Source organism: Hymenobacter siberiensis (assembly GCF_018967845.1).
Lineage (GTDB): Bacteria > Bacteroidota > Bacteroidia > Cytophagales > Hymenobacteraceae > Hymenobacter > Hymenobacter siberiensis.
The window spans coordinates 1,323,280-1,380,950 of record NZ_JAHLZZ010000001.1 but is presented as its reverse complement, the minus strand read 5'-3'; the positions used below and the strand labels follow the sequence as shown (position 1 = coordinate 1,380,950).

Below are 57,671 nucleotides of genomic sequence, written 5' to 3'. Positions count from 1 at the left end.
GCAGGAAAGAATCGGTTTTTTCGCGGTCGCGGGCCGGGATGTAGACGGAGTGCGGGTCGAGCTTTTCCAGCATCTGGGCCACGGCGTAGTCGGCCAGGCCTTCGGTATCCACGGAATCGGCGTAGTCGCGGTCCACGTAGCTCAGTATTTCCTTGAAGCGCAGGTAGCCCCGGGCCGTGGCATCGGGGTTTTCCGACGAGGGCTGGAAGGGATTATTGGCCACCAACACGCCGCAGCCCATGGCCAGCACCAGCAATAATGCCTGCCGCAGCCAGCCGCGCCGCCCGGAGCCGACGAGCACACCAGTTGCCTGGTTAGCAGGGGTAGAAGTGGGCATGCGAGATAAGCGTAGCGTTAATAATCAATAGGATAGTATTAGATAGAATTCAAAATTATTGAAATTTTCCCAGTTTCAAGTGCCGAAAGGTAGCCATTTTCAGATTTCTATAATAAATACAACAATTTACGATAAAAGAGCAAAAAAGAACATTTTTAGTGGCAAATTACAATTTTTCGCTTGCTGACCCCCCTTTTAATATCGATACAATTTATAATTTTACCCATAATTTTTTAGATGGACTTCGATCAGGCCGGGTGTTTACCCGTTGGACACGGCTTTTTCCGGTTTGAGTGCGGCAGCCACCAGACCCCGAAGCAACTACGGCCGGGGCGGCCCGCTGGATTGGGACCTTTCGGCCCGCCGTATCTTTGCGCCCGGCCGCACCGACTGGCTCTTTTCATTTCCCTCGCTTTACACCGCCGCCACATGGGTCGCATCCTTGCCATCGACTACGGAAATAAGCGCGTGGGCCTGGCCGTGACCGACCCGCTGTGCATGATTGCCTCGCCGCTGGAAACCATTCACAGCAAAGATTTGCTGGCCTACGTGAAGGCCTACCACCTGCGCGAGCCACTGCGCGCCGTGGTAGTGGGCATGCCGCGCACGCTGCTCAACGAGCCTACCGATGTGACCAGCGCCGTGGTAGGCCTGCTGCGCACGCTGCGCCGCGAGCTGCCCGAGCTGCCCGTTCATGAGCTCGACGAGCGGTTTACCTCGCGCATGGCCCACGCCACCATGCTGGCCGGCGGCCTCGGCCAGAAGGCCCGGCGCGACAAGGCCACCGTGGACCGCATCAGTGCCACCATTATTCTCCAGTCATTCCTCGAATCGCCGCTGATGCGGGAAGTATAGTTGTTTCGTTAAACGTCATGCTGAGCGCAGCCGAAGCATCTCGCATGCTGAAGTATCAATGCTAACCACAACGAAGCAGTAGAGATGCTTCGGCTGTGCTCAGCATGACGTTCTGTTTTAAAACTGACCATTACCATGATTTACTCCATTGTTGCCATCGGCGACCCCGTCCTCAAGACCAAAGCCAAAAACATTGCCCCCGACCTGCCGGCCGCTGAGCTCAAGCAGCTGATTGCCGACATGTACGAAACCATGTACTCGGCCAGCGGCGTGGGCCTGGCGGCGCCCCAGGTGGGCAAAGCCGTGCGCCTGTTCGTGATGGATTCAGGCCCGATGGTGGACCTCGACGAGGAAGACCTGGCCGAGCTGGAAGAAGGCGAAGTGCCCGAGCCGGCCGTGAAGCGCGCCTTCATCAACCCCCAAATGGTGAGCGAAACCGGCGAGGAATGGGGCTTCGAGGAAGGCTGCCTGAGCATCCCGGGGGTGCGGGAGCTGGTGACGCGCCACGCCGACATCGTGCTGCGCTACGAGGATGAAAACCGCCAGGTGCACGAGGAAGCTTTCTCGGGCATGGCCGCCCGCGTCATTCAGCACGAGTACGACCACCTGGAAGGCATCCTGTTCACCGACAAGCTCTCGGGCTTTAAGAAGCAGCTGCTAAAGGGCAAGCTGGCCCGCATTAGCAAGGGCGATGTGCGGCACGAGTACCGCATGAAGTTCGTGGGTGACGGGCGGCGGCGGTAGGCCGTAAAGCCGGTCAAATTACTATGACAGCAAAACTGGCATACCCTGGGCGGTGTGCCAGTTTTTTTCGTTTTTACTGGCATATCCGGCGATAGTACTAACTGAAAGCATGATTCCGGCCCACGTTCCGTACCTTGTTAGCCGTGAAAAAATACGGCTACCTGCTCCTGATTTGTTTGCCCCTGCTCTTTGTTGCCCGCCAGGCGCAGGCGTGGGGCTTTTTTGGCCACCGCCTTCTGAACCGGCTGGCTGTGTACACGTTGCCGCCGGGCATGATTGGCTTTTACAAGGCCAATATTGACTACTTAACGGTGAACGCCACGCGGCCCGACTCGCGGCGTACGGTGGTACCGGGCGAGGCCCCCAAGCACTTCCTCGACGTGGACCGCTACGGCGACAGCGCCGAGTTTAAGCTGCCGCGCAAGTATGCCGATGCCGTGGCCCACTACGGCGAGGACTCGCTGCTGCGCCACGGCATTGTGCCCTGGAACGTGGTGAGCATGAAAAACCAGCTCACCGCCGCCTTCAAGGCCAAGGATACCGACCGCATTCTGAGCCTTTCGGCTGATATGGGCCACTACGTGGCCGATGCCTGCGTGCCGCTGCACACCACCCGCAACTACAACGGCCAGCTCACGAATCAGCGCGGCATCCATGGCCTGTGGGAATCGCGCCTGCCCGAGCTGCTGAGCGCCGACTACGACCTGTTCAGCGGCAAGGCTGAATACCTGGAGCGGCCCAGCGACGCGATTTGGGCCGCCATCGTCCGCTCGCACGCGGCCGTCGATTCGGTCCTGCGGTTCGAGAAACAGCTCACCGCCGAGTACCAGGAGGACCAGAAATTTGGCTATGAGCAGCGCGGCAGCCAGACAGTGCGGGCCTACTCGCGCGAGTTCAGCAAGACCTACAACGCCCGGCTCAATGGCCAGGTCGAGCGGCAGCTGCGCTACGCGGCGGCCCTCATCGGCGATTTCTGGTTTACCTGCTGGGTAGATGGCGGCTCGCCTGATTTGCGCCAGCTGCCCTACACGCCCTCGACCAAAGAGCAGCAGCGGCTGGAGCTGGAAGCCAAACAAACGGCCGGCACGCCGGTGTCGGCCGCGCCGGGCCACGACGAGTAGCTTGTAGCACATGCTTTAGCTTGTGCCGGCATGGAGCAGGAGCGATTTATCCGTTCATTCGGGCACAAGCTAAAGCATGTGCTACAAGGCTTCCGTCCGGTGCACCATATCCAGGTCCAGCACGGCGATGCCGTCGTTGCCCACTTCGTAGGCGCGGATGAAGCGGCGGTGCCACTCAATCTCGTCGTGGGTGTAGGAGTTGCGGGCGTGCACGTCCTGGGCAAAGGTGTCGTCGTAGGCTTTGAGCTGGATAATGATTTCGATGTCGAGGCGCTCATAATCAACTACTAGCAAGCCGTGGAGCGGGCTTTCGGGGGTGATGTCGTGCACGATGGTCCAGCTTAGGGGGAAAAAGCTGATGGCGCTGCGCTCGAGCGGCAGCAGGGCGTAGGCCTGGTCGTTGGTGGTGGGGTGCACGGTTTTGAGCAGTACGCGGGCTTGCAGGTCGATGAGGATATTGTTGCGCTGGTTGGCGATACGGAACTGCAGGCAGGGCGTGCCGTCGGCCCGGCGGCTGATGATGGCCGTGCGGCTGAAATGAATGCGCGCCGTGGGCCGCGAAAACCGCCCATACAGCAAGCCCGTGGCCAGTGCGAAGGTGAGCACGCCCACCAGCGCCTCTACGCTGCTGAGGAAGCCGGTGGCATTGGTGCCCGGGTACACATGCCCGTAGCCGACGGACGTGAACGTCTGGATGGAGAAAAACAGGGCACTTAGGAAATCCTGCATGGCCCCGCGCGGGGCGGCCACGCCGAGCAGGTCTTCGAGGCCCAGGGCCATGTAGGCCCCGGCAAAGGCCACATTCAGCACCGTAAAAAACACCACGACCATGCCAATAAACGGCCCCCAGTCCATCTGAATTAGCCATTGGTAGGGGTCGTGGCGGTGGGGGCCGCCGCGCCGCCGCACATTGAACGAGCCGTCGTGGTTGATGGCCCGCCGGGTGCGGCGCGAGAATTTTTCACCAATACCGGGGTCGAGGGTGGGCATGTGAGGGGGTGCGTACGTTGGATGAAACTGGTAAATACCCGGCCAAAAGTAATTGTACAAAAGAACGCGCTGCTCGTCACACGTTCGCGTCGCCAAAGCAGCTACGTCGTTTTGGTATCTCAATCAGCTTATTGCAGCAGGAAAGACACTGGCGCAGGCGCAGGTTTCCTGGCATAGGGTTCGCTGCCGACCTTTGAGGCTCCAATCACCACTTACCCTGGCCGCGCATGCACACTCTGCTGATTGAAGACGACCCCCGGCTTTCGGCCCTCATCAAGCGGGGGCTGGAGGAAGAACAGCTGACCGTGACCGTGGCCGCCGACGGCGAGCGCGGCCAGGAGCTGGCCCTCGCGCAGCCCTTCGACCTCATTATTCTCGACGTGATTCTGCCCCACCGCAGCGGGCTGGAGGTGCTGGCCGCCATCGCGGCCCTCAACGGCCAGATGGAAAGCATCTCGGCCCACGACCTGCACCGGCGGGTGGCCGAAAACCTATCGGGCCGCGAGCAGGACGAACTCTCACGCCTGGCCCACACCTTCAACCGCCTGCTCGACCGCCTCGAAAGCAGCTTCGACGGCCAGCGCGCCTTCGTGCGCAATGCCTCGCACGAGCTGCGCACGCCGCTGGCCGCCAGCATCGGCGAGGCCCAGCTGGCACTGGCCCGCGAGCGCGAGCCCGCCGCCTACCGCGCCGCCCTGCACGCGCTGCTCACCGACCTCACCCAGCTCAACGCCCTGCTCAACCACCTGCTGGAGCTGGCCCAGGCCGAAACCCCGCTGCCCGAGTACAACACCCGCATTCGGGTTGATGAGCTACTGGCCGAGGCCTGTGCTGCCATTGCCCCGGACCAGCGCCCGCGCCTGCGCCTGCACACCGGCCACCTCCCCGCCGAGCCCGAGCAGCTGGAGCTTACCGGCAACCGCACCCTGCTCAACAGTGCCCTCATCAACCTGCTCGAAAACGCGCTGAAATACTCGGAGCCCCAGCCCGTGGCCGTTGAGCTGGAATACGAACCCGGGGGCGTGCGCCTGCGCATCCGCGACGAAGGAATCGGCATTGCGGCAGCAGATTTGCCGCAGGTGTTCCAGCCGTTTTTCCGGGCCGGCAATGCCCGGCCGGTGACGGGCCATGGCGTGGGCCTGCCGCTGGCCCGCAAAATCATTGAGCAGCACGGCGGCCAGCTGGAGCTAACCTCGCAGCTGGGCCACGGCACCACCGTGGAAGTGCACCTGCCTACGGCCTAACCCTGTACCATGAACGCTGCGTTTAAGTGCTTGCTCCAAATTAAACAGTTGATACATTTTACATAACTAACTGATAGTAAACAAGAAATACAAGAACTATCAGCTAAAAGCTAATGGTTCGGCACTTAGGTCACCTATTAATGCGTTTCTAATCGCATTCTGAATGACTTGCCGGTAGCCTTGCAGCAGTTTAACCACTGCCGCGCTCCATGTTCCCAACTACCCAGCCGCTTGCGACCCGCCGCAGCCGCCTCCCCTACCGCAACAGCATGCTCGCGTTCAGCACGATGCTCGGGCTGCTGGCCTTCTCTGCCTGCACTTCTTCCGAGGCCGATGCGCTGGACGAGCCCGCGCCCCAGCAAGCCAGCCACCGAAGCAAAAGCCACCACCGAGCCCGCGGCACCCGAACTGCTGCTGAGCGGCGAAATCGCGGCCGATGCCAACCGCACGGTGCGGGTGTTCCCCCGGGTGGGTGGGCAGGTGCTGCGCGTGGGGGTTGATTTGGGCGATGAAGTGCGCCAGGGCCAGGTGCTGGCCGTGCTGCAAAGCCGCGAAATTGCCGAGCTTGAAAACCAAAGCACCGCCGGCACCGCCGACCTGGCCGTGGCCCGCAAGAACCTGACCGTGGCCGAAGAGCTGATGCAAAGCGGCCTCGGGGCCGAGCAGGACGTGTTTCGGGCCCGCGCCGAGCTGGCCCGCGCCACCGGCACCGCCACCCGCAACCACCGCCAGCTCGACGTGTACGGCCTGGCCCGGGGCGGGCAGTACGAGCTGAAAGCGCGGGTAGGAGGCTACATTATTGAGAAAAACCTGGCGACGGGCATGCGTTTCAACGCGACCCATGTGCCGGCCGCCTTCACCGTGGCCAACCTCGACAGCGTGTGGGTGATGGCCAACGTGTTTGAGTCGGACCTGACCCAGGTGCGCCGGGGGCAGGCCGTGGAAATCACCACCCTGAGCTACCCCAACCAGCCCCTGCGGGGCCGCATCGACCAGCTTTTTCACCTGCTCGACCATGACAGCAAAGTGATGAAAGTGCGCTGCACCCTGCCCAATCCCGGCCACCTGCTCAAGCCCGGCATGCACGCCCAGGTGCGCGTGCTGGCCACCCCTGCCAACTAAGCATCACATGGCCATTCTCATTATTGAAGCCGATGAAAGCCGCCGCGCCACCGTGCACCGGTTTTTGCAGCGCGCCGGCTACCTCACCGACCTTACTCCCAGCCTGGCCGCCGCCACCACCAAGCTGGCCGTGCGGCACTACGAATTTGTGCTGCTGGCCCAAACCCTGCCCGACAGCAACGGCCTAACGCTGCTGCACGAAGCCAAGCGCCGCAACTACCAGGCGGCCGCCTTCATCCTGCTCATGGCCACCGACGCGGTGGAGGACCGCCTGCACGGCTTCGCCGCCGGGGCCGACGACTGCGTGGCCCGCTCCACCACCCTGCTGGAGCTGGAGCGGCGGCTGCGCAGCATTGCCCGGCAGCGATTTGGCCGGCCCCGGCCCCGCATCAGCTTCGGGGCGGGGTTTGAGCTGGACCTGACCGGCCGCCGCCTGCGCCACGGCTCCCACACCGTGGACCTGAGCCGCTCGCAGTTCGACCTGCTGCACCACCTGCTACGGCACCGGGGCCGGCCCCTCACCCGCGAGCAGCTGGGCGCGCACATCGGCAAAGGCTCCGAGGGCTCCAACTACATCGACGTACATAGTATGAACGTGCGCAGGGCGCTGGCCCGCTTCGCCCCGCCCGATTTCCTGCAAACCGTGCGCGGCATCGGGTATCAGGCGGCGTAAGGATTGTCATTTTCGGGCTCATATGAGGTGGGGCGGGGCTTGCCCCCGCCCGGCGTTGCACGGAATCGTGAACACAGTACGAACGCCGGGCGGGGGCAAGCCCCGCCCCTACCTGACACGTCTAATCACAAGCATTTTACCCAACCATAACAGAAGTAAAAACGCCGCCCGCCCAACCCGCAAAAACCCCACGGCCCGGCCCGGCGTACCAGCGGCAGCAGCGCAGTTCCGGCGCTGGTTATTTTTGGTTCTTTATGCGTCATTTCTGTACTCGCTTACCGCTGGCTTTTTTGCTGGCGGCGTTTTCTATTTTCACCGTTTCGGCCCAAAAGGTAGGGCTGGTCCTCAGCGGCGGCGGGGCCAAAGGGCTGGCCCACGTGGGCGTGCTGCGGCAGCTCGAAAAAAACCACATTCCCATCGACTACATCGTGGGTACGAGCATGGGCGCGGTGATTGGCGGCATGTACGCGGCCGGCTACTCACCCGATGAGATTGAGCAGATTGTACTTAGCCCCGAGTTTCAGCGCTGGACATCAGGCAAGCCACTGGAAAGCAAAACGTTCAATTTCCTCACGGCCGAGCCTTCGCCCTCGGCCCTGCGCCTGGGCATTGCCATCGACTCTTCATTCCAGGCCCGCATCAGCACCAACCTAGTGAACGATTTGAACCTGAACCTAGCCCTGACGCGCCTGCTGGCCCCGGCCGGAGCCAGCGCGGATTACAACTTCAACAACCTGTTTGTGCCCTTTCGCTGCATGGCGTCGGAGGTGTTTACGCGGCAGTTGGTGGAGCAGAAAAGCGGGTCGCTGTCCGATGCCATCCGCAACTCGATGTCGTTTCCGCTGGCGTTCCGACCCATCCGCAACCTCGACGGCAAGTACTACTACGACGGCGCGGTGTACGATAACTTCCCCACCAACACGATGAAGAAAACCTTCGCCCCGGACATCATCATCGGGGTGAACGTGGGCGATGTGGCCTTCAAGAAATACCCCAAAAACGATGATGCCCTGCTGGCCAGCACGGTGGCTTTCCTGGGCACCAGCGTGGCCGACACGAGCAGCGTGGGCAAAAACGGTATATACATTCAGCCCAACCTCGATGGCCTGGGCGTGGGCGATTTCGACCGTGTAAAAGACTTTATTGCCGAAGGCGACACCGCCGCGCTGCGCGAGATGGCCCTGATTAAGCAGCGCATCCCGCGCCGTATCGACTCGGTGACGCTGCAAAAGCGGCGGCTGGCATTTCAGGGCCTGGCCCCCAAGCCGCGCTTTATTGAGGTGAAGGTGAACGGCCTGCGCCCCGACCAGAACGAGTACGCGGCGCGCTTTTTCCCGCATTCGGGCCGGGAGTATTCGCTCGACGACATTGAGGAGGGCTATTACCGGCTGGCGTCGGATGATTTTTTCAAGAATATTTACCCGCGCATTCGCTACGACGCGGCGCGCAAGGGCTACATTTTCAGCGTCGATGCGCAGCGCAACAACAACGTGAGCACCGAAATCGGCTTCGTGCTCAGCAACCGGCCCATCGACAATATTTTCCTCGGCGTGGAATATCGCTACCTGCGCAGCCTGCTCTACACCACTTCGGCCGATGTGAGCCTGGGCCGCTTCTACACCGGTGCGCACGGCTCGTTTCGCATCAACGTGCCGGCCCGGCTACCGTTTTTCTTCGAGCCCGAGGTGACGTATAACCAGTGGGATTTTCAGAACACGGGCGGCGTGCTGGGCCGCAACGTGCTCAACACCCAGGTACGGCAGCAGGACACCAAGCTGGGCGGGCAGTTCGGCATCAGCCCCACCTACCGCAGCCGGCTGCTGGTGGACCTGGCCACCTTCGTGACCAAGGATGAATACACCAACTCCAAGGAAATCAACACCACCGACGTGCTCGACGCCACCGTGTTCCGGGGCGTGACCGGGGCCCTGCGCCTGGCCCGCAACACCCTCAACCGCAAGCAGTACTCGACCAGCGGCCACCGCTACGTGTACATACTGCGCGGCGTAACGGGGGCGGCTACCTACACGCCGGGCTCCACGGCCCAGCAGCCCAGCAGCTCGCAACACCGCGAGTGGCTCCAGTTTCGGGCCACCGTAGAGCGCTTCTTCGCCCTGAAGGGCGACCGCCACGCCTGGGGTTATTTTGGCGAGCTGATGGCCAGCAACCAGCCCACGTTCACCAACTACCGCTCGTCGCAAACCATGGCGCCGGTGTTTGCGCCACTGACCGACTCGCGCACCCTGTTTCTGGACACGTACCGCTCGGCGCGCTACGCGGCGGCGGGCCTGCGCTACACCCAGCCCTTCCTCAAAAAGCTGGAATGGCGCACCGAAGTGTACGTGCACCTCAATGCCCAGCCGCTGGTGCAGGGCGAGCAGCAGGTGGCCGTGCGCAAGTCGGGCTTCGACCGCCCCCGCATCACGGCCAGCACGGGCCTCATTTTCCAGACGCCAGTAGGGCCGCTGGCCGTGCACGCCCGCTTCTACGACGACCCGGCCGAGCGGTTTGGCATCTACGGGCACCTTGGCTTCCTGCTATTCCGCAGCCGGGCGCTGGAATAGGCGGCCGGGTTTGGCCTGAAGTGCTGGGCTGAACAGCTGTTCAGCCCAGCACCTGGCGCACTTCGGCGGCGGCCTCCAACGGCAGCAGGTGGCCGGCAGCCGGCACCACTTCGAACGAAGTGCCGGTCGGCAGCAGCGGCAGCGTGAGGCGCTGCTGCGTGGCTGGCGTGATGGACGTATCGCCGGCACCCACCAGCAAATGGCAGGGCACACGCAGCTGCGGCATCAGGGAGCTGATGTCCTCGCGGGCACCTTTTAGCAGCCAGGTGGCCCAGGCGGTTTCGGTACTGCGCAGGTTATCGGCAATTACGCGGTCGCGCACAAGCGCCGACAGGGGCTGACGGGTGATTTCGCGGAAGGTTTTTTCCGCTTCATTCGGTTTGCCGTAGGCGGCCAGCGCAGCGGCCCTGGCCGTTTCGGACATGGGCTCGCCCGCCGGTGGCGAGGGCGAGAGCAGCACCAGCTGGCGCAGGCCTTCCGGCTGCCGGGCAGCCAGGGCCAGGGCCATTTTGCCGCTCATGCTGTGCCCGATGAGGGTAAAATCCGTTACCTGCTGCTGTTGAATATAGGCGGCTATCCAATCGGCATAGGCCTGCACCGAGTAGTCGAAGCCCGGTGGCACCGGCTGCGCGCCAAAGCCAGGCAGGTCCGGGGCCAGCAGGTTGGCACCGGGCAGGAGCGGGCGCAGCACGTCGTATTCGCGGCCGGAGCCGGCCCAATAGTGAAGGGCAATGAGCGTAGGAGTCATAAAGATGAAGCAGTATGCAAAGCTGTACGGCAGTACGCTAGCAGCAGTTGAAAATGCGAACGCAACAATAGCAAGGCGCTTACGCAGAACTGCTTGCCAAAACCCGGCAATGCTTTTTTTACTTTGTTCCCGATGCAATAGCGTTCCAGGCTTAATCTATATTAATAATTGAATTAACTTATATTAGAAGGCGTGATTGGGGGCTGCCGCTCACGCTACTGCCACGCCAGCACAATCCGGCTTTGGGAAAGTACCGTGGGTTCTGGTTCAATTACCAATTGACTATTCGATAATTACCTTCTTCTCACCCCTCACCCCGCCACTTATTCCCGTACAAGCTACTATTTATTTCCGCTTATCCTAACCCTCAGGCGTTTGACCCGGCCCATGATTGATTGTGGGCGACCAGCCAGGCTCCTTCATCCTTCCCCTGTATGAACACAACTCCGACGTTGCTGCCCGCAACGGACGAAGAGCTGCTCGTGCAGCGCCTGATAGGGCGCGACGAGCAAGCCCTGCGCGAGCTACACGACCGGTATTCCCGCAATCTGCTGGCAGTTATCGTGCGTCTGGTGCGCGATGAATCCCTGGCTCAGGATGTGCTACAGGAAGGCTTGCTCAAGGTCTGGCTGAGCATCGACCGCTACGATGCCGCGCGGGGCCGCCTGTTTACCTGGATGGTTCGGGTGTGCTGCAACCAGGCCATCGACGCCATGCGCAGCCCCCGGCACCGTTTCAACAGCGGCACCAAGTCGCTGGAAGTAGGCGGAGCGCAACGCGCCCAGGCGCCCCCTTCCTTCAACCCCGAGCATATCGGTCTGCGCGAGCTCACCCTCAAGCTCAAGCCCAAACAGCGCGAGGTAATTGACCTGCTCTACTTCGGCGGCTGCACGCAGGTTGAAGCCGCCGAGCAGCTCGGTATTCCCCTGGCCACGGTGAAAACCCGCGCCCGTGCCGCCCTGGTAGTACTGGCCCACATGGCGAGGTAAACAGACAGCAAGGCATCTATCATCCTTCGCAACGATATAACGGAGTTGTTTAGAAAGTCACAAAAGGTACTCAAACGGTCATGCTTCGCTGCGCGCTGCATGACCGTTCGGGGACTTTCTAAACAGCTTCTTTGCCTCCAACTCAACCGAGCAAAACGCAGCAAGGCCCCTTTACTAACTAAAGGGGCCTTGCTGCACACTGGTCTGGCGCAACCGCTAGCATCCGCCTGAAGTTACCCCCGGCCGCTGGCGGCCACCAGCGCCCGCAGCGGCTCGTTGAAGCCGACGGCGTCCACCAGCTCCTCCAGCGGGAAGTGCAGGCGGTATTTCCAGAAGTGGTTGGGGTTGCTGGGCACGTTGATTTGCTCCTCGTGCGGGTTGGCGCGGCGCAAGTGGCTGTCCATGGCCAGTAGGTCCTGGAGCGGGAAGATGGCCCACATGGCCGGCGAGTGCAGGTGCTGCACCAGGATTTCGCGGGCCACCCAGGGCTCGCAGTAGAACGGGGCCACCTCGCGCCAGTGGCCAAGGATGGTTTCGAAGAAACGCTGGGTGCGCACCCGGTCTTCTTCCCACCAGCCGCGGATGGTACTGGTGTCGTGGCTGCTGGGCGTGACCACGCTCAGGTAGGCGGCATCGTTGGGGTGGCTGAACTCGGTTTCGGGATTCGAGGGCATGCGCTGCACGTTGAGGCCCAGGATGCCGAGCTCCTTCATCACGCCGGGCACCGAGGCGGGCACCATGCCCAGGTCTTCGCCGCAGATGAGCATGTCGGTGGCGTAGCGCACGGGCGGCAGCTTCACGAGGCCCTGCTGCCGCCAGAATTCCTCGTGGCGGCGGAAGAAGAAGTCCACGTAAATGTCGTCGTAGAGGCGGCGGCGGTCCTGGTCGGCGTCCAGCTCACGGAACGAGTAGCTCTTGTTCAGGGTAATGCGCGGGTGGTAGAAGTCGTCGCCGGCGGGTACGAACAATACTTCGTTCACCAAAGCAAACAGGCCTTTTTGCAGCCAGGCAAAATACTCGGCGTGCTCGGGCTGGGCGGATACTTTCTGGGCGATGTAGGCTTCTATTTTGCGCTGGTCGCTTACGGCTTCCTTGAGGTGAATGCGGCCGAAGCTGGCATCGTTAAGGTACTCGTCGAACACGGCCTGGGCCTCGCCCTGGAAGATATCCTGGAGCATGTGCCAGCGGATGTAGGGCTCGCAGAGGCGCGAGTAATCGAACCAGCCCAGGCGGCGCTCAATCTCGTGGCGGTGCAGCGGCAGGGCGGGCGCGAAGTGGCCCAGCAGGCCTTCCACCGACTCAATGGGCATTTCCCAGATGCGGAAGAAGCCCAGGATGTGGTCGATGCGCAGCGTGTCGAAGTAGCGGGCGAGGTGGCCCATGCGCTGCTTCCACCACAGGTAGCCGTCTTCGGCCATGCGCTGCCAGTTGTAGGTGGGGAAGCGCCAATTCTGGCCGGTGGTGGAGAAATCATCGGGCGGGGCACCGGCCTGGCTGTCCATGTGGTAGAGCTCGGGCTGGGTCCAGGCGTCAACGGAGTGGCGGTAGATGCCGATGGGCAGGTCGCCTTTCAGCACCACGCCACGGGAGCGGGCGTAGGCCACGGCGGCGCGCAGCTGCTTGTCGAGGTGGTACTGGGTGAAGAAGAACAGGCCGTAATCGTCGTAGTCCGGCGCGGTTTCGGCGGTGAGCTCGGCCAGGTTTTGCGGGGTGCGGAACTGCGCGGGCCACTCCTGGAAATCGGCGGTGTGGTACCGGTCGCGCAGGGCCGAGAAGGCCGCGTAGGGCACCAGCCAGTCGGTCTGACTGGCGTAGAACTCGCGGTACTCAGCATCGGACAGGAAGGCGGCTTTCTCCTGCTTGTACAGCAGCTTGAGGAACTTCCACTTGGCATTCATCACCGGCTCGTAGTCTACGAAATCCTTGGCGTTGAATTCGACTTTGAGCGTGGCCAGCTCCTTAGCGGCTTTCTTGTCTTTGAGGGCGGCAATGCCTTCGAGGTGAATAAACTGCGGGTGCAGCGCAAACACCGAGATGGCCGCGTAGGGGTACGAATCGACCCAGGTATGCGTAGCCGTGGTGTCGTTGATGGGCAGAATCTGCACCAGTTTGAGACCGGTTTGCACGGCCCAATCGGTGAGCAGCGTCAAGTCGGAGAACTCCCCTACCCCGAGGCCGGCGGCGCTACGCATGGCAAACACGGGCAGGGCCACGCCGGCCCCGCGCCAGGTGGTGGCGTACTGATACGCCTCGTCGTTGAAGACGCGGGCTACGATGTAGTCCTGCGTGGCGGGCACCACGCGGTTTTCGCCGCCTTCCATGTCGAGGGCGTGGCCAGCGGCGGCGTCCCACATGGCGTATTTATAGTGGCAGTCCTCGCCGGGATTTTGCAGCGTCACGGTGCCGCTCCAGGTGGGGTAGTCGGCATCAGCGAGCACGAGGGCTTTGGTGTTGTCCCAGGCCCCCAGGGCGGGGTCGGAGCCGAGGATGCAGAGGCCGTGCTGCGGCGCTACGCGCGGGGCCAAGAGGCGGAAGGTGGTTTGGCCAGCGGCGGGATACGTGGTGCCTGGCCCGGCTACAACTGTTTCGGCAGCAGCTTTGGCAGTCTTGGTTTTGGCGGCGGGCGCTTTTTTGGCTTTGGCGGCCGGGGTTTCGGCGGGGGCTTTGGCCGGGTCGTACCCGGTAGGGCGGCGGAACAGAACTTTGGTGAAGGCGGCGGTCAGCAGCTCGTTTTCGGGCTGGCCGGGGGCGCGCCAGTAGTCGGCCAGGTGCAGGCGAGGCGTGCGGGCGGCATCGTAGGCGATGGCGCGGTTGGGGCCGGCCTCCCAGTGCTCGCCACTGGTGTTGGCGTCGCGCAGCACATACTTATAGGTAAGCTCGCCGGCGGCGTCGGGCACGGTCAACTCAATGCTCCAGCAGGTGCTGGCTTCGTCGTAGTGCATGTCGGCAGCGGCGGCGGGCTGCCAGTTGCCGAGGTCGGGATGGGAGCCGCACACGGCCAGATGCTGGCCGAATACGGTGCGGTAGGGAAGGGAAAAACGTAGTATCATGGGGCACGCGGTGGGGTTTGGGAGATGCAAGATAGGGACTTACCAAGAGAGGATTTACGAAGCAGCGCGGGAGTAATTATGCTCAAACGGTTGCGCACGGACAGCCAAACGGGCCAGGGCTCACGCAGCTGAGCCGGGTCGCGTTCGGCCGGCAGGGCGGCGCGGCGCCAGCCAACCCCAGCAGTTGGTTTTGCGTTTGGAAGATGCCTCTGCTTTGTGTTGCCGCTAATTACCTCCTGCTTTGTCCACTTTTCTGCGTCGTGCCCTCTACGGAATTCTAGGGTTAATAGCTCTGGTGCTACTCCTCGTTATCGGGGTGGTGGTGTTCTTACAATTCCCATCGGGCCAGGACTTTGTGGCCAGCCGCGCCGAAAGCTACCTGCGCGGCAAGCTCAAGACGGAGGTCAGAATCGGGAAATTCCGGACTGATTTTCGCCACGCCATCAACCTCGACGGTGTGTACCTGGCCGACCAGCAGCGCGACACGCTTTTATCGGTGGGCCACCTCGGCGTCGACATTGATATCTGGGCATTGCTGCACAGCCAGATAAATATTTCCAATGTTGAGCTAAACGACGGCCGCGTGCGCCTCACGCGCACCGAACCCGACTCGGTGAACAACTACGACTTCATCATCGATGCCTTCGTGGACCCGAATGCCCCGGTCGATACCACGGCATCGACCCTGAAGTACAACATCGGCAAGGCGCGGCTCACGAATATCTACTTCACGCAGCTCGACCAGGTGACAGGCTCCGACATTCGGGCCCGCATCGGCGAGTTTGCGGCCAACATGGACGAGGTAGATGTGGATAAGTCCATCTACAAGGTGGGTAAAGCCGCGCTACACCGCTCGGCCATCAGCATCGTGCAGACCAAAACGGCCCCGCAGGTGGATAACCCCGCCCCATCTACGCCCATTGAGGTACAGTTCGGCATCAACCAGGCCACGCTCGACAGCGTGGGGTTTGTGTATAAAAACGCGCCCTCGGGCCAGTATATCAGCACCACCATCGGCCTGGCCGACATCACGGCTAAGAATATCGACCTGCAGAAAGAGCTGGTGGCGCTGGATAAGCTCACGCTCAAAAACACCACTTTTGCCTACGCCCAGAACAAGGACATTGCGGTGGAAGAGCGCGTGGTGAACCCCGCCGAGGTGGTGCGCAAGCTTGATGAGGCTGCCGACCAGAACAAGGCCGCCACCGGCCAGCGCCTGGCCTGGAAGGTGACGCTGAACGAGTCTGACATCAGCGGGCTCGACGTGAAATTCGACAACTTCAACGAGCCCAAACAGAAGACCCGCCTGCCGGCGCTGGACTACAACCACCTTGCCTTCAGCGACCTGGTGCTGAACACCCACGACCTGAACTACACCGAAAACCGCACCACCGCCAAGGTCGACAACCTGGCCGGCAAGGAGCAGAGCGGTTTTGAAATCACGTCGTGGCGAGCGAATGTGGTGTACGACTCGGTGCAAATCCGCCTCGATAGCCTCGATTTGATTACGCCGCACACCCGCATCCGGCGCAAGCTGGCCATTGGCTACAAAAACCTGGCAGCTCTGAGCGATACCAAGCAGCTGGCGAACCTGAAGATTGAAGGCGACCTGCGCGACGTGCGTATCGGCTTCCGCGACATTCTGTACCTGGCCCCGCAGCTGGCCGGCACGCCGCCTTTCAACACCGGCCCCAACCAGAGCGTGCTGGTGAACGGGCTGATTGCCGGCCGCGTGGGCGACATGACCATCCGCAACTTCGAGTTTGTGGGCCTGCGCAACACCATTGTGAAAGCGCCCCGCATCCACATCACCGGCCTGCCGGAAGTGGACGGGCGATTCTATGTTGATGCGAATCTAAAGCAGTTCAGCTCCTCGCGAGCCGATATTATGAGCCTTGCGCCGAAGGGCAGCATCCCGAACAATATCAGCATTCCGCCCACGTTCGCGGTGAACGGCACTTTTAAGGGCTACCCCACCACGCTGCAGTTCAACACCAACTTGCAGGCCCGCACCAGCTACGGCGACCTGGCCTTTTCGGGCAACCTGGGCAAGGCGCAGGCCAATGGACGGCAGCCGCTGGTGGGCACCTTCGCGGTGAAGGCCTTCGATTTCGGCAAGCTGCTGAAGGACCCCACCATCGGGCGCGTCACGGCCACGGGCCGCATCAACGCCACCGGCAACCTGAAAGACCCCGGCACGCTGGTGGGCCAGGTGAATGCCAACGTGCAGAGCGCCCGCTACAACGGCTACACCTACAAGGGCGTGAAAGCCACGGTGGACCTCGACCGCAACCGCTACGTCATCAACGCCAGCAGCAAGGACGACCCCAACCTCGACCTCGACCTGACGGCCGTGGTGAACCTGCGCGACGCCAAAAACCCCACCTACGAAGTCACGAAGCTAAACCTGCGCGGGGCTAACCTTACGGCGCTGGGCTTTTATACCGGCGGCGACCTGCGCGTGCAGGGCAACCTGGTGGCCAACCTGCGCGGCTCGGATTTGAACTCTATCAACGGCACGTTCAGCGGGACTAAGATTGTGATTGTGCGCGACAACCAGAAGTTTCCGCTCGACTCGCTCAACGGCCGCATTGTGCAGAACGCCAACCGCACGCTGGCCGTCATCACCTCCGACATTGCCAATGTGCGCCTTGATGGCAACGTGCACCTCGGCGACCTCGCCACCGAATTGCAGCAGCATCTGGACCGCTACTTCGACGTGCCCGGCGTGAAGTACGTGGCCAGCAACGCCGACCGGCATTTCACCTACTCGCTGCAGCTGAAAGACCCCAACCTGGCCACCAAGCTGGTGAAGGATTTGAAGCAGATTTCGCCCTTCACGCTCTCCGGCGACTATTCGCGGCAGGCGGCCCGCCTCACGGCCAATACCAGCATTCCCATTATTCGCTACGCCAACTACCGCATCGATTCGCTGAAGCTGGCCGTGGATTCGGACCCGAGCAAGCTCGACTACGGCCTCCGAATGGCCAAGGCCGCGCAGGATACAACCCTGAAGCTGCGCCGGCCCAGCATCGTGGGCAACATTGCGAACAACAAGGTTTTCACCCGCGTGGCCATCCTCGGCGACTCGACCAACCGCGAGCGGCTGGCCGTGGCCGGCACCCTTAGCACCCGCCCCGACGGCACCTTACCCGGCGAAAAAGGCGTGGTGTACCAGTTTGAAGCCGCGCCCGAGCAGATTATCAACTACGAAAACTGGACGGCGGGCGCCAACAATTACGTGCGCTACTTCCCCAGTGGCGCCATCGTGGCCGACGCCCTGAACCTGACCAACGGCCGCAGCTCGCTGGCCGTGCAGAGCGATAACCCCCGGGTAAAAACCTCGCCGCTGGGCGTGCGCTTCACCGATTTCGACCTGGCCGAGCTGGCCAAAGCCTTGCAGGGCACCGACTCGCTGGTGGCCGGCACCCTCAACGGCCAGGCCAAGCTGCGCAACCTGGGCCAGAAAAACATGGCCTTTACTGCCGATGCCACTGTCACGGGCCTGGCCTTCCAGAAGGTGCTCATCGGCGATATTGCCGTGAAAGCCACCAACCCCACGCCCAACCGCTACGACCTGGATGCCCGCCTGACCGGCGGGGCCAGCGGTTCTATTGGCGGCGAGGGCAACGATGTGCGCGTAGCCGGCTACTACCAGGCCGATAGCAAGGAGCCCCTCAACCTGACCGTGGATGCCCAGCGCCTGACGCTGAAGCTGGCCCAGGCCTTCTCGGCCGGCCAGCTCCAGCAGGCGGCGGGCTACGTGCGCGGCCAACTCACGGTGAAGGGCTCCCCCTCGGCCCCGGTGGTGCGCGGCACACTCACTACGTCGCCCGAAGCGGCGTTTGCCGTGACGCAGCTCGGGGCGCTCTACCGCCTGCCGGGCCAGGACCTGACGTTTGACGACCGGGGCATCAGGTTCGACAACTTTACGGTGCGCGACTCGGCCGACAACCAGGCCGTGGCCAACGGCTACCTGCTGACCAAGGATTTCATCAATTACGCCTTCGACCTCACGGCCACCACCGACAACTTCACGGCCGTGAACAGCACCCGCAAGAACAACCAGCTGTTCTACGGCAAGCTGGTGGTGGACTCCCGCACCCGCATTACCGGCCCGCTGGAGCTGCTCAAAATCGACACCAACGTGACGGTGGTCGAGGGCTCCAACCTGACCATTGAATCGCCGGGCACGGATGCCAACAAGGTGGCCTCCGAAGGCATTGTGGAGTGGATTGACAAGAGCGCGCCCGTGGACACCATGCTGCAGCGGCAGCTGGCGCTGGACACCGCGAGAACGGCCACCGGCTACGACATCACGGCCGTGGTGACGGTGACCGAAAAAACGCCCTTCACCGTGGTTATCGACCCCATCAGCGGCGACAACCTAAAGGTGCGGGCCAACGGTACGCTCAATACCAACATCGACCCCACGGGCGCTATCACGCTCAGCGGCCGGCTGGAAGTGGCGCGGGGCTCTTACCATCTGTCACTCTACGACCTGGCTTCGCGCGACTTCATCATCCGGCCCGGCTCCAGCCTGACGTGGAGCGGCGACCCCTACAATGCCGACCTCGACGTGACGGCCGTGTACAAGGTAGAAGCTGCCCCCGCCGACCTGCTGGCCGCCCAGGGCCTCGACAATGCCGTGGCCAACACCACTGCCCGCAACCGCCTCCCTTTCAACGTACTGCTGAACGTGACGGAGAGTCTCAGCAAGCCGCTCATCGGGTTCGACATCATTCTACCCGAAAGCCAGCGTGGGGCGCTCGGGGGCCAGGTGGAAGCCAAGCTGGCCCAGCTGCGCCTGCCCAACCAGACCTCGGAGCAGAACAAGCAGGTATTCTCGCTGCTGATTCTGGGCCGCTTCCTGCAGCAAAACCCGTTTGATGCCAGTGCCAGGGAGAGCTTCGTGGCCACGCAGCTACGAGGCTCGGCCAGCGCCGTGCTCACCGACCAACTGAACAACCTGACCGGCAAGTACCTGTCGGGTCTGGGCCTCGACCTGGGCGTGACCAACCAGGCCGACTACAGCAGCGGCTCGGCCAAAAGCCGCACCGACCTGAACGTGGCTGTGAAGCGCCAGTTCCTGAACAATCGCCTGTCCGTGCGCCTCGGCACCGATATTCCGTTGGGCGGCGCGGGCTCGCAGGCCACACAGGGCAGCAGCTCGGCCAGCAACTTTGCCGGCGACATCAGCATTGAATACAGCATTCTGCGCGACGGCCGCCTGCGCCTGCGCGCCTTCCGACAGAATGCCTACGAGGACATCGACGGCCAGCTGGTTAAGACCGGCGCGGCCCTGGTGTTCCAGCGCGAGTACGACAACCTGCAGGAGCTGTTTGCCAAGCTGCCGCCCGCCGTGAAGGAGGAGCGCAAGCGCCAGCGCAAGGAGGAAAAAGCCGATAAAAAGGCCTTGCAGAATTCCCTGCAAACCCCGCCCACAGCCCGTCTCGACAGCAGCAAAACCACCAGCAGCAAGACTAAATGAGACAGCTGCTCCGCCCCTCCCGCCCCTCATTCCAACACCGCCAGCTTTCGGTTGGCCGATATCTTAATTCTACCGTTTTGATTCCAGTTCGCCAGTTAACGAAGCGTTTTATCCTCTCTTTCACCTGGGCTACCCTGTTGCTGGCCCCGGTTGTGGTGCTGCTGGCTTCCTGCTCGGGTCTGAAATTTGTGCCCGAAGGCGAGCGCCTCTACACCGGCAGCAAGGTGACCATTAAGCCACCGGCCGACGAGAAAACGGTGAACAACCAGAGCGCCCTGCAAACCGAGCTGGTGTCGGTGCTGGGGCCCAAGCCCAATAGCTCCATTCTGGGGCTGCGGCCTAAGCTCTACTTCTGGCACATGGGCATGAACAAGAAAAAAGGCTTGGGCAAGTTCTTCGCCGACAAGTTTGGCGAGCCGCCCATTTACCTGTCGCAGGCCAAGCCCGCCGCCGTGCGCGACCTGATAACCAACCGCCTGCACAACAACGGCTTCTTCAACGGCACCACTTCCTACGAAGTAAAAAAGCAGGAGAAAACGGCCGAAATCGACTACACGGCCCTGCCGGGCAAGGTCTACCGTTTCACGGAGGTCACGTTCCCGCAGGGCGACTCGCTGGTGCGGGCGGCCATTCGGGCCACGCAAGGCGAAAGCCTGGTGAAGGTGGGCGACGCCTATAATCTCGCCACGCTCACCAACGAGCGTGTGCGCATAGATGCCGCCCTGAAGGAGCGCGGCTACTACTATTTCGCGCCGGACTACATCGTTTTCAAGGTTGATAGCACCCTCGACCATAAGGCCACCGTGGACGTGCGCCTCAAGCCCAGCGCGCCGCCCAAGGCCGTACGCCCCTACTGGCTCGACCAGGTGAAGCTGAATACCAGCTACGTGCTCACGGATACCACCATGCGCAACCCCATGCTTTTCCGGGGTTACCAGTATTTTCCGGACGAGGAAATATTTAAGGCGCAGGCCATTACCCGCGCCACCTTCCTGTACCCCGACAGCGTGTTCCGTCGCCACCGCCGCGACCAGACCCTGAGCCGCCTCATGAGCCTGGGCACGTTCCGCTTCGTGGAAATCCGCTTCAAGCCGGCCGCCGCCGGCGACACCACCGTAACCGTACCGGCCGATGCCGTGCCCGGCAGCAACCGCTCGGTGGGCCTGCGCAACCGCCTCGATGCCGAGGTGCTGATGACCCAGCTCAAAAAGAAAAGCCTGCGCGCCGAGGTCCAGCTTACCACTAAAACCAACGGCTTTACCGGCCCGGCCCTGAAAGTGACCTTCCGCAACCGCTCAGCTCTGCGCGGCGCTGAGCAGTTGCTCATCAACGCCCTGGCCTCGACCGAAACCCAGACGGGCGGTGGCAACGGGGCCCTGGGCCTCACCAGCTTCGAGTACGGCATCAACGCCCAGCTGCTCATCCCGCGCCTGGTGACGCCCGATTTGCCGCTGCTCGATGTGAAGCTGCCCAACTCCGACTTCCAGCCCCGCACCAGCATCGCGGTAGGCGTGCGGGCCGTGACCCGCGCCAGCTACTTCTCGCAGAATTTCTTCAACGTGAACTACGGCTACACCTGGAAAACCAAGATAACCAACGAGCAGGAAATCCGGCCCATCGACATTACTTACGTCCAGTTCACCCCTTCCCAGACGTTTACCGAAATCCTGAACACGCCGGAGAAAAGCTTCCTGAAAAGCGCCTTCCAGCAGCAGTTTATCCTGGCCAGCTCCTACCGCTACACCTACAACCAGCAGTCGCTGGAGCAGCGCCGCCAGCAGATTTACTTCAGCGGCCAGATTGAAGGCAGTGGCAACCTGGCCCAGGGCATCGCCACGTCCATTGGCACGCCCAAAGGGCCCTCAGGCGGCAACACCATTCTGGGCAAGGAGTACAGCCAGTACCTCAAGCTCGATTTGGAGGTGCGCGAATACTACCGCATCAGCGCCGACCCCACTTCCGGCAACCGCATTGTGGGCCGCCTGCTGGCCGGTATCGGCAACCCCTACGGCAACTCGCGGGTGCTGCCCTACCCCAAGCAGTACGGAATTGGCGGCCCCAACTCGGTGCGAGCCTTCGCCGCCCGCGGCATTGGCCCCGGCGTGTACCAGGCCCAAACCGCCGACCAAAGAGCCAACCAGTTCTACGACCAGGTGGGCGACATCCGCCTCGAAGGTAACCTGGAGTACCGCCAGGACCTGTTTCCCTACGTGAAAGGGGCACTGTTTGTGGATGCGGGCAATATATGGCTGGTCAACCCCGACCCCGGCCGCCCGGGCGGCGAGTTCAAAGCCAGCTCCTTCCTCAACCAGCTGGCCGTGGGCGCCGGGGCCGGCATCCGCATCGACGTGCAGTTTTTCGTCATCCGCTTCGACCTGGCCTTTCCGATACAGGCACCCTACGGCACGCCCACTAAGCTCAATAATGACGGCACCCGCAGTCCCGATAAAGCGCCCAGGTTAAACCTGGCCATCGGGTACCCATTCTAAGTGGTGAAATGGCGAGGGGGTGATTTTGATGTTTCAATGGCGCATTTAGCGCAGTTTAAACATCAAAATCACCCCCTCGCCATTTCACCATTTCACCACCTACCGAATTATCGGCATCCGCTCGAACGGCCGTTCGCGGTCGAACAGGTAGCGGAACGTGGCGTGGGTTTTCACGATGGTGGCCCCAATGGAGCGCGTGGTCACCAGCATGCGCGGGTTGAAATCGCCAATCCAATTCATTTCAATATCGGCGTAGCCCGCGTCGACGAATGACGGGCGGGCATACGTCAGCATGGCCGCGTCCACGCCCTTGCCCTGGTACTCGGGCACCACGCCGTAGATAATGCCGAACAGGCGCTTGTCCGAGCGGCGCATGAAGCGCCAGCGCGCCCACAGAAAGCGCAGCTTGCCCAGCAGGTTCAGCCGGCGGCCTACGTGCCGGAAAATTTGGTTGAGCTCGGGCAAGCTGATGAAAAACGCCACCGGCTCGGAGCCGTGGTAGGCAAACCAGAGCAGGCGCTCGTCCACTACGGGCTTCATTTCCTTCACGATATTGCGGGCCTGGTCTAGCGTCATCGGCTTCACGCCCGAGTGCTTGGCCCAGGCTAGGTTATACACATGATGGAAGTCGTAGGCCAGCTTTTCGGCATCGGCCACGCGGGCGTGCTCAAACCGAAATTCCTTCGCGTGCTCCTGGGCCTGCTGCGCGAAGCGGGCGTGCAGCGGCGCGGCCGTAGTGCGGTAGCAGGTGTATTGCTTGAAGTAGAGCTGAAAGCCATACTGCTCAAACAGCTGCTGATAGTACGGCGGGTGCCAGAACATGCCGTAGTTGGGCGGCCGGTCAAAGCCGTCAATGAGCAGGCCCCAGAGGCGGTCGCGCTCGCCGAAGTTGATGGGGCCGTCCATGGCCTGCATGCCGCGCGCGACCAGCCACTGCCGGCCGGCATCAAACAGCTCATTGGCCGCCGACTGGTCATTGATGCACTCGAAAAAGCCCAGGCCGCCAGTGGGCAGGTCGGCGTTCTGCACGTCCACCGCGTCGCGGTTGAGGAAGGCCGCCACCCGGCCGATAACCGTGCCCGTGGCATCGGTCAGCACCCAGCGGATGGCCTCACCGTTGGCAAATTTCGGGTTTTTGACAGGGTCGAAAACGACCTCCATCTCGTTTTCCAGAATCCCGATATACTGCGGCACCGCTTGGTGCAGGCGGGCGGGCAACTCCAAAAACTGCCGCGCCAGGCGGGCATCTGTAACTTCAAGCAGCGGCATAAGCTAAAACAATAAAGGCCCCGCCGGCCAACAAACCACAAGCAAAAAAGGCCCAACGGGGCCGCAAAGAAACGTCCGCGCCGTCGTTCAGGGCCGGCGCAGCACCGTGAGAATAACCGCTCCCCCCACCCGAATGACGTGCACCGGCTGCCCCGCCCTGGCCGGGTACGCCCCCGGATGCCAGCGGTGAATGCTCAGGAAATACCCGCCAGCCGCCGAATCCGGCGGCACGATACGCAGGCGGGCACGGGCGGACGGCGGCAGCATTTTGGCGTTGATGCGCAGGGTCATTTCGGTGCGGCTGTCCATGCTCACGGGTACGGCCGGGCGGGCATCGTGGGCCAGCACCCATTGCAGCCCCTGCTTCACGGAGAGGCCCCAGTAGTCGCGCTCGAAGTTTTGCTCGATAACGTGGCCGGGCAGAAAGCTGAAATAGGCGTACTGGAACGGATGCTCCGTGGCCATGCGCCACGCTACTTGCGCAGTGCCAGCGGCCACGAACAACAGCGCCGCGCCGGCCGCCGCCGGAGTAGGCCGCCAGCGCAGGGAGGCACTACGTTGCTGCCACGCTTGCCAGAGCAGCCGCAAGCCCTGCACCACGAGCAGCACAAAAGCCGGATAGATAAAATAAAGATGCCGCCAGCCATCATAAACGGCCGAATGCAGCACCATCACGCCCAGCAGCGGGCCAAAAAACCAGGCCAGCACCAGCAAATCGCGGCGGCTGGCCGTGCGCCGCAGCCAGCACCCAACTCCGGTTTTCAGCAACCCCCGCCCCTCGCCCACCAGCCCCACCGCGAACAATAGCACGTAGGGCAGCGGCGTAGTGATGAGCAGCCACACTGGCGCATAGTGCCACGGCAAAGCCTGAATCGACACAAACTGCCCCAGGTAAAACACCTCCAGCGGCTTGGCATAATGCCCGAAGCTGCTGAGTGCTGCCCGGAAATTGTCCCAGGGGCTTTCCCACAGGTAGGGCCAGCCCAGCACCACCAGCGCCGCCAGCACGGGCAGGTACAAGGCCAGCATCGCCGCCAGCCCGCGCCGCCGCACCGGCCGCGCCCACATTTCCAGCGCCCCAAAACCCAGCGTGAGCAGCGGCAGCAGCACGCCCATGGCCCGTACGTCGATGGCCGCCGCCGTGGCCAGCGCGTGCACCAGCGCCCGTCCTGCCGTGGGCCGCCGCAGCAGCCGCGTGAGCGTGAGCACGGCCAGCGCAAACAGGCTCAGAAAAACAACGTCCTTATAATTGTAAAACGCCTCGGCGAAGATGCGCGGTGACAGCACCAGCAGCGCGGCGCCCACCAGGCCCCAGCGCCAGTTGCCCAGCCGCGCCCGCCCCAGCCGGTACACACTCCAGGCCCCAACCGCAAACAGCAGGAAACCGGCCAGATGCCGCCGGTACGCCCATTCGGCGGGGTCGGGACCGGGCCGCAGAGCCTCCAGGCCCACCCAAGGCAGCATAAACAACACGCCGTGGTCGGCGTCGCGGTGCCGGCGCAGGTCGGGGATGTCGACCAGGCGGGGCTGGCGGCGGGCCAGCTCAGGGGCGAGTTTCAGGGCCACGTACTTGGCGCTCACGAAGGCGTTGAGGCGCTCGGCAGGCTCGTCCCAGCCCATGCCGTAGTCGCGATGCAGAGCCACACCCAGCAGCGCCAGCAGGCCAAAAAAGACGCCCACCACCCAGCGACGCGAACGAATAAAGGCAGGAAAAACAGAGTCAGGCAAAGCGGCGCGGGGATAAATACGGCATGGAATAGCCACGAATGTAGCCCCAACTACGGTCGTGCCGACACCTCCCGGCCACTACTCATAAAATTTCCGCATCCGCCGGATAGTGGACAGCACCACCCAGTCGCCCAGACGCGGCAGGTAGGTGTGCACCAGCAAGATGAGCCGGCCCAGGGCCGAAATCACGGTGCGCTGCCGCCGCTTCCGCACGTGCCGCACAATGATGGCGGCCACCTCAGCTTGCGATTTCTGCCAGCGCGGCGGGCGGTGCGCAATGGGTACGGGCTGGCCGGCGGCATCGAGTACGCGTTTTTCGGAGTCATTTTGGGTGAAGCCGATGTGGACCACGCCGAAGTGAATGCCGGTATCCACCAGCTCCAACCGCAGGGTGTGGGCCAGGTTGGCCACGGCGGCCTTGCCGGCGCAGTAGGCCGAGCCGCTGGGCATCCCATTCAGCGCCGAAATGGACGAGATAAATGTGACACTGCCCCGCGTGCGCACCAAATGCGGCAGGGCGGCCTTGAGCGGGTAAACTGTGCCGTACACGTTGCTGTCGAGCACCTGCCGAAACACCTCCGGGGCCATGTCGGCGAAGTAGGCCCGCATCGAAATACTGGCGTTGGTTATCAGAATATCGAGCTGACCGAAGTGGTCGAGGGCCGTTTGCACGAGCTGCTCACAAGCGGCGTAGTCGGTTACATCGGCCACGCAGGTTGCTACGGTGTGGCCGGCGGCGGCCAGGTCCTGCCGGGTGTGCTCCAGCCACTCGCCGTTGCGGCCGTTGAGGACCACGGCGGCCCCGCTTTCGCACAATGCGCGGGCCGTTTCGCGGCCAATGCCCGATTCCGAGCCGGTAACAATGGCCACCTTGCCGGCCAGCGGCTCCGGGCGCCTGGCCGGGTTTGAATCAAACATAATGGTTGGTTTTGAACCAGTCGAGCGCCTCAGTTACGGCTTGCCCGATGGCAGTTTGGGGCAGGGCCAGCTCCTGGCGAGCCTTCTGCACGTTAAAATAATGGCCGTCGTTGGCCACGGCCGCCATGGCCGAATTCAGCTGCGCCGGCCGGCCGGTGAGCCACGCTTTCACGTCGCAAATATCACCGTAGAGTACCGCCAGGCCCGCCGGAATGGGCCAGCGCGGTGGCCGCACGCCCAGCACGCCCGCCATTAGTCCAAACGCCTCGCGGTAGCTCAGGTTTTCATTACCCAGAATATACGATTCGCCCACCCGGCCCTGCGTGAGGGCGTTGACGGTAGCCGTGGCCACATCGCGGACGTGCACATAGTTTTTGCCGCCCGGCGGGTAGCCCGGCAGCCGGCCCCGCAACAGCTCCAGCAGCAGGGCATTGGACGTCGGCTTGGCGTCCTGCGGGCCGAGCATGAAGGTGGGATGTACCAGCACGGCCGGCAGCTGCTCCTGCGCCACGGCGCGCAGCACGAGGTCGGTAGCCGCCCGCTTGCTGTCCATGTAGTCGAGGCCGTAGTGCTGGCCGGCGTAGGGCCGGGTTTCGTCGCCGGGGTTTGCTTTGGTACCAAAGCCGAAGACGTTGGCGGTGCCCACGCACACCAGCCGGCGCACGCACGCCTGCCGCGCCAGCCCCAGCACCGCCTCGGTGCCGCCCAGGTTGGCCGCCCACACGGCGGGATTGCGGGCAGGGTTCACCTGGGCCAGCGCCGCCGCGTGAATGATGGCCCCGCAGCCGTCGGCCGCGCCGGCCAGCGTGGCCGGCCGGGTAAGGTCGGCCTCGCGGTATTCGATGCCCCATTCGGCCGGAAACGGCGCGGGCGTGCCGGGCCGCAGCAGCGCCCGCACAGCATAGCCGCGCCGGCACAGCCCAGCCACGAGGTGCCGGCCCAGAAAGCCATTGGCACCGGTCACAAGCACGGTTTCGGCCATTAGTAGGTGTTTAGCATGGCCTTGTAGGTGCGGGCAATTCGCACCGGCGACACCTTGAGAAAATACAGCGAAAAAGCCGTCAGGTTCGCCGCCTGCACGCGCAGCCAGCTGTTGTTCTGGTACTTGCGGGCCGAAACTAGCACATCCTGCGGCACAATCAGAAACGAGGCCACCCGCCGGATGCGCTGGATAATCTCAAAGTCCTCCATCACCACAAAATGCTCGTTGAACCCACCCAGCTGCTGAAACAGCGCCCGCGTAACAAACAGGGTCTGGTCGCCACCCCGGCTCATAATTCCTTTAAAGCGAGTTCCGTAGCTATTAATGCGCAGCAGCGGACGGGTAGAATCGAACCGAAACCGGTAGCAGCCCGCCGCGTGGCCCTGCGCCACGGCCTGCCCAAGGGTGGCCACGTAGTCGGGGTGAATGCTCACGTCGGCGTGCACGAAGTAGAGCACGTCGCCGGTGGCGTGGGCAGCCCCGTAGTTCATCTGGAAGGCGCGGCCGGACCGGGGCGGCAGCAGCACGGTGGCCCCGGCCTGGCGGGCCAGTTCGGCGGTGCCGTCGGGGCTGTGGGCATCTACTACCACTATTTCTACCGGGCGGTCGGCGGCGTGGCGGCGCAGCTCGCCCACCAGGCGGGCAATATTGGCAGCTTCGTTGAAGGTGGGAATAATAACACTCAGTTTCATAATCAGGGAAGGGACGAGGGTATAATTTCCTCATTTCGCCGCGCTCGCGCTACTGGCAGCTCTTTGTGCTTACGCAAAGGCCGTGGCCGGAAGTTTGCTACAGGCGAAATCTTTATCGTTACAGTGAACAATGCTGCGCCCCGCTAATCTCGTCAATCGGCACAGCTTTATTTCTCGTATGCTGTAAAATAACGAACCGAGCTGCGTCTATTGCCGCAGCTCGGGCCCACATTCGGGCATCCACGCGCTTTTCAGCCAGTATTTTCCCATGAAAACCACTCCATTTTTCACCATTGCCCTGCTCGGAGCCCTGTTCGTGGACTCATCCGCCTTTGCTTCGGCCCCGGCCCACTCCCTGGCCGGCATGGCTACGGCCAGCCCCGCCGCAGTAGACCATAGCAGCTACGACAAGCTCCTCAAGAAATACGTGAGCGCCAAAGGCCTGGTCAATTACAAGGGCCTGAAGGCGAACCAGCAGGAGCTCAACAGCTACCTCGACCTGCTCAGCAAGAGTGCGCCCGCCGCCTCGTGGAGCAAGGCCGACCAGATGGCCTTCTGGATTAACGCCTACAACGCGTACACCATCCGCCTGGTGCTCGACCACTACCCCGTTTCGAGCATCAAGGACATTGGCTCGAAAATCAAGATTCCCTTCGTGACAACGCCCTGGGCCATCAAGTTTTTCAGCATCGGCGGCGAAAAAATGAGCCTCGATAACATTGAGCACGGTATCCTGCGCAAAAAATACAACGACCCGCGCATTCACTTCGCGCTGGTGTGCGCCTCCATGTCGTGCCCCAGCCTGCGCCCCGAGGCCTATACCGCCGCCAAGCTGGAAAGCCAGCTCGACGACCAGGCCCGCGATTTCCTGACCAACCCCGCCAAGAACAAAATCAGCGCCGCCAGCGCCCAGCTTTCCAAGTATTTTGACTGGTACAAGGGCGACTGGGAGAAGAACGGCCAGTCGGTAGAGAAGTGGGTAAACAAGTATTCGACCACCAAAATCGACGCCAAAACCAAGGTTTCCTACCTCGACTACAACTGGAGCCTGAATGAGCAATAGGCCCTACCGGGTACCACTCCGCGCCGGCCAACTGCTGGTGCTATTGTGGCTGGGGCCGGCCGGCGCCGCGCACGCCCAGGCCCTGCCGGGTACAACCCCGCGCCCGGCGGCCCCCACCGAAACCCGCCACTACGCCATTGAGGTGGCCAGCCTGCGCGTGGGCACCATGACGGCCACGCGCCAGCCCCAGCCCGGCACCACCGAAGTAGTTTCCACGCTCATCAGCGATGTGCAGGTTACGTTTCTGTTCTACCACCTGAAGATTTACTACAAGGTTACCAACCGCGTGCGGGGTGGCCAGCTACAGCTTTCCACGGTGGAGGCGCACACCAACCAGGGCGATTTTTCGTCCCGTGCCGAGTGGAAAGGCGACCATTACGACATTCGCGCCGACCAATACAAGCACCATTATCAGGCCACCGAAAAGCACCCCATCACCTACACCGTCACGGACATGTTTTTTGGTGAGCCCGGCGGCCATACCACCGCCTTTGCCGAATATTTCGGCGATTATTTCACCGTGGCCCATGCCCCCGATGGCACCTACCGCGCCCACCGCGACGGCCGCGAAGACGAGTACCGCTACGCCAACGGCCAGCTGGTAACGCTCATCAAGAAGAACCCGCTGAAAAACTTCGTTATCCGCCTGCTGCCGTAGCCCCAAAAAAACAGCCACCTGGTATTGCTACCAGGTGGCTGTTTTTCGGTGTGGGAAGTAAAGGATTCGAACCTTCGACCTCTGGCGTGTGAAGCAAGCGCTCTAAACCAACTGAGCTAACCTCCCAAATAATACTTGGCCAACAAGCAGCCAAGGGGTTGATTTAAACCAACGTTTAAATCAGAATAAAAACAGCCACCTAGTTTCTAACCTAAGTGGCTTTTTTTCAGTGTGGGGGATACTGGGTTCGAACCAGTGACCCTCTGCTTGTAAGGCAGATGCTCTGAACCAGCTGAGCTAATCCCCCGAGTGGTTGTTTCCGTTTGGGATTGCAAAGATGGGGGGACTTTTTGGAAACACAAAACCTGCTGCTGCATTTGGGCGCATATTTTTTTGTTTTTCGCCCAAATCCGGCAGCAACAAATTCATTTTCAGCGCAAGAAAATTTCGGATAATTTTAGAAAAAACTTGTTTTACCAGCCCTAATCACCGGAGGCAACGTATTCCGGGCCGCTTCGTTAACGAGTTAAAAAACCTTTCTCACTCAGTACTCGCTTCCCGATGGATACCAAACTCCTCCAGAATTATTCGGAACAGGAAAAAACTGCTTACCTGAGCGCCATTGCCAGCCTGGCTACTGCCGACCGGCAGGCCTCAGGAGCTGAAGGGCAATTCCTGCAGGCGCTGGCGCAGCAGGCCGGCCTCTCGGGCGGGGCCACCCAGCAGGTGATGGCCGCCGCCCAGGATGCTAATAACCAAAGCATCCAGCAGAATCTGGACGTGCTTAAGAACAGCGACTTGCGCTTCTCGCTCGTTACCGACCTCATCAGCTTCGCGCGTGCCGATGGCTCCTATGCCAACGACGAGGAAGCTATGATTAGCAAAATGGCCCAATACCTCGGCATCAACCCCGAGCAGAAGCAAACCCTCGAAACAGTCGTCGACCAGGCCGCCAGCGTGCCCCACGACCCGCAGGACCCAGCCAAAACCGGCTTCCTGAACGGTATTGGCGACAAACTTTCCAGCGTGGGCATTCCCAAAGGTGCCCTCATGGCTGGCCTGCTGGGGGTGGTAGCCCCCATGGTAATTTCAAAAGTAATGGGCGGCGGCAGCCAGAACGGCTACGGCAACCAAAGCAGCTCCGGCGGCGGCCTGCTCAGCAGCGGCATGGGTGGCCTGCTGGGTGGCGCGGCCCAGAGCGGCATGGGTGGCCTGCTGGGTGGCTTGCTCGGCGGCGGCATGCTGGGCGGGCTGCTGGGCGGGAGCAACTCCAACGAAACGGCCAATCTGCCACAGCAGGGCTCGGCCATCGGCAGCGGTGGGCTGGGCTCGATGATGTCTATTCTGGGCGGCCTGGGTGGCCGGCCCAACTCGCAGCCGGCCAGCGCGGGCGGCTCGGGTCTGGGTGGACTGCTGAACGGCGGCCTGGGCGGAATGCTCGGCGGCCTGTTTGGTGGCCGGTAGCATCCTCGCCGAATCAGCAAGAAACTAAAAAAGGCTTGCCAACCGGTAAGCCTTTTTTAGTAGGGTAGCCATCACTTCGGTTCGCCGTTGTGGAGCGGCGGCAGCCGGCCTTCCCGGCTCAGGCTTTGTCGGCGGAGGCCACCACCATGGGTGCGCCGGCGAAAGAGCCACCGTGCTGCTCCACCACTTCCACAATGCTGTAGTTGAGGTCTTCTTTCACGTTGAGGTATTCGTCGTAGCTCGTGGTTTGCACGAAGTATTGCACGGTCACTTCCTTGCCGGCAGGCGTGAGGGCACTAAACTTCATTTGGGCGTCGGGGGTCACGAGTGGGTGCGCCTGCATAGCCGCCACGGCGGCCGCGATGATGGCGTGGAGCTGGGCGCTGGTGGTTTTCTGGTCGAAGGTGAGGGTGAAGCCCACCCGGCGCGAGGTGCGCAGCGAGAGGTTATCGAGCGGCTTGTCAATCATGCTTTTGTTGGGCACGGTGACGTAGCTTTTCTCGGCCGTACGCAGGCGGGTGCTGCGGAAACCGATTTTTTCCACGGTACCGCTCACGCTGCCGGCAGTCACGAGGTCGCCCACGCCGAAGGGCTGGTCGAGGAAGATGGTGAACGAGGCGATGAGGTTTTCGAGGCTTTCCTTGGCCGCGAAAGCCACCGCCAGCCCGCCAATGCCCAGGCCGCCGATGAGGGCTGTGACATTCACCCCAAACACCTGCCCCAGCGCCACCAGCACCGCGATGATGATGAAAAACACTTTCAGCAAGTCTTTAGCGAAGGGTAGGAACTGGTTGTCGAGGCGCGTGGGGCCGTGGGCTGTCGTGCGTAGCGCCGCCCGGCGGGCCATCACTAGCAGGGCAAAATCGACGAGGCGCAGGGCCACCCGCGCCGCCGCTACGATGAAGGCCAGCGCCAGAATGCGCAGCAGCAGCACCTCGTGCCAGGGCAGCACGCCCGGGCCGGCCGTGGGGCTGTGCGGATACATCAGCGTGGCTCCGGCCAACTGCAGCGTCACCACCAGCAGCAGCGTAGACAGCGGCTGGATGAGCAGCTCGTGCAGCTCGTCTTCCGTTACGCCGGCGGTGTAGCGTTTGGTGAGGGAAAACAGCAGCTTGCTCAGTAACCGCGAAAAAAGGCGTCGGAACGCGCTGCCTACCAGCAGGATGAGCGTCGCGATGAGGTATTGCCCGAGCGTGTTGCCCAGTATTTCATAGCTCAGAAAGGGAGGTAGCGTCATGTATGGGTTTGCTGAATTCAGAACGCGATGCTGAGCGTAGTCGAAGCATCGCCACCATGCGAGTAATTACTACTGCGGTAGCGATGCTTCGACTGCGCTCAGCATCGCGTTCTTTTTGCTTTATGACGTTCGTTTGGGGCAGCCGGTTACGAGACGGGGGCCTTCCCTACTTGGCCCGGATGGCAATTACCGGGTCCAGATTAGCAGCCAGCACGGCGGGCACAATGCCGGCGATGATGCCGATGGCCACCGAAATAAGCAGCCCCAGCATCACCCGGGCCGCCGACATGGTGAGCGGCAGGGCATCCTGCGGAATCAGGGTCACGAGCCACACCAGCGCAATGCCCGCCGCGCCCCCAATCAGGCACAGAAATACGGCTTCGAACAGAAATTGAAACAGGATAAAGAAGTTCTTGGCCCCCAGCGACTTCTGAATTCCGATGATGTTGGTGCGCTCGCGCACGCTCACAAACATGATGTTGGCAATGCCGAAGCCGCCCACCAGAATGGCGAATGAGCCGATAACGCCCCCCACCAACCCAATGACGCTGAAGAGCTTGCCCACGGCCGAGGCAATCATTTCGGGCCGGTTCAGGGCGAAGTTGTCATCTTCGCGGGGCTTCAGGCCGCGGATGTTGCGCATAACGCCGCGCATTTCGTACTCCAAATCGAGCAGTCCCTCGTCCTGGTCGCGGCCTTTCACGGCAATGCTGGCGCTGGGACCACCGCCGAAGCCGGTGGTGCTGAGCGCAAACATTTTCATGAACATCGGGAACGGAATGATGCAGTTGGCGTCGTTGCTGGAAATGGTGATGAGTTTTTTGCCTTCCTTTTCCATCACGCCAATCACCGTGAAGTTCTGGCCGCGTGCCTTGAACTGCCGGCCCAGCGCATTGCCGTTCGGAAACAGGTTTTCGGCAATGGTGGCCCCGATGATGGCTACGGGCCGGGCGGCGTCCATTTCCTGGTTGGTGAAGTAGCGGCCTTCCTTGATGGGCACGTTGCTCACCACGCGAAAATCGTAGCTCACGCCCTGCAGTACGCAGTCGGACACCGAGTTAGATCCGGATTTCAGGGTGTTGCCGCTATTGGCGGCGAAGATGGCAATGCCTTTGTTATTGGGGCCCAGCTGCTGGCGCAGCTGCTGGTATTCGCGCGGCGTGGGCACGGGCCGCTGGAAATACTTCCACCATGGAAAATCGGAACTAAACTCAAAGGGCCATTTCTGCACGTAGATAATCTTGTCGCCCACAAAGTCGAGGCTACTGCGCACGTTGGCCTCCAGCGAATCGACGATGGTGAAGACGGCAATGATGGCAAAGATGCCGACCGTGACGCCCAGCAGCGACAGAATGGTACGCAACAGGTTGGATTTCAAAGCATCCCAGGCAAACAGAAAGCTTTCGAGGGTGAGGCGCAGGTTCAGCATAAGGGAGGGCGGACACGGATAAAGCTGCTTCCGAGCTCAAAAGACGGAAACCTACGGGGAAGTTGCGCCGACGAGGGCTTGCGGCTATCGTCCATCTGTCATCCTGAGCTTGCGAAGGACCTTATCACGTTTGAGCAGTTTGGATTAATTCAGGCCGAGCAAACCTACCAAGGTCCTTCGCTGCGCGGAGGCCAGATTAAAGGATGACAGATGGATAAGGAACGAACCGTTTTCACCAAAAAAACAATATCCAAATAAAAGCCGTACTTTTGCCTCCCCAAATTTCCGTATATTCCCCCAAATACTGCCCTATGGCGATGAAATTGCACGAGTTCAAATTTGAACTCCCTGAGGAGCTGGTGGCATTGCACCCCGCCCGCAACCGTGACGAGAGCCGCCTGATGGTGGTGCACCGCGCCACTGGCCAAATTGAGCACCGTAACTTTAAGGATATTCTCGACTATTTCAGCGAGGGCGATGTAATGGTGTTCAACGACACCAAGGTTTTCCCGGCCCGCCTCTACGGCAATAAGGAAAAAACCGGTGCCAAAATCGAGGTTTTCCTGTTGCGCGAGCTGAACAAGGAGCTCCGCCTGTGGGACGTGCTGGTGGACCCCGCCCGCAAAATCCGCGTCGGCAACAAGCTGTACTTCGGCGAGTCGGACATGGTTGCCGAAGTAATTGACAATACGACTTCGCGCGGCCGCACCATCAAATTTTTGTTTGATGGCACCGACGAGGAGTTCCGTAAGGCGCTGTACGAGCTGGGCGAAACCCCGATTCCGAAAGAGGTTATCAACCGCGAAACCGAGCCCGCCGACAAGGAGCGCTACCAGACCATCTACGCCGAGAACATTGGCGCCGTGGCGGCTCCTTCGGCCGGCCTGCACTTCACCCGCGAGGTGATGAAGCGCATGGAAATCAAGGGCATCGAGCCGGCGTTTGTGACGCTGCACGTGGGCCTGGGCACGTTCCGCACGGTAGATGTGGAAGACCTGACCAAGCACAAAATGGACTCGGAGAACTTCATCGTGACGGCTCCGGCCTGCGAGATAGTGAACAAGGCCCTCGATACCAAGAAGAAAGTGTGCGCCGTGGGCACCACCACCGTACGCGCCATGGAAGCCTCGGTGTCGGCAAATGCCCGCATGAAGCCCACGCAGGGCTGGATTGACCGGTTCATCTTCCCGCCCCACGATTTCAAAATCGCGAACTGCATGCTTACCAACTTCCACATGCCGGAGAGCACGCTCATCATGCTGGCGGCGGCCTTCGCCGGCTACCCCCTGATGATGGAAGCCTACAAGCAGGCCATCAAGGAGAAGTACCGCTTCTTCAGCTACGGCGACGCGATGCTGATTCTGTAGTTTTTGGGGACTTAGAGGCTTCGGGACTTGGTTTTTTTCCGGCCCGTCTTTCCTATTGACTGACTACTGACTTTTTTGAGCGCCGCTTTTTTTGAGCGCCGATGTTCTTTCCGGAACGTCGGCGCTTTTCTTTTGTCAGAACTTCGCACCAATGAAACCCAAGTCCCCAAGTTCCCAAGACCCTAAGTCCCTTTACAACCAAGTCCCCAGGTTTGCCATTCTGGTGGCGGGCGGCAGCGGCACCCGCATGGGGGCCGACCGGCCCAAGCAGTTTTTGCTGCTGCGCGGCGAGCCCGTGCTGCTGCACACACTGCGCCGCTTTGCCGAGCCAGCCCTGGGCGTGGCGGACATTGTGGTGGTGCTGCCCGCCGACCAACTTGATATCTGGCAGGCGCTATGCGCGCAGTTCAGCATTGCTGTTCCGCACCGGCTGGTGGCGGGCGGGGCCACGCGCTGGGCCTCGGTGAAGGCGGGCCTGGCGGCGCTACAAGGGCACCCCGAAGGCTTGGTGGCGGTGCACGATGGCGTGCGGCCGCTAGTGTCGCGCCTGGTGGTGGAACGCACCTACGCCGCCGCCGCCACCCACGCCGCCGCCGCTGCCGCCGTGATGCCCAAGGACTCGGTCCGACTGGTGTCGCAGCACGACTCGGCGGCCCAGAACCGCAGCCGCCTGCGCCTGATGCAAACGCCTCAAACCTTCGAAATCGACCTGCTGCGCCGCGCCTACGCCATGCCCGAACTGGCCACCTTCACCGACGACGCGACGGTGGTAGACGACCTGTGCCGCGTGCAGCTGGTAGAAGGCGACTATCGCAACCTGAAAATAACGACGCCCGATGACCTAGTGGTGGCCGAAGCCCTGCTGGCAGCGGACATTTAAACGCAAAAAAGCCGCCCTCATCGGGGCGGCTTTTTTGTTTCGCGCGAAACTCAACCCCGCAACTAGCGCAGGGCAATGGTGCGGGTATGGCCGTTCACGGTGACGGTGGCCACGTTGTCGCAGGTGCCGGTGCCATAGTCCAGCGTCATCGACTTGCTGCTGGTGTTGGTGATGACCGTGGTGCCCTGCACGAAGTATTTGGGGCAGTCGGCGCGCTTGATGAGGGGGTTCTGGATGGTGGCGGTGTAGCCTACATTTTTGCGGTTGGTGCCGGTGGCCGAGCCGGTTACGCTGTACACGTCGTCGGAAACCTGCGGGGTGCCGAAGCCGGCGGTGCGGGTAAAGGTCCAGTTAGCGGTCCAGGAATGGGTGCCGCCATTGTTGGCGCGGATGATGCTGGCGTTGGTCACATCAACGGTGAACGAACCGCTGCCCATGTCGGTGAAGGTACGGGTGGCAGTATGCTGGTTATCGTTCACGAAGTAATCGACGCGGGTAACCACGGCGCCGGCCGTGCGGCGGTTTATGTCGGTGGTGAAGCGCACCAGGATTTTACCGCGGCGGTAGCGGCCATCGGCGCACAGGCAGTTGGTAGTACCGAAATCGATGGTGAGAGTTTTGGTGTTAAAATCATAGCTGCGGGTGGCGCAGCTGCCGAAGCGGGCGCGGAAATCGGCATCGCCGATGATGTTGGTTGAGCCCTGCACCTGCGGGTCGGTGGGGCCGGCCATCTGGGCGGCTTCGGAGCTCATGCCGGTTTCGGAGTTGTCGTCGGTGCGGTCTTCGGCCGTGGTGATGTCGTCAGTGGGCGTAGCGTCGTTGTTGCGGTTGCAGCCAGTGGTGAGCAGGGCAGCGCTGGCCAGGCAGGCCAGGGCGAAGGAACGGAGAGTTGCGGTACGCATAACGAAGGTGAAAAACGGGTTGGGAATAAAGTGAGAAACAGGACGAAGCACTGCGTTTGTGGTCGGTTGGAAGCGGAAGATACCGCCGGGTTTAAGCAGTCGAAATAAATATTGCGATACTTTCGGTCAAACCCCATTTTCAGCCGGCCGTATAGCCTGCACGCCCGGCCAAAATAGTCGCGCGCTTTTCGGCCCCCTCATGCATCATTTCCTCCATTCTACTTTCCTGCCGCGCCGGTTTTTCTGGCAGCTGGCGGTTGCACTGCCGTTACTCGGCAGCTGCTCGGGCAACGGCAGCAACGCCGATGCCGTGGACAATGCCATGGCGCAGAACGAGAAAAAAATTGACACCGCCGACATCACCAAGAAGCAGCAGGCCGATGCTGAATTTCTCGTTAAGAGCACCAGCAATGCCTTGCTCGAAGTAGAGCTGGGCAAGCTGGCCCAGGCCCGCGCCACCTCCCCCGCCGTGCGCAGCTACGGGGCCCGCCTGGTACCGCAGCGCCTGGAGCTGCTGGGCACCTTGCGCACCCTGGCCGCCGCCAAGGGACTGACCGTGCCCGCCGCCCTCGGCGGCGATGAGCAGCAGGCCTACCACGAAGCCAGCACCCAACCCGGTACGCAGCTCGATAAATACCTGATGGCCCTGCTGGTGAAAGCCCAGAAGCAGGACGAAGACGCCTTCGACGACATGAGCGATGATGGGTATGACGGCGACATTCGCGGCTTCGCGGCCAAGTTCCACGGGCCGGTGCAGGAACAGCTTGATGCGGCGAAGGATGCGGCCGATGTGGCCGACAAGCTACCATAATCAAACCGATGGGTTTTGAGCCACCGAAACAGATAAAAAAAGCCGCTCCAAGAGCGGCTTTTTTTATCTGTTTCGGCTTGAGCGCGTAAAGAACAAGGATATGATTCCGAGACGGACCCAAAATGGCCCGACTCCTCACACCCAATAGTTCCTCCATGAAAAAGCAATTCAACGTTCTCCTCCTTTCCTTCACCGTCGCGGGCCTTGCCTCCTGCACCGGCTCGCAGGATGCCGTGCAGCAGGCCAACAAAGCCAACGAGCGCCGCAACGAAACCGTGGCCGCCGCCATCGAAACGCCCGAGCAAGTGAAGAAAAGACTTGACTACGATGCCGATTTCGCGGTGGCCGCTTCCAGTAGCAACCAGCTCGAAGTAGCTATCAGCAAGCTGGCCCAGCAGAAGGCCATTGCGCTGGAGGTGAAGGAATGGGCCAAAACCATTGAAACCGAGCACACCAAGATGGACCAGGAGCTGGAAGCCATTGCCGGCCGCGCCAACATTACCCTGCCCCGGATGATGAGCGACGACGACCGCGACCACTACAACGACGTGGACGACCGCAAATACTTCGGCTTCGACAAGAAGTACCTGCGCAGCCTGAAAGATGCCCACGAGCGCGACGTGCAGCGCTATGCCGCCGCCGCCACGCAGCTCAGCAACGCCGAGCTGCGCGCCTTTGCGGCCCAGGCCCTGCCCAACCTGCGCGCCCACCTGCAACAAATCGAAGAGCTGTACAAGCGCGCCGACGAGCGGAAGTAAGCCCCCCCTTTCTAACGCTAAAAAGCCAGAGCGCAGCGGCCTTATCGATATCCGATAGGGCCGCTGCGCTCTGGCTTTTTAGCGTTAGAAAGGGGGGCTTACGCCGTAGCGTACTTGCTGGTTTTCAACTCCTCGGCCAGAAAGCGAGCGGTGTGGCCCTTGCCGGACTTGGCCACCTGCTCGGGTGTGCCCTGGGCGACAATCATGCCGCCGGCCGCGCCGCCTTCGGGGCCGATGTCGATGACGTAGTCGGCCACTTTAATCAGGTCGAGATTGTGCTCGATGATGAGGACGGTATTGCCTTTGTCGGCCAGCTTCTGGAGCACGTCCGCCAGGTGACTAATATCCTCAAAGTGCAGGCCGGTGGTGGGCTCGTCGAGGATGTAGAAGGTTTTACCAGTGTCCTTTTTACTGAGCTCGGTGGCGAGCTTCACGCGCTGAGCCTCGCCGCCGCTTAGCGTGGTGGCCTGCTGGCCCAGCGTGAGGTAGCCGAGACCTACTTCGTTCAGGGTCTTGATTTTGCGCAGGATGCGGGGCTGGTATTCGAAGAACTCCACGGCCTTCTCCACAGTCATGTCGAGAATGTCGGTGATGGACTTGCCCTTGAAGCGTACTTCCAGGGTTTCGCGGTTGTAGCGGCGGCCTTTGCAGGTTTCGCAGGGCACGTGCACGTCGGGCAGGAAGTTCATCTCGATGGTGCGGATACCCGCGCCCTCGCAGGTTTCGCAACGCCCGCCCTTCACGTTGAAGGAGAAGCGGCCGGGGCCGTAACCGCGGATTTTGGCCTCCGCCATCTCGCCAAACAGCTGGCGGATTTCGGTGAATACGCCCGTGTAGGTGGCCGGGTTTGAGCGCGGCGTACGGCCAATAGGCGACTGGTCCACCTCAATCACCTTATCAATAAACTCCAGCCCTTCGATGCCGCTATAAGCCAGCGGCTCGCGCTTGGCGTTGAAGAAATGCTGGTTGAGAATGGGGTACAGCGTGTCGTGGATGAGCGTGGATTTGCCCGAGCCCGATACGCCCGTTACAGCCACCAGCTTGCCCAGCGGCACCTTCAGGGTCACGTTTTTGAGATTGTTGCCCTTCGCACCCTTCAGCACCAAATCCACGCCTTCGCCCTTGCGCTTCTTCTTTTGCATCTCAATGTGCTTCTGGCCACTGAGGTACTGCGAGGTAAGCGAGCCGGAGTTGAAAATCTCCTGCGGTGTGCCCTGGGCCACGATGTGGCCGCCGTGGATGCCCGCGCCGGGGCCAATGTCCAGCACGTGGTCGGCGTGCAGAATCATGTCCTTGTCGTGCTCCACCACAATCACCGAGTTGCCGATGTCGCGCAGGTGCTGCAGGGCCTTGATGAGCCGCTCGTTGTCGCGCTGGTGCAGGCCAATGCTGGGCTCGTCCATGATGTAGAGCACGCCCACGAGCTGGGTGCCAATCTGGGTGGCGAGGCGAATGCGCTGGCTTTCGCCGCCGCTCAGCGTGCGTACCGGACGGTGCAGGTTCAGGTAGTCGAGGCCCACTTCGAGCAGGAAGCCGATGCGCTTGCGGATTTCCTTGAGCAGCTCGCGGGCAATCACGTTCTGGCGGTCGGTCAGGCGGCTTTCCAGCCCCTCAAACCAGGCGGCCAGGTCGTTGAGGTCCATCACCGACAGCTCGCCGATGTGCTTGCCATCCATTTTAAAGTGCAGGCTTTCCTTTTTGAGGCGGTAGCCGTGGCACTCGGGGCAGGGCTGGGCCTGCGCGTACTGCGCAATCCACTCCCGAATGTTGTCAGATTCCGAGTCCATCTGCCGGCGCAGGAAGGGAATAATGCCCTCGAACACCTCATTATACAGGCCCTTGCCGCTGTCGGCCTCGTCCTCCGAAATGCCGTGGAGCAGGGCATGGAGCAGGTCTTCCGATATCTTCTCAATCGGCGTGTTCAGCGTGGCTTTGTTCTTCTTGAGAATGAGCTGGAGCTGCTGAAAAATCCAGATGTCGCGGTACTCGCCCAGCGGCGCGATGCCGCCCCGGCTGATGCTCAGCTTGCGGTCGGGCAGCACAGCTTCTTCCGTAATTTCCTGCACCTCGCCCAGGCCGTTGCAGGTCGGGCACGCGCCGTAGGGCGAGTTGAATGAGAAGGTATTGGGTGCCGGGTCGTCGTAGGCGATGCCGGTGGCCGGGTCCATCAAAAAGCGCGAGAAGAACTGCGGCGTGGCCTTTTTGGCATCGGGGTCGAGCACCAGCATGGTGCCTTTGCCGTGCGTGAGGGCATTCTGCACCGAGCCCGAGAGACGGAACCGGTCCTCCTCCTTCACCAGCAGCCGGTCAATCACGATTTCGATGTCGTGAATCTTGTAGCGGTCCACCTGCATCTTGGGCGTGATGTCGAGGATTTCGCCATCGACGCGCACCTTGGTGAAGCCCAGCTTGGCAATCTTCTGGAAATCTTCGCGGTAGTGGCCCTTGCGGCCCTTCACCACGGGGGCCAGCACCACCAGCTTTTTGCCGTCGAAGTGCTTGAGGAGAAAGTTGATAATCTGGTCGTCGCTCTGCCGAATCATCTTCTCGCCGGTAGCGTAGCTGAAGGCTTCGGCCGTGCGGGCATACAGCAGGCGCAGGAAATCGTAGATTTCGGTGATGGTGCCCACCGTGGAGCGCGGGTTGCGCGAGGTGGTTTTCTGCTCGATGCTGATAACCGGCGACAGGCCCTCAATCTTGTCCACGTCGGGCCGCTCCAGCCCGCCCATGAAGCTGCGGGCATAGGCCGAAAACGTCTCCATGTACCGCCGCTGCCCCTCGGCATAAATGGTATCGAACGCCAGGCTGCTCTTGCCCGAGCCCGAAATGCCCGTGAACACCACCAGCCGATTGCGCGGAATTTTAACCGTTACGTTCTTCAAGTTGTGCTCGCGCGCGCCGTACACCTCAATGTACTGGGCTTCCAGGTACTGCGAGGCGGGGCTATGGCCGTTAAGCTGACCGTGGACGTGCCCGGTAACGGGGCCGGCCGCCGGGATTTCGGCAATATCACGCACGGCAGCTGCCATTTCGGCCGCCACGGCTACGCCATTAGCAACCGGTTTTTTCTTAGCGGCAGCCGGGGCTTTAGGAGCTTTGGCAACCGGGGTAGCAGTGGATTTTTTGGCCATTCAGAAACGCAGCGAATAAGTTCGCAAAAGTACGGAAAGCGCCGCCCGATAGCTAGCCCGGGCAACGAGATAAGACGAGGACTGACGCCGCCGGGCGTCGGGGTACAACCCCAAACGGGGGGTATTTGTCCCCAGCAATCCCACGGAAAATAAATAGGCGTTGATTTTGGGCAATTGGGCGAATGTTTTGGCCCAACCACCGGCTGGCCGGGCACTCTGGCACTTGCCTTGCATCTATTAAAGTGGCAGCACCGTTATGGGCCAGCTTACTTTTATCAATCTCTTACCATGAAACCCCTCGCAAAATTTATTGGCGCGGCCCTGGTGGGCGCGTTTGCGCTGTTTACGGCCCCGGCCGCTCAGGCCCAGGTGGGGGTAAATATTAATATTGGCACCCCGGCCTGGGGGCCGCAGGTTCCCTACGGCACGCAGTATTACTACATCCCCGAAATCGACGGCTACTACGACCTCTACAACCAGCAGTACATTGTGTTTCAGGACGGCTACTGGGTGCCGCTGCCGCAGCTTTATGGCTACGACCCCTACCAGTTCCACCCCGTTATTGTGGACTATCGCGGGGCCCAGCCCTGGCTGCGGGTTGATTACTACCGCCAGCGCTACGCCTACCGGCCCTACCGTAACTACGGCCCTAGCCCGGGCTACTACAACCGTGGTTACGGCAATAGCTACGGCCGCCCCCGCTACGACACCCGCGGTGGCTACTCCAACGGCCGCAACTACGGCGACCACGACCGCGACGACCGGGGCGGCTACCGGGGCAACAACAATCGGGGCAATGACCACGATGACCGAGGCGGCCGTTGAGGCAACGACAATCGGGGCAACGACCGTGACAACCGCGGCCATTACTCCGGCGGCAACAATACTCCGCGCAGCAATCCGATGCCCCAGCAGCCCACGCAACAGCCCCAGCAAGGGGACGGGGGCTACAATCCCGGCCAAGGCGGCGGTAACAACGGCGGCGGACGCGGCAACGACGGCGGCGGACGCGGCAACGACGGCAACCAAGGTGGCGGCCGGGGCCACGGCCGAGATTAAACTTCAAATTCAGCCCGTACCAACCCACTTGGGTTAAACCCAGTATAGGGCCATCCGGCATTGCCTGTACGGCACCGAATACTCTTATTTTCAACCAACCCAACACACTCATGAAATTGCTTCCCACCCTATTGTGCACCGTACTGCTTGGCGGGGCTGCCCTCGCGGTCACCCCAGAGGCGCAGGCCCAGATTAATATCAATATCACGCCGCCCAACTGGGGCCCGGCCGTGCCGCAGGGCGCCCAGTATTACTACATTCCCGAAACCAATGGTTTCTACGATGTACCGGCCCGCCAGTACGTGGTATCACGCAATGGCAAATGGGTTCGGACGGCCACACTGAGCGGCTATAACACCGGCAACTTTCACCCCGTAGTGGTCGATTACGTGGGTGCGCAGCCCTGGGTGCGCTACGAAGAGTATAAGGTGAAGTACCCCAAGCACGGCAACCCCTACGGCCACGCCAAGAAGCTCAAAAAAGGCACCGTACTGGTGCCCGTCGGCGGCACATATTACGTGGAAGAACACGGCAAAAAAGACAAGCAGGACAAACACGAATACGAGCACGACAAACACGAATACGAGCACGACAAACACGAGTATGAGCACGAAGGCAAAGGCCACGGCAAAGGCAAAGGCAACCACTAGCCCTGCCGGCCCTTTGGCACTGGCCAGCGCACTTTTCTGACCATAAAAGAAGCGCTTCTCTTATGGTCAGAAAAGAGGCTCTTTTATGTTTTGAGTCTGATTTGCATATAGGAAGACTGTCTGGCTAACCCCGGACAATCTTTTCCGTTTTTTCCATTTTTCCGCTATGAAATACCATCAGCCGCTCCTCGCCCTTGCTTTCGGTGCTTTTGCCGTTTTCGCAACTCCCGCCCCTGCTCAGGCCCAGGTAAATGTTGATGTGAACGTGGGGCGCCCCGCCTGGGGTCCGGCCGTGCCGCAAGGCACCCAGTTCTACTACATCCCCGAAATTGACGGGTACTACGACCTCTACGCCCAGCAGTACATCGTGTACCGCAATGGCCAGTGGCTGCCCGTGGCCGTGGTGGACGGCTACGACCCCTACCAGTTCCACCCCATGGTGCTCGACTACCGGGGCCGCCAGCCCTGGGTCTACGTGGGCGCGCACCGCGACCGCTACCCCCGCCGCGTAGTGGTGGTGCAGCCCCGCCCCGTGATAGTACGCCAGCGCGGCCTTCCCCCCGGCCAGGCCAAAAAGCTTTACCGGGAAGGCTACCGCGAAGGCCGTGAGGATGACCGCGGCCGCGGAAACGGCCGTGGCAACGGCAACGGTCATGGCAGGGGCCACGACCGCGACTAAGCGAATGTGATGCCATCAGAAGCGAAGAAAGCTGCCCATGTGGCTTGTCCTTGCCCGGATTTATTTAACGGCTATCGAACAGTAGACAGTTGCTCCGGTCCGACCGCCTAGGCGGTCGGACCGGAGCAACGGCTCCAGATTTAGAAAAGGCTGCCCATATGGGCAGCCTTTTTTGTTGAGGGCCCGGGTTTATTCCGCGTTTTCGTCCAACGTGGCCCAGTCGGTTTCGGGGCTGATGCTGGCCGGATTGGGCATTGCATTCCGGCCCAATAGCTCGGTGATGTAGAGCATCGCCGTGTCGCGGCCCATGCCGGCCACGGCCACGATGCGGCCCGCCTGCACGTAAAACGCCAGGAAATTCTGCTGCGCTACTACACCATGATATATGATTTCGTCCCACTGCTCGGCGTGGCCGGCGTAGCGCAGGCTCTTGCCAAACTGCTGCGTCCAGAAAAACGGAGCGGCGGTGAATGCTTCCTGCCGGCCCAGCATGTTGCGGGCGGCAGTATGGCCGTGCTGCTGGGCCAGCCGCCAGTGCTCGATGCGGGTGGGCGCGCCACCAGGCGCCAACGGGAAGCGGGCGATATCACCGGCGGCATACACGTTTTCGGCGGCCCGCAGCTGCGCATCAACCGGCACGCTACCGTCTTTTCCAAGGTCGAAAACATCTTTCAGAAACCCGGTGGCCGGGCGCACGCCCACGCCCAGCACCACGGCCTCGGCGGGCAGAATTTTGCCCGATTTCAGCTGCACGCCGCTTACGTGCCCGCCTTCGCCCAGCAGGGCCGTTACCTCGGCTTCGGTTTCAAACCGCACGCTTTTCTCTTCGTGCAGCTGGCGGAACATCTGCCCGATTTCCGGCCCCAGTACCCGCTCAAACGGCACTTTTTCCTGCGCCACCACGGTCACCTGCCGCGTTTCGCTGATGAGACTGCTCGCGGCTTCCATGCCAATAAAGCTGGAGCCGATGACGACCACCTGCTTTGCCTCCTTGGTGGCTTCCAGAATGACATCTGCATCGGCCTGGGTGCGGAGGGTGTGCACGCCGGGCAGGTCGTGGCCCGGCAGCTTGGGCAGCGTGTTGGGCGTGCCGCCGAGGGCCAGCAGCAGCTGGTCGTAGCGCAGCGGCGGGTGGTTTTCAAAGTGGATTTCCTGCTTTTTCAGATCTAAGCCGGTGGCCTGGGTGTTGGTCAGGAGCTCAATGCGCTGCTGCTGGTAGAACTCGGGCTGGCGCAGCGGCAGCGCGGCAGGTTTCGCCTTGCCGGCCAGGTAGGCTTTGCTGAGCTTGGTGCGGTCGTAGGGTGCGGCTTCATCAGCCGACACCATGACTAGGCGTCCTTTAAATCCTTCGCGGCGCAGCGTCTGGGCGGCGTATTGGCCCGCCGCCCCGCCGCCGATGATGACCAAGGTGCGGGCATCGACGGGCGCTTGGGCTAGGGCGGCGGGAGGGGTGCCGCCTACTTCGGCGGTGGGAGTAGCGGCGGGCTTCTCGGTGCTGGCGGGTGGGCTGTCGGGCAGCTGCACCCAGATGCGGCCGTCGGCCTCGCGCACGGCGAAGGCGGGCAGGTCGTCGAGAGCGGGCGGCTCGCAGAGGTGGCCGCTCTCGAGTTTGAAACAGGCGTGGTGCCAAGGGCAAATCAGCTTCCCTCCCACTACCCGGCCCTTCTCGAGCGGCGCGCCGTAGTGCGGACAGTGCGCGGCAAAGGCGTGGACGCGGCCCTGCTGACGGGTGAGCAGTACCTGGGGGCCGTCATTGGGCGTGGGAAAGGATTTGAGGCCGCCTTCGGGCAGACTGGCGGAGTCGGTGAGGTCGATTTCGGGAAGCATAGGGGCAAGAGGTTGGTGCTAAGTAGCAACGGACAGCGGGCCGGCAGGGTTAAGCACGCACAAAAAAAGCGCCCCCGGCGGAGGCGCTTTTCTGCAATCGAATAGTGGAGCGTGGAGGTTAAAACGCCGCGTTCTTGGGGTAGCGCGGGAAGGGAATCACGTCGCGGATGTTGCTCATGCCTGTCACGAACAGCACCAGGCGCTCGAAGCCCAGGCCGAAGCCGGCGTGCGGCGCGGTGCCGAAGCGGCGGGTATCGAGGTACCAGTCCAGGTCTTCGGTGGGTACGTGCATCTCAGCCATGCGGGTGGTGAGCTTGGTGTAGTCCTCCTCGCGCTGCGAGCCGCCGATGATTTCGCCGATGCCGGGAAACAGCACGTCCATGGCGCGCACGGTGCGGCCATCGTCATCCAGTTTCATGTAGAAGGCCTTGATTTCCTTCGGATAATTGGTCAGGATGACGGGCTTCTTGAAGTGCTTCTCGACGAGGTAACGCTCGTGCTCCGACTGCAAATCGGTGCCCCAATCCACGGGGAACTCAAACTTCTGCTTGGCCGATTTCAGGATTTCGACAGCCTCGGTGTAGGTGAGTCGCTGGAAGGCATTATCCACCACGAAGTTGAGGCGGGTGAGCAGCTCCTTGTCGTACTGCTCGTTGAGGAAGGCGAGGTCGTCGGCGCAGTTGGCCAGCGCGTACTTCACCAGGCTCTGGAGGAAATCTTCGGCCAGGTCCATATTTTCTTCGAGCTCGTTGAAGGCCACTTCGGGCTCAATCATCCAGAACTCGGCCAGGTGGCGGGCGGTGTTGGAGTTCTCGGCCCGGAAGGTAGGGCCGAATGTGTAGATGCTGCCCAGCGCCATGGCGGCCAGCTCGCCTTCGAGCTGGCCCGATACGGTGAGGTTGGTCTGCTTGCCGAAGAAGTCCTGGGTGTAGTCTACCGAGCCGTCCTCGGCCAGCGGCGGCTTATCGGCCGGCAGCGTGGTCACGCGGAACATCTGCCCCGCGCCCTCGGCATCGGAGCCGGTGATGATGGGCGTGTGGACGTAGTAGAAGCCGTGGTCGTTGAAATACTGGTGCACAGCGAAGGCCAGCGCGTGCCGGATGCGCAGCACCGCGCCAAACGTGTTGGTGCGGGGGCGCAAATGGGCGATATCGCGCAGGTGTTCCAGCGAGGTGGCTTTCTTCTGCAGCGGGTAGGCTTCGGCATCGGCCGCGCCCAGCACCGTGATTTCGGTGGCCTGAATCTCCACCGCCTGGCCCTTGCCCTGCGAGGCCACCAGCGTGCCGCGAATGGCCACGGCCGCGCCGTTGCCCACGTCCTTGAGGGTTTCCTCGGGGAAATTCTCGGCGGCGGCCACGGCCTGAATGGTGTGGATGGTGGAGCCGTCGTTCACGATGATGAACTGCACGTATTTGTTGCCGCGGCGGGAGCGAACCCAGCCTTTAACCAGGACTTCGCGGTCGAGGTCCTGGCTGGCCAGGAGTTCTTTGACGGTGGACCGTTTGAGGGACATAACTTGCGGGGAAGCGGAGTGTAAGACGTCAAAGGTAGGAATGTACCGCAAGCTTTAGTGGAATTATCGCAAGCTTTGGCCGAAGTACCGTAAGCTTTCGCTTGCGACGAGCGTAGCGAGTAAAATCGTTGAACGGTGCGGCCGTCCTTATTCGCTGCGCTCATCGCCAGCGAAAGCTTACGGTACTTCGGCTAAAGCTCACGGCCCACCAACTTTTCATGCCAAAGTTTAGTAGAACTCACCTCCGCCCCCGCCTTTCCGTACTTTCGTCATTATGCAACGCCTCGACCTCAAACAGCTCCTTTCGCAAAAGCTTAGCCCGCAGCAGATTCAGTTTATCAAGCTGCTGCAGATTCCTACGGCGGAGCTGGAGACGCGCATCAAGGAGGAAATGGAGGTGAACCCGGCCCTGGAAGAAGACGAGCCCGACGACACCGAAGAAATGGAGCGCGACGACAGCGACGATTCGGACGACCCGGACGCCAGCCTCGACAACGACGAGAATACGCTGGATGAAGACTTTGATGACCGCAGCGGCAGCGAATCGGAGATGGCCAACGAAATGCCCGAGCCCGAAATAATGCCCAAGGACGAAGGCCCGGTGGACAGCGAAGCCGCCCCCGACAACACCGACCTCGACCTGAGCGACTACCTCAACGACGACGAAATAGCGGGCTACAAGATGCAGGGCGATGGCCCCGGCGAGGAAGAGGAGCGCGACACCCCCCTGGCCGACACCAGCGGCTCGCTCCTGGATTCGCTGCTTGACCAACTGCACTTTGCCGATTTGGATGAGCGCCAGGAGGCCATTGGCCAGCAGCTCATCGGCTCGATTGACGGCGACGGCTACATCCGGCGCGACCTTTCGGCCATTGCCAACGACCTGGCTTTTTCGCAGAACCTGGAGGTGACCGTGGCCGAGATTGAGGCCGTGCTGCGCGTGGTGCACGGCTTCGACCCGCCCGGCATTGCGGCCCGCGACCTGCCCGAGTGCCTGCTGTTGCAACTGGAGCGCCGCCCGCAGGACGAAAGTACCGTGAACGCCGAGCGGATACTGACCGATACGTTTGAGGAGTTCAGCAAGAAGCACTACGCCCGTATTCAGCAAAAGCTGGACCTGGAGGAGGACGAGCTGAAGGAGGCCATCAACGTGATTCTGAAGCTGAACCCCAAGCCGGGCGGCAGTGGCCCCAGCGGCCTGGGCAAGACGCAGTACCTGATGCCGGACTTCATCCTGACCAACGATAACGGCGTGTTCAACCTGACCCTGAACGCCCGCAACGCTCCCGAGCTGCGCGTGAGCCCGACCTACACCGAGATGTTCCGGACCTACGACAAGGCGGCCAAGAAGGACACCAAGATGAAGGAGGCCGTTACCTTCGTGAAGCAGAAACTGGACTCGGCCAAGTGGTTTATCGACGCCATCCGGCAGCGGCAGAACACGTTGCTGCGCACCATGAACGCCATTGTGGAGCTGCAGCGCGAGTTCTTCGTGGAAGGCGACGAGAGCAAGCTCAAGCCCATGATTCTGAAGGATATTGCCCAGATGATTAGCATGGATATTTCGACGGTGAGCCGGGTGGCGAACTCGAAATCCATCCAGACGGAGTTCGGCATTTATCCGTTGAAATACTTCTTCTCCGAGGGCATTGCCACCGACTCGGGCGAGGACGCCAGCAGCCGCGAGGTGAAGAGCATCCTGAAAGACCTCATCGGCAAGGAGAGCAAGGAGCGCCCGCTGAGCGACGACAAGCTGGAAAAAATGCTCAACGCCCGGGGCTACAACATTGCCCGCCGCACGGTGGCCAAGTACCGCGAGCAGCTCAACATTCCGGTGGCCCGTCTGCGCAAGGAGCTGTAAATCAGCAAATAGTGCAGTTTCGGAGTTGCTGTACAGTAGCGCGGACTTTTAGTCCGCGAGTGAAACAAGCTCAGTAGCTCGCGGACTAAAAGTCCACGCTACGGCTCGGCTGTACATTTGACTGCGAAACTGCTCTAATCAACTTCGGAGCAGCCAATCAGAAGCACGAAACAAGTGGCCTGACGCAACTTTCCAGTCAGGATTGGGCTTCCCTGTCCAGGCGACAGTACATTGCCAGATGTCGCCGCTTCGCTTCTGCTAATGAAAACCGAACTTCCCACCGACCCCGCCGAACTCCGGGAGCTGCTGATGGCCGAGCGCGCCCGCCGCGAGCAGGCCGAAGCGCAGCTGCCGGCCTTGCTCGCGCTAAGCCACATCCCCGAGCTTAACCCCAACCCCATTCTGCGGGTGAGTGCCACGGGTCAGCTGCTGTATGCCAACCCGGCCGCCGGCTTCATGGCCCGCGAACTGGAAACCACCGGGCCGTCGCGGCTGCGGCCGTTGCTGGTGCAGGCCACCACCAGCGCCCTGCACACCGGAGCTGTGCAGCAGCGCGAAATCATGGCTAACGACCAGCATTTCCTGCTGTCGGCCGTGCCCGTGGTAGAATATCACTACGCGATGCTCTACCTCACCGACATCACGGCGCAACGGCAGGCCGAGGAAAGCCTGCGGGAGCAATACTCATTCTACGAATCGGTGATGACCCACCTGCCGGCCGTGGTGACGGTGCTTGACCCCAACCAGCGCTACCGCTATGTGAATGCCTACGCCGAGCCCGACCCCGCCCAGCGCCAGGCCCGCATCGGCAGCACTTTTGCCGACCACTGCGCCCGAAAAGGCCTGCCCGGAGAGTTGGCCGTGCGCCGCCGCCGCCTGTTTGAGCGGGCCGTGAATACCAGTGCCCTCGTGAGCTGGGAAGAACGCTGGCCCGACACCAACACCACCGCCCACCATCACTGGCTATGCTACTACCAGCCCGTATTCGGGGCCGATGAGGTGCTGCGCCAAGTGATGTGCTACGGCCTGGACATTACCACTTTGCGGGAGGCCGAGGCCCGCACCCGCGAGAGTGAGGCGGCCGCACTGGCCCAGCAGTCGTTCACCAACCTGGTGCTCGACCTCAACCCCAACCTCATCTGGGTGCGCGATGCGGAGGGCCACACCGTCTTCGAGAACGCCGAAATGAAGTTCTGGCGCCGCCACATGACGGAGCTTGCCGGCGCGTCCAGCATGGAGGCGGGTATGAGTAAGGAAGAAATCCAGACCTCGGTAATGGCCGACCAGGAAGTGCTGCGCACCGGCCAGCCACTGACCACTCAGGTATCCATTACCTTGGCCAACGGCGAAGTACGCTGGCTGCAAACTGTGCGCTGCCCGCTGGTAATGGCCGACGGCACGGCCCAGGTATTGGGCGTGAGCACCGATATATCGGCCCTGAAAAACGCCCAGCACGCGGCCGAAGCGGCCGCCACGGCCCGCGAAAACTTCCTGGCCAACATGAGCCACGAAATCCGCACGCCCCTCAACGGCGTGCTGGGCATGACCAGCCTGCTGGCCAAAACCGGCCTCAACGAGCAGCAGCGCAACTACACCGCCGTTATTCAGCACTCGGGCCGGCACTTGCTGAACGTGGTGAACGACGTGCTCGACATGGCCAAAATCACCTCCGACAACCTGGAGCTGGAGCAAATGGCCTTCAACCTTTGCGACTCGATGGCCAGTGCCTGCCAGCCGCTGACCATTCAGGCCCAGGAGAAGGGCATTCGAGTGCTGGGCACGCGCCTGCAGGACTCCTGCCTCCATCCCTGGGTGCTCGGCGACTCCTACCGCCTCAACCAGGTACTCATCAACCTCGTTTCCAACGCCATCAAGTTTACGCCGGCGGGCGGCACCGTGACAATAGGCGGCTACTATGTGAGCGAAACCGAGGACACCCTCACCACCGAGTTTCGGGTGACGGATACCGGCATCGGCATTGCCCCGGATAAGCTGGACAGCATTTTTCAGGAATTCACCCAGGCTTATGCCGATACCACCCGGCAGTTTGGCGGAACGGGCCTTGGCCTGAGCATCAGCCGGGCCCTGGTGGCCCAGATGGGCGGGCAGCTCACGGTGCAAAGCGAGTCCGGCAAGGGCAGCTCCTTCGCCTTCCGCATCACGCTGCCCAAGGCCAACGCCGAAGCCCGGCAGATGGCCCTGCCCACCCTGACCCCGATGCAGGAAGCAGCCGTGCGCGGTGCCCGCGTGCTGCTGGTGGAAGACAATGCCGTGAACCGCGAAGTAGCCCAGCTGCTGCTGGAAGCCCACGGCGTGGCAGTAGATGAAGCCGCCAGTGGCATTGAAGCCCTAGAGCTATTTGAGCTGAACTACTACGACGTCATCCTTATGGACATTCAGATGCCCGGCATGAACGGCCTCGAGGCCACCGCCCGCATCCGGGCGCACGCCGATACCCGGCGGGCGGCCACGCCCATCCTGGCCCTCACGGCCAACGCCTTCCGGGCCGATGCCGAGAAATACTCCGCCGCCGGCATGAACGACACCCTGCCCAAGCCCTTCGACGAAGCCGAACTGCTGAGCAAGCTGGCCTCGCTCATTGCCGGGGTGCCCGCCCCGCTGGTAGACGTGAAGCCTGCGGCGGCTGCCCCGACGGCCGCCCCACTCCCACTCCCACTCCCACCCACAGCCGCGCCCACATCGCTATTCGACCTGGCCCTGCTGCACCAGACAGCCCACGGCAACACCACGTTCATCAACCGGATTCTAGCCTCCTTCCACACCAATACCCCCGGCAGCGTGGCCGACCTGCACGCCGCCCTGGCCGCCTCCGACTGGCATTACGCCGCCGCCGTGGCCCACAAGCTGCGGCCGTCGCTCAAGCTAATCGGGGCCAACACACTGGTGCCCTGGATGGAAATTCTGGAGAGCAAAACCGGCCCCGATGCCGCCCGACGGGAAGCCACCCTGGCCCTGGCCACCGGCCTTACCGAAGTGCTGGCCGCCCTGCCCAAAGTGTAGTTGCAAAACGATGCTTCGCAATGCCGGGCGGCGGGGTACCACTGCGCAATGCCGGGATGCGAAGCGCCGCTTCGCAACTACACCAACTACTGATGGTCGGGGTTCCAGTAGGTGTGGGGCCACTGGTCCCAGCTCGTGACCCAACCGGCTTTCACGGGGTTGTTCAGCACGTAGGCCACGATGCGGCGGCCCTCTTCGGCACTGCGCACGATGTGGTCGCAGGTTTTACGCTGCTAAAATGGCCCCGTGCGCTGCAAATGGCGGTTGGCGAGAATAGCAGTATTGGCTTTCAATGATTGCAGGGTGCGCAACAGCGGAGGCGCATCGTCGGGCAGCGCCACTACCGCGTGCACATGATTGGGCATAATGCAATAGGCCACCAGTTCATAGCCCGTACCGTGCCGGTGGTGCAGGGCCTCGGCCACCAGGGCTGCTATGGCTGGCACCCGCAGCCAGGTGGGGCCGGTAGTAGCTTGGTCGAGAAAGGCATCAAAGCGGCCGAAGTACCGCCTTTGCGCCGCGTAGTCAGCTGGTATATCGGGAGGTGCGGCGGCTTCGGCCTTCAACCGCGCTATCACCTCCAGCGGCAACGAGCCCGCCAGCCGATGAGGCAGGTTACGCTCATAATACTCCGGCACATTCATGCCCGAATGTAGTGCGAAGCGGCGCTTCGCACCAAAGTAATATAATGCCGAATTGGCTTACCCGCTGTAGTGCGAAGCGCCGCTTCGCACCTACAAACCAATAAAACTCACTGGCCGGCCGGACGTAGTGCGAAGCGCCGCTTCGCACCTACCCGCCACTCCGCCGCCAGCTCGAAATACGGCAGCACCCGACGCGCTTCCTGAGCCAAATCCACGGCCGTGTAGCTGCTGCCCGAGTATGCCCCCTTACCCACCGAATACGCCGAGTACGTGCGCAGCCATTGCAGCCAGATGCTGGCCGTGAGGTTGAAACCGGCCGTGGCGCGGCGCTCCACGGCCACCTCCGGGCCCTGCTGCCGCGTGATGCTGTGCAGGTAAATAAGCTGCGAAGCAGGCCCGGTGGGGTTGTCGAGCTGGAGGGCGGCGCGGCCATAGTTGCGCTGCTCCAGCAGGCGGTAACCCAGGCGCAGGCTGGTGCTGCCCCGGCGGCCCACCCAGCTTTGCCGCCCGCCGATGGACAGGTCGTGCGTCACGCTGGTATCGAGCGGGCTCTCGCGGAAGCGCGTCCAGTCGAGCTGGCCCACGCGGTTTTCGCGGCGCTGGTAGTCGGCCAGCAGCAGCAGGCGGGGCCGCAGCTGGTAGGTGAGGCTCTGGGTTTGCTCCAGCACGCGGCTGGCGCGGTTGCGGGCCTGCTCGGCGGGCTGGTCGCGCACCTGGTAGCTCACCCACAGGTGGTAGCTGGAGCGAATGCTCCAGCGGCCGGGGGCCCAGGTGAAACCCGGCTCCCAGTGCAGCAGGTGGTCCACGTAGTTCTCGGCACTTTGGCTGGCCCTGATGAAAACTGTTTGGCGGTACTCACCGGCCACGCCCAGCGTGGTGCGGAAGGCCCCGGCCCAGCGGCCCGTCCAGGTGAGGCGCAGCAGGTGCTGGGCCTCGTCGCGGGTTTGCTGGTTGTCTTTGCTGGGAGCATCTACGCGCAGCAGCTGGGCCGAGCCCAGTAGGGCCAGCGCGTGGCGCGGGCTGGGCAGCCAGGTGAGGTTGCCCAGCCACAATATGGTTTGCTCCTTAATGTCCTTCACCTGCTCGCGGGCCAGGGTGGTGGCCAGACGCGGCACGCTCAGGAATCGGGAGTTGTCGAGGTAATACGACCGGGTGCGCTCCCGATAGCCGAAACTGATGGACGTTTGCAGCCGGGGTCGGGCAAAGCGCAGCTCCTGGCGGGTATCGAGCTCGCGCTGCCGGTAGCCCACGTCCTGCAAAGTATCGGCCCGCTCGCCCAGCCGCCGGTACCGGAACGCCCGGCTGGGTAGCAGCAGGCTATTATCCGAGCGCAGCGTGGCAAACTCATTGATGCGGTACGAAGCCCCCGCCTGCATCGCCACCGTATCGGACTGAATGCGCTGCACGGAGCCCAGCAGGTAGTCCTCGGCGCGGTTGGTGCGGTAGCCCACGCGGCCCTGCACCACCAGCGGCGCCCCCTCCAGAAAGGCCTGCTCGCCGACCGCCTCGGCCACCAGCCGCTGCATGGTGCGCGGCCCCAGGCGGGCGCGGGTGCCCAGCACGCGCAGCGCCAGCGGCGCGGCCAGCGGCCCGTTGAGAAAGTACAGCGCCGCCGCGTCGAAGCAGAAGGCGAAGCCCGCGTCTTCGCGGCCGTTGCGGCGGTCGGTGGCCAGGCCGCCCAGCACCGTGAGGCGCATCTGGCTTAGCGTATCGGTGGGCGAGGCGGCCCGTAGGCGGCGCTGGTAGCCCAGGCGGCCCAACCAAAGGCCGGTGCGGGTGGCATTGGCCCGGCTTTGGTCGTAGTGCAGCTGCTGGCCCAGCTGCCAGTGGTTGGCCGCGTCCAGGGTAAATACGTCGGCCACATCGGCCCCGTAGTCTTCCCGCACGAAGGGCGGCGTGCCCCGCGAGTCGTAAATCATGTCGGTACCCACACGGTAGCGCAGTTGCTGGCGCGGCCCTAAGCGCAGGTAGCCCCGCGCCCCGCTGGTTTGCACGAAGGTGCTCACACCCACCCGCCGCGCCCGGGCCACCAGCAGCAGCGCCGTATCGGCCCCGGCGGGCCGCAAGCCCCGAAATACCGGCCCAAACGCGGTAGCGCCCACCAGCACCTGCGCGCGGCCGGCCAGCGGCAGCAGCGCCGCCAGCAGCAGCAGCGCGGCCATGCGCCGGCCTATCGCCACGCTCAGCGCTACGGTGCTCTTACCCGCCGAAAACCACCGGATTACCACGTTTGCCCGGCCCCCGACTTACTCCCTTCGGCGGGCCGTAGCGGGAAGGTAGCACATTGCGCGGGGAGGCTCCGAAAATAGTTTTTCGTTAGGTTAGCTGTCGAAACCGCGGCCCATCCCCGGCCGCGCTGGTGTAAATTTGCCCGGGGCCCTAGTGCCACTTCTCTTTTCTGCTATTGTTACCATGAATAATTATCTTATCAAACGCCTGCTCACGACTGCGCCGCTTGCGCTGGGGCTGCTGGCCGCTACTTCGGCCCAGGCCCAGCACGTGCAATGGGCCGCCCGGCTGGTGGCCGTGTCGTCGCAGAAAGCCGATGGCAAAGACCCGTTTGCCCCCTCGCAGGTGCTGGGCGTGCCCAACGCCCTGCCGCTGGGCCAAATCAGCAACGAGGCCTGGATTCCGCGCAAGGAAGGCCCCAACGAGTTCATCGAGGTGCGCTTTGCGCGCTCGGTAGCGGCCCAGCAGGTCACCATCATCGAGAACTTCAACCCCGGCTCCATCACCAAAGTCGAGCTGGTGGATACCAAGGGCGTGCACCACGAAGTGTATGCCAACGCCAACCCCGGCCCCCTGCCCGAGCCCTCGCGCACGCTGGAAGTGAAGTTTCCGGCCGCCGAGTACCGCACCCTGGGCGTGAAAGTGTACATGAACACGGCCAAGGTGGAGGGCATCAACCAGCTTGATGCCATTGGCATTGCCGACGTGGTGTCGACCATGGTGAAGCAGGCCTTCACCGGCGAGAAGGGTCCCGAAGCCGTGAAATCGAGCCAGTTCGACTCCTCCCTGGTGAACCTGGGCCCGAACGTGAACTCGCGCTACGTGGACACCCACCCCGTGATTTCGCCTAACGGCCGCACGCTCTACTTCACCCGCGAAGGCAACCCCGGCAACGTGGGTGGCAACCGCGACCCGCAGGACGTGTGGTACTCCACCCTGATAAGCGGCAAAAACAAGACCTGGAGCCTGGCCAAGAACATGGGTGGCCCCATAAACACCCCCGACGACCCCAACGGCCTGGCCTCGGTATCGGCCAACGGCCAAAGCGCCATCCTCATCAACATCTATAACCGCGACGGCACCATCGACCCGCAGGGCTGTAGCCTCAGCAAGCGCACCCGCATGGGCTGGACGCAGCCGGTGAAGCAGGAAATAAAGGACTTCGTGAACCTGGATAAGGAGCACGTCGACTTCTTCCTGGCCACCTCGGGCCGCGCCCTGCTCATGGCCGTGGAGCGCCCCGAAGGCCGGGGCGGGCAGGACCTGTTCGTGAGTTTCCCGGTGCCCGAAACCACCAACACCTGGAGCAAGCCCCTCAGCCTGGGGCCGAACGTGAACACCGACAAATCGGACTTCGCGCCCTTTTTGGCGGCCGATAACAAGACGCTGTATTTCGCCAGCGACGGGCGCGGCGGCTACGGCAAGTCCGATATTTTTTACACCAAGCGCCTCGACGACAGCTGGACCAACTGGAGCCCGCCCCGCAACCTGGGCCCGGTGGTGAACTCGCCCGATTTCGACGCCTACTACACCATCTCGGCCGCCGGCCAGGATGCTTACCTCGTATCGTCGCGCAACGGCATTGAGGGCTCGCGCGATATTTTCCGCATCTCGCTGGCCCCCGCCTTCCAGCCCGAAGTGGTGACGCTGGTGACCGGCAAAGTGCTCGACGTGAACACCGGCAAGCCCATCCGGGCCATCATTCACTACGAAAACCTGCTCACGGGTGAGGAAATCGGCGTGGCCGAAACCGACCCCGTGGACGGCTCCTACACCATTGTGCTGCCCAGCGGCGTGCAGTACGGCTACCGTGCCGAGGCCAAAGGCTACATCGCCGAAAACGCCAACCTCGACGTGACGGCTAAGGACAAATACTCCGAGCAGAAGCAGGACCTGTTCCTCGTGCCCTTCAACGTGGGCCAGACCGTGAAGCTGAACAACATCTTCTTCCAGCAAAGCAAGTACTACCTCACCACCAGTTCCTACCCCGAATTGCTGCGCCTCATCCGCATCATGAAGGACTACCCGACGGTGGAAATCAAGCTCTCGGGCCACACCGACAACCAGGGCGACCCCGCCCTGAACCTCAAGCTGAGCCAGGACCGCGTGAACGAGGTGAAGAAGTACCTCGGCAGCCACGGCATCAAGGGCGAGCGGGTAACCACCGAAGGCTTCGGCGACACCAAGCCCCTGGCCAGCAACGACCAGGAAGACACCCGCATGAAAAACCGCCGCGTAGAGTTCACCATCACCAAGAAGTAGCCCCGGCCCAGCGCCGGAAAGCTAATCGGGCCCCGGTCCTGCTGACGTCAGCAGGACCGGGGCCCGATTGCGTGGGGATGGCTCCGGCCGGTTACTTCGTTCCCGGGCCTTCGACGAAGGCCATGAGCCGGCCCTCGGAGCTTTCGAGCCCAACGATGTCGAGCAGGTCCTGAAAGTATTCGGCTACCTGCTCGCGGTCTTCCTGCTTGGGGGTGAGGGA

The 57,671-nt window shown here is 62.1% G+C and carries 43 protein-coding genes and 2 tRNA genes (2 of these 45 only partly in view); 24 read left to right on the top strand and 21 right to left on the bottom strand.

What is annotated here, in order from left to right; translation table 11 throughout:
* Positions 1–337, bottom strand: partial view of a S41 family peptidase gene (locus KQ661_RS05825; protein WP_216685902.1) — the start only. The gene continues 1,337 nt to the left of window position 1, outside the view; the window shows 337 of its 1,674 coding nt (coding positions 1–337); its start codon is at positions 335–337; the stop codon falls past the left edge of the window.
* A gap of 429 nt (positions 338–766) precedes the next feature.
* On the opposite strand from KQ661_RS05825, the gene ruvX reads away from it, so the two are divergent.
* The 3 genes from ruvX (at position 767) to KQ661_RS05810 (ending at position 3,057) form a co-directional block, all read left to right on the top strand.
* The gene (ruvX, locus tag KQ661_RS05820; RefSeq protein ID WP_216679776.1) at positions 767–1,192 is read left to right on the top strand and encodes a Holliday junction resolvase RuvX; all 426 of its coding nucleotides are present in this window, start codon (positions 767–769) and stop codon (positions 1,190–1,192) included.
* A 135-nt stretch (positions 1,193–1,327) separates the two neighbouring features.
* Positions 1,328–1,936 (top strand): peptide deformylase, encoded by a 609-nt coding sequence (gene def / locus KQ661_RS05815; RefSeq protein WP_216679775.1) that lies wholly within the window; start codon positions 1,328–1,330, stop codon positions 1,934–1,936.
* A 143-nt stretch (positions 1,937–2,079) separates the two neighbouring features.
* Positions 2,080–3,057 carry a zinc dependent phospholipase C family protein gene (locus KQ661_RS05810; RefSeq protein WP_317196073.1) on the top strand — a complete coding sequence of 326 codons (978 nt, stop codon included), beginning with the start codon at positions 2,080–2,082 and terminating at the stop codon, positions 3,055–3,057.
* Between the two features lie 81 nt (positions 3,058–3,138).
* Here the strand turns inward: KQ661_RS05810 and KQ661_RS05805 are convergent, their stop codons facing one another.
* Positions 3,139–4,047, bottom strand: coding sequence for an ion channel (locus tag KQ661_RS05805; RefSeq protein ID WP_216679774.1), 909 nt, complete (start codon positions 4,045–4,047; stop codon positions 3,139–3,141).
* 227 nt (positions 4,048–4,274) lie between these two features.
* Here KQ661_RS05805 and KQ661_RS05800 point away from each other — a divergent pair, with 227 nt between their 5' ends.
* The 4 genes from KQ661_RS05800 to KQ661_RS05785 all read left to right on the top strand — a co-directional run bounded on the left by KQ661_RS05800 (position 4,275) and on the right by KQ661_RS05785 (position 9,650).
* Positions 4,275–5,291, top strand: coding sequence for an ATP-binding response regulator (locus tag KQ661_RS05800; RefSeq protein WP_216685901.1), 1,017 nt, complete (start codon positions 4,275–4,277; stop codon positions 5,289–5,291).
* Between the two features lie 333 nt (positions 5,292–5,624).
* Positions 5,625–6,413 (top strand): efflux RND transporter periplasmic adaptor subunit, encoded by a 789-nt coding sequence (locus KQ661_RS05795; protein ID WP_216685900.1) that lies wholly within the window; start codon positions 5,625–5,627, stop codon positions 6,411–6,413.
* Positions 6,414–6,420: 7 nt separating this feature from the next.
* The gene (locus tag KQ661_RS05790; RefSeq protein ID WP_216685899.1) at positions 6,421–7,086 is read left to right on the top strand and encodes a response regulator transcription factor; all 666 of its coding nucleotides are present in this window, start codon (positions 6,421–6,423) and stop codon (positions 7,084–7,086) included.
* 254 nt (positions 7,087–7,340) lie between these two features.
* Positions 7,341–9,650, top strand: coding sequence for a patatin-like phospholipase family protein (locus tag KQ661_RS05785; RefSeq protein ID WP_216685898.1), 2,310 nt, complete (start codon positions 7,341–7,343; stop codon positions 9,648–9,650).
* 40 nt (positions 9,651–9,690) lie between these two features.
* On the opposite strand, the gene KQ661_RS05780 is transcribed toward KQ661_RS05785, so the two are convergent.
* The gene (locus tag KQ661_RS05780) at positions 9,691–10,398 is read right to left on the bottom strand and encodes an alpha/beta fold hydrolase (RefSeq protein WP_216685897.1); all 708 of its coding nucleotides are present in this window, start codon (positions 10,396–10,398) and stop codon (positions 9,691–9,693) included.
* A gap of 434 nt (positions 10,399–10,832) precedes the next feature.
* Here KQ661_RS05780 and KQ661_RS05775 point away from each other — a divergent pair, with 434 nt between their 5' ends.
* Positions 10,833–11,387, top strand: a complete 555-nt coding sequence (locus KQ661_RS05775) for an RNA polymerase sigma factor (RefSeq protein ID WP_216679768.1) — start codon at positions 10,833–10,835, stop codon at positions 11,385–11,387.
* Positions 11,388–11,620: 233 nt separating this feature from the next.
* Here KQ661_RS05775 and KQ661_RS05770 read toward each other — a convergent pair whose 3' ends face one another.
* Entirely contained in the window at positions 11,621–14,437 is a 2,817-nt protein-coding gene (locus KQ661_RS05770) for a 4-alpha-glucanotransferase (protein WP_216685896.1), read from the bottom strand.
* A gap of 295 nt (positions 14,438–14,732) precedes the next feature.
* Between KQ661_RS05770 and KQ661_RS22740 the strand changes: the two genes are divergently transcribed.
* Both KQ661_RS22740 and tamL read left to right on the top strand, forming a co-directional pair.
* Complete coding sequence (locus KQ661_RS22740; protein WP_216685895.1) at positions 14,733–19,928, top strand: translocation/assembly module TamB domain-containing protein; 5,196 nt, start codon at positions 14,733–14,735, stop codon at positions 19,926–19,928.
* Between the two features lie 77 nt (positions 19,929–20,005).
* Complete coding sequence (tamL, locus tag KQ661_RS05760; RefSeq protein WP_216685894.1) at positions 20,006–22,417, top strand: translocation and assembly module lipoprotein TamL; 2,412 nt, start codon at positions 20,006–20,008, stop codon at positions 22,415–22,417.
* 99 nt (positions 22,418–22,516) lie between these two features.
* Here tamL and KQ661_RS05755 read toward each other — a convergent pair whose 3' ends face one another.
* The 5 genes from KQ661_RS05755 to KQ661_RS05735 form a co-directional block, all read right to left on the bottom strand.
* Positions 22,517–23,686 (bottom strand): hypothetical protein, encoded by a 1,170-nt coding sequence (locus KQ661_RS05755; RefSeq protein ID WP_216679764.1) that lies wholly within the window; start codon positions 23,684–23,686, stop codon positions 22,517–22,519.
* An 87-nt stretch (positions 23,687–23,773) separates the two neighbouring features.
* Entirely contained in the window at positions 23,774–25,414 is a 1,641-nt protein-coding gene (locus KQ661_RS05750; RefSeq protein WP_216685893.1) for a hypothetical protein, read from the bottom strand.
* A gap of 78 nt (positions 25,415–25,492) precedes the next feature.
* Positions 25,493–26,332, bottom strand: coding sequence for an SDR family oxidoreductase (locus KQ661_RS05745; RefSeq protein WP_216679762.1), 840 nt, complete (start codon positions 26,330–26,332; stop codon positions 25,493–25,495).
* On the bottom strand, positions 26,325–27,314 hold the full coding sequence (locus KQ661_RS05740; RefSeq protein ID WP_216685892.1) for an NAD-dependent epimerase/dehydratase family protein: 990 nt from the start codon (positions 27,312–27,314) through the stop codon (positions 26,325–26,327). Before KQ661_RS05740 ends, KQ661_RS05745 begins: the two co-directional genes overlap by 8 nt.
* Positions 27,314–28,006: a TIGR04283 family arsenosugar biosynthesis glycosyltransferase gene (locus KQ661_RS05735; RefSeq protein ID WP_216679760.1), complete on the bottom strand. Its 693-nt coding sequence runs from the start codon at positions 28,004–28,006 to the stop codon at positions 27,314–27,316. Before KQ661_RS05735 ends, KQ661_RS05740 begins: the two co-directional genes overlap by 1 nt.
* Before the next feature lie 364 nt (positions 28,007–28,370).
* Here KQ661_RS05735 and KQ661_RS05730 point away from each other — a divergent pair, with 364 nt between their 5' ends.
* Both KQ661_RS05730 and KQ661_RS05725 read left to right on the top strand, forming a co-directional pair.
* Positions 28,371–29,069 carry a DUF547 domain-containing protein gene (locus KQ661_RS05730; protein WP_394369641.1) on the top strand — a complete coding sequence of 233 codons (699 nt, stop codon included), beginning with the start codon at positions 28,371–28,373 and terminating at the stop codon, positions 29,067–29,069.
* A complete protein-coding gene (locus tag KQ661_RS05725; protein ID WP_235726930.1) occupies positions 29,059–29,727 on the top strand; it encodes a DUF6134 family protein in 669 nt (222 codons plus the stop codon). Before KQ661_RS05730 ends, KQ661_RS05725 begins: the two co-directional genes overlap by 11 nt.
* 51 nt (positions 29,728–29,778) lie before the next feature.
* Here KQ661_RS05725 and KQ661_RS05720 read toward each other — a convergent pair.
* Together KQ661_RS05720 and KQ661_RS05715 are read right to left on the bottom strand one after the other, a co-directional pair.
* Positions 29,779–29,853: transfer RNA gene (locus KQ661_RS05720), tRNA-Val, on the bottom strand.
* 106 nt (positions 29,854–29,959) lie between these two features.
* Positions 29,960–30,034: transfer RNA gene (locus tag KQ661_RS05715), tRNA-Val, on the bottom strand.
* A 254-nt stretch (positions 30,035–30,288) separates the two neighbouring features.
* On the opposite strand from KQ661_RS05715, the gene KQ661_RS22500 reads away from it, so the two are divergent.
* Positions 30,289–31,191: a TerB family tellurite resistance protein gene (locus KQ661_RS22500; RefSeq protein WP_216685890.1), complete on the top strand. Its 903-nt coding sequence runs from the start codon at positions 30,289–30,291 to the stop codon at positions 31,189–31,191.
* A gap of 118 nt (positions 31,192–31,309) precedes the next feature.
* Here the strand turns inward: KQ661_RS22500 and KQ661_RS05705 are convergent, their stop codons facing one another.
* Complete coding sequence (locus KQ661_RS05705; protein ID WP_216685889.1) at positions 31,310–32,428, bottom strand: mechanosensitive ion channel family protein; 1,119 nt, start codon at positions 32,426–32,428, stop codon at positions 31,310–31,312.
* A gap of 166 nt (positions 32,429–32,594) precedes the next feature.
* Entirely contained in the window at positions 32,595–33,857 is a 1,263-nt protein-coding gene (locus KQ661_RS05700; protein WP_216679756.1) for an ABC transporter permease, read from the bottom strand.
* A gap of 317 nt (positions 33,858–34,174) precedes the next feature.
* Between KQ661_RS05700 and queA the strand changes: the two genes are divergently transcribed.
* Both queA and KQ661_RS05690 read left to right on the top strand, forming a co-directional pair.
* Entirely contained in the window at positions 34,175–35,224 is a 1,050-nt protein-coding gene (gene queA / locus KQ661_RS05695; RefSeq protein WP_216685888.1) for a tRNA preQ1(34) S-adenosylmethionine ribosyltransferase-isomerase QueA, read from the top strand.
* Between the two features lie 151 nt (positions 35,225–35,375).
* Positions 35,376–36,104, top strand: coding sequence for a 2-C-methyl-D-erythritol 4-phosphate cytidylyltransferase (locus KQ661_RS05690; RefSeq protein WP_216685887.1), 729 nt, complete (start codon positions 35,376–35,378; stop codon positions 36,102–36,104).
* A 62-nt stretch (positions 36,105–36,166) separates the two neighbouring features.
* On the opposite strand, the gene KQ661_RS05685 is transcribed toward KQ661_RS05690, so the two are convergent.
* Positions 36,167–37,006 carry a hypothetical protein gene (locus KQ661_RS05685; RefSeq protein WP_216685886.1) on the bottom strand — a complete coding sequence of 280 codons (840 nt, stop codon included), beginning with the start codon at positions 37,004–37,006 and terminating at the stop codon, positions 36,167–36,169.
* A 199-nt stretch (positions 37,007–37,205) separates the two neighbouring features.
* Here KQ661_RS05685 and KQ661_RS05680 point away from each other — a divergent pair, with 199 nt between their 5' ends.
* Together KQ661_RS05680 and KQ661_RS05675 are read left to right on the top strand one after the other, a co-directional pair.
* Positions 37,206–37,817, top strand: coding sequence for a DUF4142 domain-containing protein (locus KQ661_RS05680; protein ID WP_216679753.1), 612 nt, complete (start codon positions 37,206–37,208; stop codon positions 37,815–37,817).
* A gap of 155 nt (positions 37,818–37,972) precedes the next feature.
* Complete coding sequence (locus KQ661_RS05675) at positions 37,973–38,575, top strand: DUF4142 domain-containing protein (RefSeq protein ID WP_216679752.1); 603 nt, start codon at positions 37,973–37,975, stop codon at positions 38,573–38,575.
* Positions 38,576–38,673: 98 nt separating this feature from the next.
* On the opposite strand, the gene uvrA is transcribed toward KQ661_RS05675, so the two are convergent.
* Complete coding sequence (gene uvrA / locus KQ661_RS05670; RefSeq protein ID WP_226915732.1) at positions 38,674–41,706, bottom strand: excinuclease ABC subunit UvrA; 3,033 nt, start codon at positions 41,704–41,706, stop codon at positions 38,674–38,676.
* A gap of 288 nt (positions 41,707–41,994) precedes the next feature.
* On the opposite strand from uvrA, the gene KQ661_RS05665 reads away from it, so the two are divergent.
* The 4 genes from KQ661_RS05665 to KQ661_RS05650 all read left to right on the top strand — a co-directional run bounded on the left by KQ661_RS05665 (position 41,995) and on the right by KQ661_RS05650 (position 44,094).
* On the top strand, positions 41,995–42,531 hold the full coding sequence (locus tag KQ661_RS05665; protein ID WP_216685885.1) for a hypothetical protein: 537 nt from the start codon (positions 41,995–41,997) through the stop codon (positions 42,529–42,531).
* A 78-nt stretch (positions 42,532–42,609) separates the two neighbouring features.
* Positions 42,610–42,765: a hypothetical protein gene (locus KQ661_RS05660; protein WP_216685884.1), complete on the top strand. Its 156-nt coding sequence runs from the start codon at positions 42,610–42,612 to the stop codon at positions 42,763–42,765.
* Between the two features lie 110 nt (positions 42,766–42,875).
* Positions 42,876–43,415: a hypothetical protein gene (locus KQ661_RS05655; RefSeq protein WP_216685883.1), complete on the top strand. Its 540-nt coding sequence runs from the start codon at positions 42,876–42,878 to the stop codon at positions 43,413–43,415.
* A gap of 166 nt (positions 43,416–43,581) precedes the next feature.
* On the top strand, positions 43,582–44,094 hold the full coding sequence (locus tag KQ661_RS05650; protein WP_216679749.1) for a hypothetical protein: 513 nt from the start codon (positions 43,582–43,584) through the stop codon (positions 44,092–44,094).
* A gap of 189 nt (positions 44,095–44,283) precedes the next feature.
* On the opposite strand, the gene KQ661_RS05645 is transcribed toward KQ661_RS05650, so the two are convergent.
* Complete coding sequence (locus KQ661_RS05645) at positions 44,284–45,921, bottom strand: FAD-dependent oxidoreductase (protein ID WP_216685882.1); 1,638 nt, start codon at positions 45,919–45,921, stop codon at positions 44,284–44,286.
* 118 nt (positions 45,922–46,039) lie between these two features.
* Positions 46,040–47,434 (bottom strand): asparagine--tRNA ligase, encoded by a 1,395-nt coding sequence (gene asnS / locus KQ661_RS05640; protein WP_216679747.1) that lies wholly within the window; start codon positions 47,432–47,434, stop codon positions 46,040–46,042.
* Positions 47,435–47,708: 274 nt separating this feature from the next.
* On the opposite strand from asnS, the gene rpoN reads away from it, so the two are divergent.
* Together rpoN and KQ661_RS05630 are read left to right on the top strand one after the other, a co-directional pair.
* Complete coding sequence (gene rpoN / locus KQ661_RS05635; RefSeq protein ID WP_216685881.1) at positions 47,709–49,295, top strand: RNA polymerase factor sigma-54; 1,587 nt, start codon at positions 47,709–47,711, stop codon at positions 49,293–49,295.
* A gap of 261 nt (positions 49,296–49,556) precedes the next feature.
* Positions 49,557–52,316, top strand: coding sequence for a PAS domain-containing sensor histidine kinase (locus tag KQ661_RS05630; protein ID WP_216685880.1), 2,760 nt, complete (start codon positions 49,557–49,559; stop codon positions 52,314–52,316).
* Between the two features lie 86 nt (positions 52,317–52,402).
* On the opposite strand, the gene KQ661_RS22495 is transcribed toward KQ661_RS05630, so the two are convergent.
* The 3 genes from KQ661_RS22495 to KQ661_RS05620 form a co-directional block, all read right to left on the bottom strand.
* Positions 52,403–52,525, bottom strand: a complete 123-nt coding sequence (locus KQ661_RS22495; protein ID WP_262898293.1) for a hypothetical protein — start codon at positions 52,523–52,525, stop codon at positions 52,403–52,405.
* A gap of 24 nt (positions 52,526–52,549) precedes the next feature.
* Positions 52,550–52,960 (bottom strand): transposase, encoded by a 411-nt coding sequence (locus KQ661_RS05625; protein WP_216679744.1) that lies wholly within the window; start codon positions 52,958–52,960, stop codon positions 52,550–52,552.
* Between the two features lie 107 nt (positions 52,961–53,067).
* Entirely contained in the window at positions 53,068–55,188 is a 2,121-nt protein-coding gene (locus tag KQ661_RS05620) for a hypothetical protein (RefSeq protein ID WP_216685879.1), read from the bottom strand.
* Positions 55,189–55,372: 184 nt separating this feature from the next.
* On the opposite strand from KQ661_RS05620, the gene KQ661_RS05615 reads away from it, so the two are divergent.
* Positions 55,373–57,451 (top strand): OmpA family protein, encoded by a 2,079-nt coding sequence (locus tag KQ661_RS05615; RefSeq protein WP_216685878.1) that lies wholly within the window; start codon positions 55,373–55,375, stop codon positions 57,449–57,451.
* 91 nt (positions 57,452–57,542) lie between these two features.
* Here the strand turns inward: KQ661_RS05615 and KQ661_RS05610 are convergent, their stop codons facing one another.
* A protein-coding gene (locus tag KQ661_RS05610) for a DUF4844 domain-containing protein (RefSeq protein WP_216679741.1) crosses the window boundary here: on the bottom strand, positions 57,543–57,671 show its final stretch. 300 nt of this gene lie beyond the right edge of the window; 129 of the gene's 429 nt are visible here — the last part of the coding sequence; the start codon falls outside the window, past its right edge; its stop codon occupies positions 57,543–57,545.

Excerpts from the sequence above, each read along its gene's own strand:
- KQ661_RS05780 (WP_216685897.1), bottom strand. The coding sequence starts at position 10,398 with ATGACTCCTACGCTCATTGCCCTTCACTATTGGGCCGGCTCCGGCCGC.
- KQ661_RS05800 (WP_216685901.1), top strand. The coding sequence starts at position 4,275 with ATGCACACTCTGCTGATTGAAGACGACCCCCGGCTTTCGGCCCTCATC.
- uvrA (WP_226915732.1), bottom strand. The coding sequence starts at position 41,706 with ATGGCCAAAAAATCCACTGCTACCCCGGTTGCCAAAGCTCCTAAAGCC.
- KQ661_RS05805 (WP_216679774.1), bottom strand. The coding sequence starts at position 4,047 with ATGCCCACCCTCGACCCCGGTATTGGTGAAAAATTCTCGCGCCGCACC.
- KQ661_RS05755 (WP_216679764.1), bottom strand. The coding sequence starts at position 23,686 with ATGCCGCTGCTTGAAGTTACAGATGCCCGCCTGGCGCGGCAGTTTTTG.
- KQ661_RS05745 (WP_216679762.1), bottom strand. The coding sequence starts at position 26,332 with ATGTTTGATTCAAACCCGGCCAGGCGCCCGGAGCCGCTGGCCGGCAAG.
- KQ661_RS05645 (WP_216685882.1), bottom strand. The coding sequence starts at position 45,921 with ATGCTTCCCGAAATCGACCTCACCGACTCCGCCAGTCTGCCCGAAGGC.
- asnS (WP_216679747.1), bottom strand. The coding sequence starts at position 47,434 with ATGTCCCTCAAACGGTCCACCGTCAAAGAACTCCTGGCCAGCCAGGAC.
- rpoN (WP_216685881.1), top strand. The coding sequence starts at position 47,709 with ATGCAACGCCTCGACCTCAAACAGCTCCTTTCGCAAAAGCTTAGCCCG.
- KQ661_RS05655 (WP_216685883.1), top strand. The coding sequence starts at position 42,876 with ATGAAATTGCTTCCCACCCTATTGTGCACCGTACTGCTTGGCGGGGCT.
- ruvX (WP_216679776.1), top strand. The coding sequence starts at position 767 with ATGGGTCGCATCCTTGCCATCGACTACGGAAATAAGCGCGTGGGCCTG.
- KQ661_RS05675 (WP_216679752.1), top strand. The coding sequence starts at position 37,973 with ATGAAAAAGCAATTCAACGTTCTCCTCCTTTCCTTCACCGTCGCGGGC.
- KQ661_RS05735 (WP_216679760.1), bottom strand. The coding sequence starts at position 28,006 with ATGAAACTGAGTGTTATTATTCCCACCTTCAACGAAGCTGCCAATATT.
- KQ661_RS05650 (WP_216679749.1), top strand. The coding sequence starts at position 43,582 with ATGAAATACCATCAGCCGCTCCTCGCCCTTGCTTTCGGTGCTTTTGCC.
- KQ661_RS05630 (WP_216685880.1), top strand. The coding sequence starts at position 49,557 with ATGAAAACCGAACTTCCCACCGACCCCGCCGAACTCCGGGAGCTGCTG.
- KQ661_RS05790 (WP_216685899.1), top strand. The coding sequence starts at position 6,421 with ATGGCCATTCTCATTATTGAAGCCGATGAAAGCCGCCGCGCCACCGTG.
- KQ661_RS05665 (WP_216685885.1), top strand. The coding sequence starts at position 41,995 with ATGAAACCCCTCGCAAAATTTATTGGCGCGGCCCTGGTGGGCGCGTTT.
- KQ661_RS05680 (WP_216679753.1), top strand. The coding sequence starts at position 37,206 with ATGCATCATTTCCTCCATTCTACTTTCCTGCCGCGCCGGTTTTTCTGG.
- KQ661_RS05775 (WP_216679768.1), top strand. The coding sequence starts at position 10,833 with ATGAACACAACTCCGACGTTGCTGCCCGCAACGGACGAAGAGCTGCTC.
- KQ661_RS05785 (WP_216685898.1), top strand. The coding sequence starts at position 7,341 with ATGCGTCATTTCTGTACTCGCTTACCGCTGGCTTTTTTGCTGGCGGCG.
- KQ661_RS05740 (WP_216685892.1), bottom strand. The coding sequence starts at position 27,314 with ATGGCCGAAACCGTGCTTGTGACCGGTGCCAATGGCTTTCTGGGCCGG.
- KQ661_RS22500 (WP_216685890.1), top strand. The coding sequence starts at position 30,289 with ATGGATACCAAACTCCTCCAGAATTATTCGGAACAGGAAAAAACTGCT.
- KQ661_RS05685 (WP_216685886.1), bottom strand. The coding sequence starts at position 37,006 with ATGCGTACCGCAACTCTCCGTTCCTTCGCCCTGGCCTGCCTGGCCAGC.
- KQ661_RS05625 (WP_216679744.1), bottom strand. The coding sequence starts at position 52,960 with ATGAATGTGCCGGAGTATTATGAGCGTAACCTGCCTCATCGGCTGGCG.
- KQ661_RS05615 (WP_216685878.1), top strand. The coding sequence starts at position 55,373 with ATGAATAATTATCTTATCAAACGCCTGCTCACGACTGCGCCGCTTGCG.
- KQ661_RS05700 (WP_216679756.1), bottom strand. The coding sequence starts at position 33,857 with ATGCTGAACCTGCGCCTCACCCTCGAAAGCTTTCTGTTTGCCTGGGAT.
- queA (WP_216685888.1), top strand. The coding sequence starts at position 34,175 with ATGAAATTGCACGAGTTCAAATTTGAACTCCCTGAGGAGCTGGTGGCA.
- KQ661_RS05690 (WP_216685887.1), top strand. The coding sequence starts at position 35,376 with ATGAAACCCAAGTCCCCAAGTTCCCAAGACCCTAAGTCCCTTTACAAC.
- KQ661_RS05660 (WP_216685884.1), top strand. The coding sequence starts at position 42,610 with ATGCCCCAGCAGCCCACGCAACAGCCCCAGCAAGGGGACGGGGGCTAC.
- KQ661_RS05795 (WP_216685900.1), top strand. The coding sequence starts at position 5,625 with ATGCGCTGGACGAGCCCGCGCCCCAGCAAGCCAGCCACCGAAGCAAAA.
- KQ661_RS05705 (WP_216685889.1), bottom strand. The coding sequence starts at position 32,428 with ATGACGCTACCTCCCTTTCTGAGCTATGAAATACTGGGCAACACGCTC.
- KQ661_RS05725 (WP_235726930.1), top strand. The coding sequence starts at position 29,059 with ATGAGCAATAGGCCCTACCGGGTACCACTCCGCGCCGGCCAACTGCTG.
- KQ661_RS05730 (WP_394369641.1), top strand. The coding sequence starts at position 28,371 with ATGGCTACGGCCAGCCCCGCCGCAGTAGACCATAGCAGCTACGACAAG.
- def (WP_216679775.1), top strand. The coding sequence starts at position 1,328 with ATGATTTACTCCATTGTTGCCATCGGCGACCCCGTCCTCAAGACCAAA.
- KQ661_RS05770 (WP_216685896.1), bottom strand. The coding sequence starts at position 14,437 with ATGATACTACGTTTTTCCCTTCCCTACCGCACCGTATTCGGCCAGCAT.